This is a genomic window from Sporolactobacillus pectinivorans (genome assembly GCF_002802965.1).
GTDB classification, from domain to species: Bacteria; Bacillota; Bacilli; order Bacillales; family Sporolactobacillaceae; genus Sporolactobacillus; species Sporolactobacillus pectinivorans.
On record NZ_NXGA01000001.1, the window covers coordinates 115,343 to 173,013 of the forward strand.

At 44.4% G+C, this 57,671-nt stretch carries 59 protein-coding genes, 1 pseudogene and 1 riboswitch (1 of these 61 cut by a window edge); of the genes and pseudogenes, 23 read left to right on the forward strand and 37 right to left on the reverse strand.

The genetic code is table 11. From position 1 onward, the window contains the following. The first annotated feature begins 165 nt into the window (after positions 1-165). On the forward strand, positions 166-1,089 hold the full coding sequence (locus COP04_RS00590; RefSeq protein ID WP_100486194.1) for an AEC family transporter: 924 nt from the start codon (positions 166-168) through the stop codon (positions 1,087-1,089). A 103-nt stretch (positions 1,090-1,192) separates the two neighbouring features. On the opposite strand, the gene COP04_RS00595 is transcribed toward COP04_RS00590, so the two are convergent. The 4 genes from COP04_RS00595 to COP04_RS00610 all read right to left on the reverse strand — a co-directional run bounded on the left by COP04_RS00595 (position 1,193) and on the right by COP04_RS00610 (position 4,029). Then, entirely contained in the window at positions 1,193-1,561 is a 369-nt protein-coding gene (locus COP04_RS00595; RefSeq protein WP_239984715.1) for a hypothetical protein, read from the reverse strand. Further along, positions 1,558-2,076 carry an Rrf2 family transcriptional regulator gene (locus COP04_RS00600; RefSeq protein ID WP_100486198.1) on the reverse strand — a complete coding sequence of 173 codons (519 nt, stop codon included), beginning with the start codon at positions 2,074-2,076 and terminating at the stop codon, positions 1,558-1,560. Before COP04_RS00600 ends, COP04_RS00595 begins: the two co-directional genes overlap by 4 nt. Before the next feature lie 104 nt (positions 2,077-2,180). Beyond that, a complete protein-coding gene (locus COP04_RS00605) occupies positions 2,181-3,443 on the reverse strand; it encodes an AGE family epimerase/isomerase (protein ID WP_100489470.1) in 1,263 nt (420 codons plus the stop codon). Positions 3,444-3,543: 100 nt separating this feature from the next. After that, positions 3,544-4,029, reverse strand: coding sequence for a YbaK/EbsC family protein (locus COP04_RS00610; protein WP_100486200.1), 486 nt, complete (start codon positions 4,027-4,029; stop codon positions 3,544-3,546). 188 nt (positions 4,030-4,217) lie between these two features. On the opposite strand from COP04_RS00610, the gene COP04_RS00615 reads away from it, so the two are divergent. After that, positions 4,218-4,589: a hypothetical protein gene (locus COP04_RS00615; protein WP_100486202.1), complete on the forward strand. Its 372-nt coding sequence runs from the start codon at positions 4,218-4,220 to the stop codon at positions 4,587-4,589. 247 nt (positions 4,590-4,836) lie between these two features. On the opposite strand, the gene COP04_RS00620 is transcribed toward COP04_RS00615, so the two are convergent. The 5 genes from COP04_RS00620 to COP04_RS00640 form a co-directional block, all read right to left on the reverse strand. Next, the gene (locus tag COP04_RS00620) at positions 4,837-5,559 is read right to left on the reverse strand and encodes an amino acid ABC transporter ATP-binding protein (RefSeq protein ID WP_100489471.1); all 723 of its coding nucleotides are present in this window, start codon (positions 5,557-5,559) and stop codon (positions 4,837-4,839) included. After that, on the reverse strand, positions 5,559-6,215 hold the full coding sequence (locus COP04_RS00625; RefSeq protein WP_100486204.1) for an amino acid ABC transporter permease: 657 nt from the start codon (positions 6,213-6,215) through the stop codon (positions 5,559-5,561). Before COP04_RS00625 ends, COP04_RS00620 begins: the two co-directional genes overlap by 1 nt. A gap of 79 nt (positions 6,216-6,294) precedes the next feature. After that, positions 6,295-7,116, reverse strand: coding sequence for a basic amino acid ABC transporter substrate-binding protein (locus COP04_RS00630; RefSeq protein WP_100486206.1), 822 nt, complete (start codon positions 7,114-7,116; stop codon positions 6,295-6,297). 528 nt (positions 7,117-7,644) lie between these two features. Beyond that, positions 7,645-8,283, reverse strand: a complete 639-nt coding sequence (locus COP04_RS00635; protein ID WP_100486208.1) for a nitroreductase family protein — start codon at positions 8,281-8,283, stop codon at positions 7,645-7,647. 71 nt (positions 8,284-8,354) lie between these two features. Next, a complete protein-coding gene (locus tag COP04_RS00640; protein WP_100486210.1) occupies positions 8,355-8,696 on the reverse strand; it encodes a winged helix-turn-helix transcriptional regulator in 342 nt (113 codons plus the stop codon). 342 nt (positions 8,697-9,038) lie between these two features. On the opposite strand from COP04_RS00640, the gene COP04_RS00645 reads away from it, so the two are divergent. Further along, a complete protein-coding gene (locus tag COP04_RS00645) occupies positions 9,039-9,851 on the forward strand; it encodes an alpha/beta fold hydrolase (protein WP_100486212.1) in 813 nt (270 codons plus the stop codon). 140 nt (positions 9,852-9,991) lie between these two features. Here COP04_RS00645 and COP04_RS00650 read toward each other — a convergent pair whose 3' ends face one another. Beyond that, positions 9,992-10,417 carry a DUF1801 domain-containing protein gene (locus tag COP04_RS00650; protein ID WP_100486214.1) on the reverse strand — a complete coding sequence of 142 codons (426 nt, stop codon included), beginning with the start codon at positions 10,415-10,417 and terminating at the stop codon, positions 9,992-9,994. Between the two features lie 250 nt (positions 10,418-10,667). Here COP04_RS00650 and COP04_RS00655 point away from each other — a divergent pair, with 250 nt between their 5' ends. Continuing rightward, on the forward strand, positions 10,668-13,595 hold the full coding sequence (locus COP04_RS00655) for an insulinase family protein (RefSeq protein ID WP_100486216.1): 2,928 nt from the start codon (positions 10,668-10,670) through the stop codon (positions 13,593-13,595). 136 nt (positions 13,596-13,731) lie between these two features. Here the strand turns inward: COP04_RS00655 and COP04_RS00660 are convergent, their stop codons facing one another. From COP04_RS00660 to COP04_RS00680, 5 genes are all read right to left on the reverse strand, one after another. Further along, positions 13,732-18,456 (reverse strand): bifunctional glycosyltransferase/CDP-glycerol:glycerophosphate glycerophosphotransferase, encoded by a 4,725-nt coding sequence (locus tag COP04_RS00660; RefSeq protein ID WP_100486217.1) that lies wholly within the window; start codon positions 18,454-18,456, stop codon positions 13,732-13,734. Between the two features lie 262 nt (positions 18,457-18,718). After that, entirely contained in the window at positions 18,719-19,969 is a 1,251-nt protein-coding gene (locus tag COP04_RS00665; RefSeq protein ID WP_100486219.1) for a serine hydrolase domain-containing protein, read from the reverse strand. Positions 19,970-20,801: 832 nt separating this feature from the next. Continuing rightward, positions 20,802-21,695 (reverse strand): zinc metalloprotease HtpX, encoded by an 894-nt coding sequence (htpX, locus tag COP04_RS00670; RefSeq protein WP_100486221.1) that lies wholly within the window; start codon positions 21,693-21,695, stop codon positions 20,802-20,804. Positions 21,696-21,707: 12 nt separating this feature from the next. Next, the gene (locus tag COP04_RS00675) at positions 21,708-22,253 is read right to left on the reverse strand and encodes a LemA family protein (protein WP_100486223.1); all 546 of its coding nucleotides are present in this window, start codon (positions 22,251-22,253) and stop codon (positions 21,708-21,710) included. A 163-nt stretch (positions 22,254-22,416) separates the two neighbouring features. Next, positions 22,417-23,850, reverse strand: a complete 1,434-nt coding sequence (locus COP04_RS00680; RefSeq protein WP_100486225.1) for a DUF2252 domain-containing protein — start codon at positions 23,848-23,850, stop codon at positions 22,417-22,419. A 49-nt stretch (positions 23,851-23,899) separates the two neighbouring features. Between COP04_RS00680 and COP04_RS00685 the strand changes: the two genes are divergently transcribed. After that, on the forward strand, positions 23,900-24,787 hold the full coding sequence (locus COP04_RS00685) for a DUF1643 domain-containing protein (protein ID WP_100486227.1): 888 nt from the start codon (positions 23,900-23,902) through the stop codon (positions 24,785-24,787). Between the two features lie 221 nt (positions 24,788-25,008). Here the strand turns inward: COP04_RS00685 and COP04_RS00690 are convergent, their stop codons facing one another. The 4 genes from COP04_RS00690 to COP04_RS00705 form a co-directional block, all read right to left on the reverse strand. Next, complete coding sequence (locus tag COP04_RS00690) at positions 25,009-25,419, reverse strand: PIN domain-containing protein (protein WP_157800106.1); 411 nt, start codon at positions 25,417-25,419, stop codon at positions 25,009-25,011. Between the two features lie 46 nt (positions 25,420-25,465). Further along, on the reverse strand, positions 25,466-25,663 hold the full coding sequence (locus tag COP04_RS00695; protein ID WP_100486231.1) for a ribbon-helix-helix domain-containing protein: 198 nt from the start codon (positions 25,661-25,663) through the stop codon (positions 25,466-25,468). 62 nt (positions 25,664-25,725) lie between these two features. Next, entirely contained in the window at positions 25,726-26,502 is a 777-nt protein-coding gene (locus COP04_RS00700) for a tyrosine-protein phosphatase (protein WP_100486233.1), read from the reverse strand. 294 nt (positions 26,503-26,796) lie between these two features. Further along, positions 26,797-27,066, reverse strand: coding sequence for a hypothetical protein (locus COP04_RS00705; protein WP_162297062.1), 270 nt, complete (start codon positions 27,064-27,066; stop codon positions 26,797-26,799). 80 nt (positions 27,067-27,146) lie between these two features. Between COP04_RS00705 and COP04_RS00710 the strand changes: the two genes are divergently transcribed. Further along, the gene (locus COP04_RS00710; protein ID WP_100486237.1) at positions 27,147-27,839 is read left to right on the forward strand and encodes a tyrosine-protein phosphatase; all 693 of its coding nucleotides are present in this window, start codon (positions 27,147-27,149) and stop codon (positions 27,837-27,839) included. A 116-nt stretch (positions 27,840-27,955) separates the two neighbouring features. Here COP04_RS00710 and COP04_RS00715 read toward each other — a convergent pair whose 3' ends face one another. After that, complete coding sequence (locus tag COP04_RS00715; RefSeq protein ID WP_204988002.1) at positions 27,956-28,213, reverse strand: RNA-guided endonuclease TnpB family protein; 258 nt, start codon at positions 28,211-28,213, stop codon at positions 27,956-27,958. A gap of 451 nt (positions 28,214-28,664) precedes the next feature. On the opposite strand from COP04_RS00715, the gene COP04_RS00720 reads away from it, so the two are divergent. Next, positions 28,665-29,420 (forward strand): class I SAM-dependent methyltransferase, encoded by a 756-nt coding sequence (locus COP04_RS00720; RefSeq protein WP_100486239.1) that lies wholly within the window; start codon positions 28,665-28,667, stop codon positions 29,418-29,420. 65 nt (positions 29,421-29,485) lie between these two features. Here COP04_RS00720 and COP04_RS00725 read toward each other — a convergent pair. The 3 genes and pseudogenes from COP04_RS00725 to COP04_RS00735 all read right to left on the reverse strand — a co-directional run bounded on the left by COP04_RS00725 (position 29,486) and on the right by COP04_RS00735 (position 31,972). Then, a pseudogene (locus COP04_RS00725) lies at positions 29,486-29,702 on the reverse strand (helix-turn-helix transcriptional regulator). A 297-nt stretch (positions 29,703-29,999) separates the two neighbouring features. Beyond that, positions 30,000-31,295 carry an MFS transporter gene (locus COP04_RS00730; RefSeq protein WP_100486241.1) on the reverse strand — a complete coding sequence of 432 codons (1,296 nt, stop codon included), beginning with the start codon at positions 31,293-31,295 and terminating at the stop codon, positions 30,000-30,002. Between the two features lie 65 nt (positions 31,296-31,360). Beyond that, positions 31,361-31,972 (reverse strand): ArsR/SmtB family transcription factor, encoded by a 612-nt coding sequence (locus tag COP04_RS00735; protein ID WP_100486242.1) that lies wholly within the window; start codon positions 31,970-31,972, stop codon positions 31,361-31,363. A gap of 913 nt (positions 31,973-32,885) precedes the next feature. Between COP04_RS00735 and COP04_RS00745 the strand changes: the two genes are divergently transcribed. Then, positions 32,886-33,509, forward strand: coding sequence for a nitroreductase family protein (locus COP04_RS00745; protein WP_157800107.1), 624 nt, complete (start codon positions 32,886-32,888; stop codon positions 33,507-33,509). A gap of 281 nt (positions 33,510-33,790) precedes the next feature. Continuing rightward, entirely contained in the window at positions 33,791-34,477 is a 687-nt protein-coding gene (locus COP04_RS00750; RefSeq protein ID WP_193437377.1) for an NAD(P)H-dependent oxidoreductase, read from the forward strand. A gap of 181 nt (positions 34,478-34,658) precedes the next feature. Here COP04_RS00750 and COP04_RS00755 read toward each other — a convergent pair whose 3' ends face one another. The 4 genes from COP04_RS00755 to COP04_RS00775 form a co-directional block, all read right to left on the reverse strand. Further along, the gene (locus COP04_RS00755) at positions 34,659-35,219 is read right to left on the reverse strand and encodes a GNAT family N-acetyltransferase (RefSeq protein WP_100486250.1); all 561 of its coding nucleotides are present in this window, start codon (positions 35,217-35,219) and stop codon (positions 34,659-34,661) included. 1,138 nt (positions 35,220-36,357) lie between these two features. After that, positions 36,358-37,143, reverse strand: coding sequence for a glucose-1-dehydrogenase (locus tag COP04_RS00765; RefSeq protein WP_100486252.1), 786 nt, complete (start codon positions 37,141-37,143; stop codon positions 36,358-36,360). A 152-nt stretch (positions 37,144-37,295) separates the two neighbouring features. Continuing rightward, the gene (gene trpB, locus COP04_RS00770) at positions 37,296-38,471 is read right to left on the reverse strand and encodes a tryptophan synthase subunit beta (protein ID WP_100486254.1); all 1,176 of its coding nucleotides are present in this window, start codon (positions 38,469-38,471) and stop codon (positions 37,296-37,298) included. A gap of 169 nt (positions 38,472-38,640) precedes the next feature. Beyond that, positions 38,641-39,204: a GNAT family N-acetyltransferase gene (locus tag COP04_RS00775; RefSeq protein WP_100486256.1), complete on the reverse strand. Its 564-nt coding sequence runs from the start codon at positions 39,202-39,204 to the stop codon at positions 38,641-38,643. Positions 39,205-39,404: 200 nt separating this feature from the next. On the opposite strand from COP04_RS00775, the gene COP04_RS00780 reads away from it, so the two are divergent. Further along, entirely contained in the window at positions 39,405-39,725 is a 321-nt protein-coding gene (locus tag COP04_RS00780; protein ID WP_100486258.1) for a heavy metal-binding domain-containing protein, read from the forward strand. A 290-nt stretch (positions 39,726-40,015) separates the two neighbouring features. Here the strand turns inward: COP04_RS00780 and COP04_RS00790 are convergent, their stop codons facing one another. From COP04_RS00790 to COP04_RS00800, 3 genes are all read right to left on the reverse strand, one after another. Further along, on the reverse strand, positions 40,016-40,225 hold the full coding sequence (locus COP04_RS00790; protein WP_193437378.1) for a hypothetical protein: 210 nt from the start codon (positions 40,223-40,225) through the stop codon (positions 40,016-40,018). Between the two features lie 60 nt (positions 40,226-40,285). Then, positions 40,286-40,879 carry a DJ-1/PfpI family protein gene (locus COP04_RS00795; protein ID WP_100486260.1) on the reverse strand — a complete coding sequence of 198 codons (594 nt, stop codon included), beginning with the start codon at positions 40,877-40,879 and terminating at the stop codon, positions 40,286-40,288. Between the two features lie 209 nt (positions 40,880-41,088). Further along, a complete protein-coding gene (locus COP04_RS00800; protein WP_100486262.1) occupies positions 41,089-41,466 on the reverse strand; it encodes a MerR family transcriptional regulator in 378 nt (125 codons plus the stop codon). Between the two features lie 79 nt (positions 41,467-41,545). On the opposite strand from COP04_RS00800, the gene COP04_RS00805 reads away from it, so the two are divergent. Next, the gene (locus COP04_RS00805) at positions 41,546-42,391 is read left to right on the forward strand and encodes an oxidoreductase (RefSeq protein WP_204988003.1); all 846 of its coding nucleotides are present in this window, start codon (positions 41,546-41,548) and stop codon (positions 42,389-42,391) included. A gap of 349 nt (positions 42,392-42,740) precedes the next feature. Here COP04_RS00805 and COP04_RS00810 read toward each other — a convergent pair whose 3' ends face one another. The 5 genes from COP04_RS00810 to COP04_RS00830 all read right to left on the reverse strand — a co-directional run bounded on the left by COP04_RS00810 (position 42,741) and on the right by COP04_RS00830 (position 47,638). After that, on the reverse strand, positions 42,741-43,262 hold the full coding sequence (locus tag COP04_RS00810) for a GNAT family N-acetyltransferase (protein ID WP_162297064.1): 522 nt from the start codon (positions 43,260-43,262) through the stop codon (positions 42,741-42,743). 124 nt (positions 43,263-43,386) lie between these two features. Then, positions 43,387-43,944, reverse strand: a complete 558-nt coding sequence (locus COP04_RS00815) for a sugar O-acetyltransferase (protein ID WP_100486266.1) — start codon at positions 43,942-43,944, stop codon at positions 43,387-43,389. Between the two features lie 278 nt (positions 43,945-44,222). Further along, positions 44,223-44,852: a DUF4811 domain-containing protein gene (locus COP04_RS00820; RefSeq protein WP_100486267.1), complete on the reverse strand. Its 630-nt coding sequence runs from the start codon at positions 44,850-44,852 to the stop codon at positions 44,223-44,225. Between the two features lie 47 nt (positions 44,853-44,899). Beyond that, a complete protein-coding gene (locus tag COP04_RS00825; RefSeq protein ID WP_100486268.1) occupies positions 44,900-46,375 on the reverse strand; it encodes an MDR family MFS transporter in 1,476 nt (491 codons plus the stop codon). Positions 46,376-46,723: 348 nt separating this feature from the next. Then, a complete protein-coding gene (locus COP04_RS00830; protein WP_100486269.1) occupies positions 46,724-47,638 on the reverse strand; it encodes a ketopantoate reductase family protein in 915 nt (304 codons plus the stop codon). Between the two features lie 235 nt (positions 47,639-47,873). Between COP04_RS00830 and COP04_RS00835 the strand changes: the two genes are divergently transcribed. From COP04_RS00835 to crcB, 7 genes are all read left to right on the forward strand, one after another. Further along, positions 47,874-48,263: a GntR family transcriptional regulator gene (locus COP04_RS00835; protein ID WP_100486270.1), complete on the forward strand. Its 390-nt coding sequence runs from the start codon at positions 47,874-47,876 to the stop codon at positions 48,261-48,263. Further along, complete coding sequence (locus COP04_RS00840; RefSeq protein ID WP_239984717.1) at positions 48,260-49,321, forward strand: DUF5808 domain-containing protein; 1,062 nt, start codon at positions 48,260-48,262, stop codon at positions 49,319-49,321. The genes COP04_RS00835 and COP04_RS00840 overlap by 4 nt, the downstream gene beginning before the upstream one ends. Before the next feature lie 45 nt (positions 49,322-49,366). Next, on the forward strand, positions 49,367-49,567 hold the full coding sequence (locus tag COP04_RS00845; RefSeq protein ID WP_100486271.1) for a PLDc N-terminal domain-containing protein: 201 nt from the start codon (positions 49,367-49,369) through the stop codon (positions 49,565-49,567). Further along, on the forward strand, positions 49,567-50,484 hold the full coding sequence (locus COP04_RS00850; protein WP_100486272.1) for an ABC transporter ATP-binding protein: 918 nt from the start codon (positions 49,567-49,569) through the stop codon (positions 50,482-50,484). The genes COP04_RS00845 and COP04_RS00850 overlap by 1 nt, the downstream gene beginning before the upstream one ends. Further along, positions 50,481-51,245 carry an ABC transporter permease gene (locus COP04_RS00855; RefSeq protein WP_100486273.1) on the forward strand — a complete coding sequence of 255 codons (765 nt, stop codon included), beginning with the start codon at positions 50,481-50,483 and terminating at the stop codon, positions 51,243-51,245. The genes COP04_RS00850 and COP04_RS00855 overlap by 4 nt, the downstream gene beginning before the upstream one ends. A gap of 91 nt (positions 51,246-51,336) precedes the next feature. Continuing rightward, positions 51,337-51,403, forward strand: a riboswitch (Fluoride riboswitch). 60 nt (positions 51,404-51,463) lie between these two features. After that, positions 51,464-51,859: a fluoride efflux transporter FluC gene (locus tag COP04_RS00860; RefSeq protein WP_100486274.1), complete on the forward strand. Its 396-nt coding sequence runs from the start codon at positions 51,464-51,466 to the stop codon at positions 51,857-51,859. After that, the gene (gene crcB / locus COP04_RS00865) at positions 51,849-52,208 is read left to right on the forward strand and encodes a fluoride efflux transporter CrcB (protein ID WP_100486275.1); all 360 of its coding nucleotides are present in this window, start codon (positions 51,849-51,851) and stop codon (positions 52,206-52,208) included. The genes COP04_RS00860 and crcB overlap by 11 nt, the downstream gene beginning before the upstream one ends. Positions 52,209-52,860: 652 nt before the next feature. Here crcB and COP04_RS00875 read toward each other — a convergent pair. Then, complete coding sequence (locus COP04_RS00875) at positions 52,861-53,751, reverse strand: LysR family transcriptional regulator (protein ID WP_100486276.1); 891 nt, start codon at positions 53,749-53,751, stop codon at positions 52,861-52,863. 200 nt (positions 53,752-53,951) lie between these two features. On the opposite strand from COP04_RS00875, the gene COP04_RS00880 reads away from it, so the two are divergent. From COP04_RS00880 to COP04_RS00895, 4 genes are all read left to right on the forward strand, one after another. Continuing rightward, positions 53,952-54,851, forward strand: coding sequence for a DMT family transporter (locus COP04_RS00880; protein ID WP_100486277.1), 900 nt, complete (start codon positions 53,952-53,954; stop codon positions 54,849-54,851). A 142-nt stretch (positions 54,852-54,993) separates the two neighbouring features. Next, entirely contained in the window at positions 54,994-55,182 is a 189-nt protein-coding gene (locus COP04_RS00885; RefSeq protein WP_100486278.1) for a hypothetical protein, read from the forward strand. Positions 55,183-55,251: 69 nt separating this feature from the next. After that, positions 55,252-55,866 carry a TetR/AcrR family transcriptional regulator gene (locus COP04_RS00890; protein ID WP_100486279.1) on the forward strand — a complete coding sequence of 205 codons (615 nt, stop codon included), beginning with the start codon at positions 55,252-55,254 and terminating at the stop codon, positions 55,864-55,866. Further along, positions 55,850-56,311 (forward strand): hypothetical protein, encoded by a 462-nt coding sequence (locus COP04_RS00895; RefSeq protein WP_100486280.1) that lies wholly within the window; start codon positions 55,850-55,852, stop codon positions 56,309-56,311. Before COP04_RS00890 ends, COP04_RS00895 begins: the two co-directional genes overlap by 17 nt. A gap of 66 nt (positions 56,312-56,377) precedes the next feature. On the opposite strand, the gene COP04_RS00900 is transcribed toward COP04_RS00895, so the two are convergent. After that, positions 56,378-56,770 carry a winged helix-turn-helix transcriptional regulator gene (locus tag COP04_RS00900; RefSeq protein ID WP_100486281.1) on the reverse strand — a complete coding sequence of 131 codons (393 nt, stop codon included), beginning with the start codon at positions 56,768-56,770 and terminating at the stop codon, positions 56,378-56,380. Between the two features lie 133 nt (positions 56,771-56,903). Here COP04_RS00900 and COP04_RS00905 point away from each other — a divergent pair, with 133 nt between their 5' ends. Beyond that, on the forward strand, positions 56,904-57,671 hold the 5' portion of the coding sequence (locus COP04_RS00905) for a zinc-binding alcohol dehydrogenase family protein (protein WP_420852773.1). The gene runs 246 nt beyond the window's last position; only the first 768 of its 1,014 coding nucleotides appear in the window; its start codon is at positions 56,904-56,906; its stop codon lies beyond the right edge, outside the window.

A 57,671-nucleotide genomic window follows, 5' to 3' on the forward strand; every position in this document is an offset into this window, starting at 1 on the left:
CACCCATAATATAGTCAGCTCCTTTAATGAACTGACGCATCGACACTTCTATCCGGTTTCATTTACACAGGCTGAAATGTATGCTATTTTTTGAATCATTCAATCGGTCCAAACGATGCGCTAATCCTGCAACATTTAAATTTTTAAAAAGAGGTATCCATTCCCTTGGAATTTGCCGTCATACTTCACCAGGTTATCGTCATCTTCATGCTTATGGTAGTCGGTTTCTTTGCTCACAAATGGCAATTCATTCACAAAACAGGCGCAAAGGACATGACTAAAATTCTGCTCTACATTGTTTCTCCATGCGTCATCCTTAAGGCTTTTCAGCGGCCCTTTTCAGCGGATCGGCTGAATGGTCTCGTTATTTCCCTCATTTGTATCCTTGTCGTTTATGGTTTTTCAATATTAGCGGCGCGTTTTATATTCAACAACTCCTTCATTAAAGACAGTGCACGCAGAAACGCACTGAAATTCAGCACGACATATTCTAATGCCGGTTTTATGGGCATCCCTCTCGTCAGCAGTATTCTGGGATCTTCCGGTGTCTTTTTTGCCACACCTTATCTTGCCGGATTCAATCTTTTATGCTGGACGCACGGCATCAGCCTCTATCGAACGCATCAGTCAAAAAAAAGAATCATTGAAAACATGTTTAACCCCAATATTTTGGCCATTTTTATCGGTTTTGGACTTTTCCTGTTTTCGATCAGGCTGCCGGCTTTGCTTGCAACAGGCGTTACATATCTCAGCAACTTAAACACCCCGCTCAGTATGATCGTAATCGGGGACAGTATGGCTTCCGTGTCACCTCTGGGTTTGTTTGCCGATAAATTAATCTGGCCGGGAATTGTGATGCGCAATCTGATCGTCCCGACTGGAACACTGGTTTTGCTTCATTTTACCGGTATCGGTCAAACCGTACTGCTTACGACAGTGCTTCTGTCATCCTGCCCGGTGGCAGGGATAGTCATACTATTTGCCCTGCTCAATGATTCGGACACAGCTTTTCCGACACGGCTCATGACTGTGTCCACACTGCTTTCTATTATCACCATTCCACTGGTTGCAGCCCTAGCTGTTTTATGAGCAGCAGAACGAGTTTTATTTTTTTAGAGTGTAAAAAAACGTCTGCATCATAATAAGCGCGGACGTTTTTCTATCGGTTCATGGAGTAGTTTTTAAGTTGCGATTACCGCTGGGCCGACCAAAACCATGCGTCGGATCTCGTCATTTGATCACCGCTTGCTTTTTTGCTTTCGGAAAGTTTTGATGACAGATCCATAAACCAGTCGCGGTCGGATGTGATCAATGCCAGATCAGTCATACTCCGCAGCTGGTCATTGTTCATTGGCAGAATAGGGAAAGGCTTGATCAGATAATTCAGGGTCTCTACTGTCCGGCCGACCGTCGACTCACGGTCACAGGCGACAACATTAACCTTTACGGTACCTTCATCGCTGTCAAAATCGACAATATAGCCATACATCAGCTCTCCGTTGACTGTTCTTCCCTTAACCCAGTCACCCTTATTCCACTTGGATTCCTGCTTCATGATCATTCACCACCGATCCTGTTATTTAAAGGGTTTCTCGGGCTGCCCATATCGACCGGCACCGGAATTTTCCCCAACAATAAATGGCTTGTCTTATTCTTCGTCACTTTTCCCAATTGCTTAAGGAGAGAATCAATCGTCCACTGACCGAGATAGATTTCAAGCAACCTTTCCGCCTGGGAAAACGTCTGATCCAGCACGCGCTGAATACCAGCAACCTCTTCATCTTTTCCACGCTCACCGAAGCTGGAACACCAGCTCAATTTCAGCGCAGAACAAGACGTGATTCTGTAAATTCTGGCCAGTGTGCAATCAGCCGGATTACAACTTAACCGATAGCCACCGCCCAACCCTTCCTTAGTCGCTACAAGACTGTTATTGCGCAAAAGGCTCATAATCTTCCGCACCCGGGCAGGATGCGTGTGCACTTTTTCCGACAGCGATTCGCTGTTCCAAATTTGGTCCGGGACGCTTGCCAACAGGATCAGACAATGGACGGCGATAGTAAATTCACTGTTCATATGATCGATTCCTCTTCATAAAGATTAGTGTAATTATAGTAGATACAGTTTATAAAATCAATCTATAAACTATCAAAAATTGCACTGGAAATTTTTTCCTCAAATTATTTGATAAATTCGAAACGATCCCCTTTGGCCCAACCAAAAACGCGAAATGCTTCCAGGCAGTTGGTGATGGGATGGTAATCTGTTTTTGTTATACCGCTCTTTATCCGGCTGGTTCTCCGGTTTTTTCGATCCAAATGAGCATACCATCCACCATATATGTGATCAATAAAATAGGACCAGCAATAATAGAACATTTTCTGATAGAGTTCTAGGAAATACGGATCACCGGTCTTAGCTGCAAGAAGAGCAGAAGCGCCGATTGTTTCCGCCATAACCCAGTAATACTTGCCGTCATCAATGACACTGCCATCCGGAACAATGGAGAAGAACAGCCCGCCATATAAATCGTCTTTCCCTGCCTGCCATGCCTGCAGGAACAAATGCTGCGCCCCGTTCACAATCCAGAGGTCAGAATAATAATCAGAGAGTTTGATCAGTAGCTTACTCCACTCGATCGAATGCCCGGGGATAAATCCATATAACCTGAACTCATTGCCGGCATATGCCTCGTGGTATGTCCAGTCCGGCTGCCAATTCCATCTGTATTGTTCCCAAATCATCCCGTATGTTTCTCCGGTAAGGCAAACGGTTACGGTATAAGCCAGACGATAGGCGGTTTGGAGAAATTTACGGTCACCGGTTGCCTCAAAAGCTGCGATCATGGCTTCGCACAGATGCATGTTGGCATTCTGGCCTCTGTATGGGTCGACTGAGCTCCAATCTTCACTCAGTCGATCGACGTAAAGGCCGGTTACGCTGTCCCGGAAATATTGATTCAGCAGATTAAAAATATCATCGATCAATGGACGTACGTATGTAAAACCGGCTTTGTACGCAGTCGATAACGCAAGCAGGACAAACGCGTGTCCATAGGCATACTTTCCGGTATCCGGGACATACCTGCCCTTAAGCAGCCAGTAGTAACCGCCATGCGTCTCATCACGGAAACCGTCGTTCAGGAACCGAAGCCCATGTTCCACCGCACTTCTCCACACTGACGGACCGCCAACTAGGACACCCGTACTGAAAATATAAATAAAGCGTGCTGTGCCAACGAGTGACTTATTCAGCTCGTCGCAAACCGTGCCGTCATCAAGATAGCAATGGAAGTATCCCCCGGCGCGATCAATACAGCGTGGAAAATAAAAATCAACAGTCTGCAGAATATGAAGGCGCAACCATTCCGAGCTGAAAAAATCGAGAAGCGTATCTAAAGAGCCGGTCAGAATAAACACCTCTTCCTGTTCTGAAAGATGCATATGCCGGAACACGCTGTTTATACACTTAAAAATCATCGCTTATTAACACGGCAGTATCATTATTTAGAAAATTGACCTCCGGTGCAGATCATCTACTGGCTCAAGACTCCTCCTGCCATCCCTTGCAGACATCCACCCATTCCTTCGCATTCCCAAATTTGTAAAGCTCATCAATGCTCAATTCAATCGCCGAGTTGCTGCTGCCGCATGCCGGGAACACTGTTCCAAAGCGCTTCAGTGATTCATCCATGAATACGGGCCAGTCCTTATTCAGAGCAAACGGACATACGCCACCCACGGCATGTCCCACCAGATCCAGAGTCTCTTCGGGCGAGAGCATATGCGCTTTAAATCCGAAAGTATGGCGAAACTTCTTGTTATCAATTTTAGCATCGCCAGCAGATACAACCAGCATTGCCCCTTCCTTATCCTCCCCGCGGAAAGCAAGCGTCTTGGCAATACGCTCCGGTTCCACATGCAGATGCTCCGCAGCCAGATCTACCGTAGCACTGGAAAGTTTAAGTTCAATAATATCCTTTTCACGGCTGAATTGTCGGAAATAAGCCCTGACATTTTCCACAGACATTCAAATTCCTCCGTTTCCACAACTTTTTCATTAGATTTCAGTGTAGCAAAAATAGTGAATAAGTCAACGACTGGCCAACCAAATCCTTTTGCAAAAAGAGAAAAACTATTATAAATTATAATTACATCCGAAAACGCAATCCGGAACGCGCCGGAAAACGAACGGAGTGAAACGAAGAAGGGGTAGCCATGGCGGAGTATTTAACTGGAAAAGAAATCTGCAGCAGATACAGCGATATTGAAAACGATGCATTCGGGACGGAAGATCACCGGTTCGCCCTGATGACGGTCAACAAGGAATCTCTTTATGATGCACCCTGTCCATTCAGCAGCAACGGAAAAAATTTGATGACCTTCAAGGAATGGGAAAATCATCCCGAGAATTATGACGATTACCATACCGACAACGTCAAACAAATGATCGACTATATCCATGAGGGCGGAAAGTTTTCACCGCTGATCTGCGATAAAGAATTCGGGCTTTACGACGGTCAGCACCGGCTGACCGCTTACAGCATGATCCCGGAAATCCAGAATGTCCGGATCTATAAAGAAATCTGACAACCGGTCAGGAGAAGCGGGAAGATATTTTCCTCCCCGCTTTTTTTAGTTTCCCAGGCAAATTGAAACAGCCGCAAATTTAGTGCTTTTTTGTCCTGTTTCTCTGTTTATTTGTCTTAATTGGATTTACAAATATGCTCATCATAAAGAAGCTACTCATCTGCTTACAAATGAGTAGCTTCTTATATTATTATCGCTTCACTGCTTTTAAAGAAAGCTACTTTTATCAGTTACCAGTAGCTCTACTTTAAAGCACTTTGCTTAAAAATGCCTTTGTCCGCTCCTCCTGCGGGTTGCTGAACAATTCGTGCGGTTCATTTTCTTCCACGATATAACCGCCATCCATGAAGATAACGCGGTCGCCAACTTCACGGGCAAAGCCCATCTCATGAGTCACTACCACCATCGTCATGCCGTCCTTGGCCAGGCGTTTCATAACATCCAGTACATCGCCGACCATTTCCGGATCGAGGGCCGAAGTGGGTTCATCAAAAAGCATCATTTTCGGTTCCATGGCGAGCGCCCTGGCAATGGCAATCCGCTGTTTCTGCCCGCCGGACAGGGAATCCGGATAGGCATCTGCTTTTTCTTCAAGACCGACTTTTTTCAGCAATTCAATCGCGGTTTTTCTTGCCTGCTCTTTTGAAATCTTCTTAACTTTCATCGGAGCAAGCATTATATTGTCAAGCACGGTCATATGCGGAAAAAGATTAAACTGCTGGAAAACCATACCGACATCCTGGCGAATTTTATTGATATTCGCTTTTTTATCAGAAATGTCTTTATCCTCGATATATACATGCCCTGATGTAATCGTTTCAAGCTGATTAATACAACGAAGCAAGGTCGACTTTCCGGAACCGGACGGACCGATAACCACCACGACCTCCTGCTTTTCAACATCGAGGTTGATACTTTTCAGCACTTCGTTTTCTCCGAAGGACTTCTTCAGATTCTCTACTTTTATCATCATTTTGTTGCCATCCTTCTTTCCAGAAGATGTACGAGGGAACTCATTGTCAGGGTCAGAATGAGGTAGATCAGGGCAATGGTCAGATAAGGTTCCCAAACCAGGGTATATTGCGCATTCATCGCCTGTGCCCAGTATGTAAGCTCAGGCGCGGCAATAGCCGACACCAGCGACGAGTCTTTGATTAAGCTGATAAACTCATTGCCCATCGGCGGAAGCACACGCTTGACAGCCTGGGGCAAGATGATATAACGCATCGCCTGACCGTGCGTCATTCCCAGAGAGCGGGCCGCTTCCATCTGTCCGTCATCAATCGATTGAATACCCGCCCGGAACACTTCTGCAATGTATGCAGCTTCGTTCAGAGACAGGGCGACAATACCTGCTACAATTGCATTTGCCTGACCCAGAATCTTTGGGACAACACCAAAATGAATGATCAGAATCTGAACAAATAATGGCGTCCCGCGAAAAAAAGTAATATAGCAGACAAAGGGCGCGGCAAGCACCTTGCTCTTCATCATTTTTCCAAATGCTATACCGAGACCGATAATTGTTCCAAAAACAATACCTGCGAGTGAGAAACCAATAGTTAGGAGTGCTCCACTCCAGAAAAAAGGCAGATAGCCCCAGATTAAATCAAAACGAAATCCCAAATAAATCCTCCCCTAACCTCAAAAAGTTGCCTAACACGCTGTTAAGCAACTTTTTGGCTATTCACTTTCCCATTTTTATTTATTTGTTTTGCTGTGCCTTTAATGTCGCAAGATCCGGCTTGCTCTTAAACCATTTTTCATAAATCTTGGTATAGGTTCCGTCACTGTAGATCTTGTTGATCGCTTTGTCAAAAACAGGTTTCAGCTTACTGTCCTTTGGATACATAATACCGTAAAATTCAGGGACAAAAGCATTCTTATCTTCAACAACTTTCAGATTCTTGCCTGGATTGAGCCGCGCGTATTGTTCAATAACCGTGTTGTCGGCAACAACTGCGTCTGCGCCATGGTTCAGCATCTCCATAATAGCCAGGCTGATCGTGCTGAATTTCTTGATATTCGGGCTGTTTTTCCCAAGGATTTTCTCCACTGCAGTCTGGCCTGTGGTCCCGGTCTGAACAGCCACTGTCTTCCCTTTCAAATCAGCGCCCGATTTAATCGAGCTGTTCTTTGGAACCAGAATCTTGTTTGTCGAAAGGAAGTAAGGAACAGAAAAGTCATATGTCTTTTCACGGTCGCTCGTGATCGAAATCGCCGAGATACTCATGTCAGCCGTCTTTGCTTTCAGTTCGGCAAATACCGGATTCCAGCCGACATTGACAAGATTATATTTGTAACCGGATGCTTTACCCAAGGCCTTCATAATATCGACATCGAATCCGACCATCTGGCCCTTGTCCAAGTATTCAAACGGCGCATAAGTCGCATCATTCACGACACGCAGCGTTTTCTGAGATGCCGTGCCCTTGCTTGAACTCCCGGTACTGCTGCTGGATGCACAAGCCGTCAGAGCTAGTACCAGTACCAAAATAATAGAAAGCATTGAAAATCTCTTTAACATATTTGTATTGCCCCCCTGTTTCTGTTTCATAATCAATTCTCGAATTAAATTAGTTATAATTATACCCTCATTTTTTTATTATTGGCAAGATGATGTTGAATTTTTAAAAAATTTCCAATTTGCCGGTATATCCTGTCGTTTTCTAAATCTTTATTCCGATAAAGAAAACTTGCCGATTGACAAGCCTTTAGGCAATGCCAGAGACCTAGTTGCACTTACACTTTAATCCTTGAAATTTTTATACTCTCTTAAAGTGTAAAGAAAACTTGGCAAAACCAAGCCTCTGGCGCGGACTGAGCCTTAATTACGACATCCAGGGATGGCCTCATGCTGAACATGCCACAGGACGTACTTCCCGCAGGATACGGTGACTCCGACGTTGTGCACAGGATGTGCACGTCCTTAGTCGAAGATCCGATATCTGTTCGGCCGCTTATACTATAATCCGCTAAAATTTTAGTACAAAAAAGGATCGAAGCAATTTTGCTTCGATCCTTAAATTTGCTTCGATTATGGATTCTAATCTAATCAGCCGATAACTTTGACCCGTTCGTCAATGAGCTGGAATTCCTTTGGACCTGCAGGCGCTGCGATGTTACCAAAAGGCATCTGGCCACGCAGTTTCCAGCTTGCAGGTAGCGCAAATGTATCACGCACTGCATCGTCAATCAGCGGATTGTAGTGCTGAAGCGAACCGCCGATACCAATATTGGCAAGTGCCGACCACACGGCAAACTGAGTAATACCCGTGCTATGTTCCGACCATACAGGGAAGTTGTCGGCATATAATGGAAAGTTCTTCTGCAGGCCTTCCACTACATCCATATCTTCGAAATAGAGGATTGTGCCGACTCCGGCATTGAACGAAGCGAGCTTCTTAGCTGTTGAATCAAACGACTGGCCTTCCGGCAGAACCTTACGAATGGCCTGCTCGGCAATGCCGCCCTCACCCCACAGCTTATCATTTTCTGCGCCGAACAGAATCGCAATGCGAGCAGACTGAGAATTGAAAGCCGACGGGGAATTCTTTACCGCTTCTTCAATTGTTGCCACTATTTCTTCCTTGCTTGATTTAACGTTCTTGTCGAGCGCGTAGATCGAGCGGCGCTTTTTAATTCCATCCAGAAATTCATTAGATTTGATGAATGCTTGCAATGTACTTGACATGTAACAGACTCCTTCACTTATTTATTTTCTGATTCTTACTTAAGTATAGTGTAACGGCATAAAAAAGTAAATTAATTTGTCGTTTCTTCCTGAGTACCGGTGGCAAACCATTTATCTGCCCAATGGTGCACTTCATCGAGGACTGGTTTGATCTCCCTGCCTTTTTCAGTGAGATGATAGGTAACCTGCACGGGGTAGCCGGTATCAACACAGCGCTCAACAATTTCCTGGCTCTCAAGTTCTCTCAGCCGTGCGGCCAGCATCCGGTCACTGAGCTCCGGTATCGCATCGGCAATAATGCTGAAGTGACTCTCACCTTTTAAAAGCACTTCGATAATCAGACCATTCCATTTTTTCCCCAGAACTTGAAAAGCCCGCTCAAATTTCGGACAGACAGACAGATCCCTTTCCATGTTCATCACTCCTAACTATATTGTACTATAACAATCAAAAATAACCTACTCACAGAAACTCACAGAAAATAATTCTTATCAGTTTTCAGAATAGTAACCAAATATTATGAGAAGCAGGGGGAATTCACACGTCCCGGCATAAAAAAATAATAGTTGTTTCTGCATCGCTATATTTTTCCTGAATTTTATTTCATTATATCACGGGCTTCGACTCATCGTTGAGAGATAGATAGCCATCATCCTCGAAATTATTTCCGCCTTTATTCCGTCCATAAAAACGTATAATTTCCTGTATTCCTTCATATAGAAAACAGGATGCTTACGATGAATGGGGGCTGGATAATGTACGTAGAAGTTGAGCATGACGTCCACATTTATGTCCATGATATCAATCCCGGGTCTGGTGGTGCGACAATTGTCTTTGTCCATGGCTGGCCCCTGAATCATAAAATGTTTGACTATCAATTCAACGTGCTGCCTCAGCACGGATTCCGCTGCATCGGCATTGATCTGCGCGGCTATGGACAATCTGATAAACCATGGGGCAGCTATGCTTATAACCGTCTGGCGGATGATCTTTTTGCTGTACTGCAGGCCCTTCAGCTCGAGAATATAATCCTGCTTGGCTTTTCAGTCGGTGGCGCCGTTTCTATTCGCTACATGTCGCGCTATAAAGGCCGTCATATCGCAAAGCTTGTCCTTGTTGACGCCGCTTTTCCTTCATTTGTAAAACAGGCAGACTCTCCCTATGGCATATCTCCAGAACAGGCTAATATCCTGATCAGCCAGATCTATGCCAATCGGCCAAAGTTTCTGCATGATCTCTCTCTGATGTTCTTCAACCGTAATCTCGGTCCGGATATGCTGAACTGGTTTGTCGCACTTTCGCTCGAAGCAGCTCCATACGCCACCATCAAAATCCTGCAGGAGTTAGCGCGAGAGGATGTCACAAACGATTTGAGCAGTATTGCAGTGCCCACCGCTGTTTTCCATGGCGTTCACGATCAAGTCATCCCTTTTGAGAGCGGCCGATTGACTCAGAATCGGATCACCGGAGCAACACTCTATCCGCTTAATAACAGCGGACATGGATCGCCGATTGAGCAGGCGGATGCGTTCAACGCCGCACTGATTCAATTTCTTGCTCAGAGTTAATGAAAAAGGTCTACTTGAACCTTGAGTTCTGATATCCGGCCTATAAGTTCCGATATATCTCTACAAGTTCTGATAATCAGCCGCACTATTCTTGTTTAAATGCATTAGACACAAAAAATTTCACAATGATTTTCCGATCATTATTCACCGGGATACGTTTCCTTTAAAAATTTAATGGATTGAATAATGAGTTTTTTTAAGATTTGTTGATCGATATCGGACAGCTGATTAATATACACGCAGGCTTTCCCGGCACTGTGTTTACCAAATTGCTCCAGTAATTCCGCGTGCTTAGAATCGCCGGTCGCAAAATACAGGCTGATTCTCGCTTTGCGTGGGGAAAATCCGACAAGAGGCGCATCGCCTTCATGGCCGGATGCATATTTGTAGTGATAGGACCCGAAACCGATGATGCCCGGCCCCCACATTTTTGCCGGATAACCTGTTGTTTCTGTGAAAATGTCCAGAAGCTTCAAGACATCCTCATGCTTTTTTTGATTTTCAACAGTATTAATAAAATCAATGACACGATAATCATTTTCCTTTGTTTTCAATTCATAACCCATTCGATCACACCTCCGCAATTTATTCTCTCCCTTAAAACGATCGACATTCAGCCCATTAGCCTATTTAATCTTATCCCCCTTTTAAAGAGCCAGCTTGATGGAATGGCCGGTCTGTTTTTTGCGCATTTTAATACATAATGGATAATCGCTGCCGTGCAGTATTTTAAAAGGCATGATTTGCCAGCAGTGCTGTATAATAAACATTAATGGTTCTATTCGGGTAAACCGTTATGACTGGGAGGTCGCAGGGATGGGAAACTATCAGCTAAACAACATTTATCACGGATTTAAGTTTATACATACTGAAGAAGTTAAGGATGTCAGTTCGACCGCTTTCCTTTTTGAGCATGTAAAAAGCGGTGCAAAGCTGCTTTTTCTAAAAAACGAGGACGACAACAAGGTCTTTTCGATCAGTTTCCGGACACCGCCGGAAGACAATACAGGCGTTTTTCATATTCTTGAACACTCAGTGCTCTGCGGTTCCGACAAATATCCGGTCAAAGAGCCCTTCGTCGAACTGCTGAAGGGTTCGCTCAGCACTTTTCTCAATGCTTTCACATTCAGCGATAAAACGATGTATCCGCTCGCAAGCAAAAATGACAAAGATTTTCGAAATCTGATCGATGTTTATCTGGACGCGGTTTTCCATCCGAACATCTATAAATATAAGGAGATTCTTGAACAGGAAGGCTGGCATTACGAACTGAATGAAGTTAAAGATGACATTAACCTCAAGGGAGTCGTTTACAACGAAATGAAGGGCGCTTTTTCATCACCTGAAGGCCTATTGATGCGCGCCAATCAGAACTCACTGTATCCGGATACAGCGTATGGATTCGAATCCGGTGGCGATCCGCTGTACATTCCCGACCTAACGTATGAACATTTCATCGATTCGCATAAAAAATACTACAGTCCGGCAAACAGTTATATTTATTTGTATGGCAATCTCGATATTGATGAAAAGCTCGCTTACTTGGATGAAAAGTATTTGAATGCCTATGACAGAATTGACGTGGATTCGTCTATTGAACCTCAGGCACCGATCGGCAAAAAGGAAACGGTCAGGGCTTACCCGATTCTGCCCGGCGAAGACGATCAGGACAAAACCTATTTGAGTCTTAACTATGCTGTGTCGAAAGCGACCGATCCCGAAACTTACCTTGCCTTCGACATTCTTGACTATTTGCTGCTTGACAGTCCGGCCGCCCCGTTGAAAAAAGCGATTCTTGATGCAGGCATCGGCCGCGATGTATTCGGATCCTACGACAACAGCATTCTTCAGCCTTATTTTTCCGTCAACGTGAAAAATTCAAATGAGAGCCAGAAAGACGCTTTTAAAAAGGTTGTGTCTGATACCCTGAATCAATTGGTGAAGAAAGGCATCGATAAAAAACAGATCGAAGCCGCGATTAATGTCAAGGAATTCCAGCTGCGTGAAGCCGATTACGGTTCGATGCCGAAAGGGCTGATTTACAGTATTACAGTCATGGACAGCTGGCTGTATGGCGGGGATCCGCTCACCCATCTAAGATTTGAAAAAACGCTGGCAACAATCAAGCAGGCACTGACTGGCAACTATTTTGAAACGCTGATTGAAAAATATCTTCTGAACAGCGACCATGAATCGCTCGTTGTGGTCAAACCGTCCAAGACGCTTGCTGACGAAGAAGCCCGTACAGTTGCTGAAAAGTTGGCCAAATTCAAACAAAGTCTCGACTCCGAATCATTAAACCAGCTGGTCACCAGTACGAAAAAGTTACAAGAACGCCAGGCAAGTGAAGACCGTTCCGAAGATTTGCGCACTATTCCGCTTCTGTCACTTGATGACATCGATAAGAAAACTGAAGAGCTTCCTTTATCCGAAATCGATCTTGATGGCGCCAAAACTTTGTATCATGAGCTGCCGACCAATAAGATTGCTTATTTAAGCCTTTATTTCGATACAGCCGCTCTCGCTGAAGACCAGATTCCATGGATCGCGCTGCTTAAAGAATTGCTGGGAAAAATTGATACGGCGAAGTACAGCTATGAATCACTGGTCAATGAAGTAAATATTCAGACAGGAGATGTCCATTTCGAAACAAATGTGATCTCCGACAAAGATAATGACGATGTCTATACGACCCAGTTTTCCGTTAAAGCCAAAATTCTTCAGGACAAACTGCCGGCAGCTTTTGATCTGATTCATGAGATCCTTTATAACAGCCGTTTTGACAATAAAGAACGGCTCAAGGCGATCATCAAGGAGATCAAATCCAGAATGGAAATTGCGTTCAATCAGAGCGGCCAGTCCGTTGCTGTGCGAAGGGTTGGTGCCTATTTTTCCAAATCCGCAGCCTATAAAGAACGGCTCAGGGGTCTGACTTTTTATCAGTTCATCCGCAGTCTGGATCAGAATTTTGATGAGAGCTATGCCAAAGCGGCCGACACCTTACGCGCACTTACCGGAGCTCTATTTAGCAAAGACCGGCTCGTCATCGGCCTGACCGGCGATCGTGAAATTTTTGATCGTGTGCACGCTCAATTTGGCAAACTTGGCCTGACTTCTTATTCAGATGCGCCCGCGGCAGCTCAGCCGGTTGCCTTGATTCCGTCCCGCAACGAAGGCCTGATGACATCAAGCAAAATCCAGTACGCAGCCAAGGGTGCTAATTTTAAACAACTTGGATTCACTTATACAGGCCAGCTGCTTGTTCTGAAGCAAATTCTGACACTTGACTATCTGTGGAACCGGGTACGCGTGATGGGCGGAGCTTACGGCTGCGGTGTTTCCGCGGAATCGTCCGGCAATTTTATTTTCTGGTCCTACCGCGATCCGAACCTTCGCGAAACGCTGAAAATTTATGATGAAGCGGCCGGTTTCGCCTCTTCTTTCAAAGCAGATGAGTTTTCGATGACAAAGTATATTATCGGAACAATAGCCAATCTCGATTCTCCGCTGACCCCGAGCACGAAGGGTGAACTTTCCGACGAGCGCTACTTCGCCCACGTAGCTGAAAAAGACGTACAGCGGATACGTGAAGAAGTGCTGGCAGCAAAACCGACAGACATTCAGCAATTTGCCACGCTGCTTAAAGCAATTACCGATCAGAATCATATCTGCGTCTTCGGAAATGAATCAAAAATCAAGGAAAACAAGGATCTGTTCGATGAATGTGTGGACGCGTTTGACTAAATAAACAAATTAAGCCAAAAGAGCCGCGGATACTCCGTCGGCTCTTTTTTGTACGCTCTGCTTATCTTTTGATATACTTCCTCCAGCGAACGGTCCGAAAACTGAGGACCTCCGATTCAGCAAAAAGATAATATTTTCATACGTGTCTTCCTTTCAAAAAAGCCTCGACTGCTCTTCGCGATGAATGGCCATCCTCCCAATTACAGAATCTTTTATAGAACTCAGGGTAAGGATTATCGCCGGTAAAATTCAGTGCATCATGTATGGCAGGAAGCAAATGATCCATATCCCTGACAACAGGCCCGGGGGCTTCCTTCTCAAAATCCAGATAGAAACCGCGTATTTCATTTGCATAGTCGTATAGATCATAGGCATAAAATACAATCGGGCGTTTCAAATTGGCATAATCGAAAAAAGCAGAAGAATAATCAGTGACCAGGCAGTCTGCTACCAAGTATAGTTCCCGGCAATCTTCATATTCGGAAACATCCTTGACAAAGTCTTCATAGCCGCTTAAATCCAATCGATCGGCAATCAGATAGTGCAGTCTTAAAAGCAAAACAGCATCGCTGCCAAATTCATTCTTCATCCTGGCCAAATCAAGTTTCATATCATAAGTGTAATGATTCATTCGACTATATTCATTGTCACGCCAAGTGGGCGCATACAGAATCACTTTTTTATTTCTGTCAATACCCATTTTTTTCTTTATTTTCATGATATCCGAAATCGTATTTTTCTGTATAAGCATATCGTTTCTCGGATAACCGGAATTGATCATTGCCCCCTGCACTTCAAAAGCCTTTTGAAAGATTTTTGATGAATATTCATTTGGGGCGATACAATAATCCCATTTTCTCGACTCTTCGGTGAATTCCTTTTTGTACCTTTCAATTGTCATTCCAGGCATGGTCATATGATGAATGTCCACACCCAGAGTTTTCAAGGGTGTGCCATGCCACGTCTGTATGTATACCGTATTTTGGGGTTTAGGCAACCAGAGCGGCCATCGGCTGTTCGTTACCCAGTACTTTGCCCGCGCCCACTGCCACAGTCCTCTGAAGGAGTATTTAATCACAAACGGTATTTTTTCTCTCTTAAATAATGCTTCCTCGCCCTTTTGTACATTCCAAATCAAACGATATTCAGGATGATTAGCCTTCATATATTCATAGATGGCCCTCGGATTATCAGAATACTGACGTCCGAAATAGCTTTCAAATAGAACAATATTTTTCCGCGGCATTTTACCGATACATTTGAATAGCTTAATATACCACTTATTTATCTTCTTCTTCCATAGATTCCTATAGTAGTGTTCCCCGGATTGCAATTTGATATTACGATTTAACAAATACTCCGCTGCCTTTTTTGAGGATTCTCCTCGTCCATAGGTACAGTATTTATCGTAAAACTGTCGATATTTTTGTTGATACATGGTCGAGCCTGACAACTCGCGAATAGCTCTGATCACCTCCTCGGTTTTTGAAACAATCGGGCCGGGGACTGTTTTCTCGTAATTTAAATAGATGCCACGCAACACACGCCGATAGTAATCCAGATCGTAGGCAAAAAAGAGCATTGGCCTTTTCAAGTGCGCGTAATCAAACATCACAGAAGAGTAATCCGTAATCATTACATCTGATACCAAATAAAGATCCTGTATATCCGGATAAGGAGACACGTCAAAAACAAATCCCTTATACGGTTCTACATTCGTGCGACCGGTCACAAAATAATGAAGGCGCAACAGCAGAACATAATCTGATGACAGACGCTGCTGAAGCATAGCCAAATCCAGCCTGATCTCAAATTGATACCGGCTGCGGAAAGTAGGTGCATAGAGGATTACCTTTTTATCCAGAGGCAAGTGCAGCTTTTCTTTAACAGACTTTATATATTCCGAATTATTATTTTTATACAACTGATCATTTTTAGGAAATCCGCAAGGGACAATCTGGCGCTCAAACAAGTATGCTTTTGTTGAAACTTCCGTCATGTAATGGCTGGGAGAGATCAGATAGTCCCATCGGCCGGACCGCTTTAACAAAGCCGTCTGTTCATATTTTGTATTGAAAGTGACCGTCTCGTCCAAGCCCATCTTCTTCATGAATGTGCCATGCAGTGTCTGCATTTCAATCTGGCCACGGCGTTTGACATACAGATTTGGAAAGGTTGTATTTTCAACAAAATATTTTCCTCTAGCAAAATAGTAGAAATAAAGAAAACTATATTTTCGAACTGCTTTCGCGCGACCGGTCACCGGTGTATAGTCATTATTCATAAACCAGATATAGTGAAAGTGATTCCCATAGACATGTTCTATATAATCATAAATGGCTTTAGGATTATCGCCGAATGATTTTCCCCAAAAGCTTTCAAAGACAATGACATTTTTCTTAAGCGGCAGTAGCCGCATCAGCGGATAAAGATACCATTGAATTAATTTTCTGCGCCTGGAGGTGCGGTCCATAAAGTGCCTTGAAATTTCGGTTCGAAAGTTCAGAGAAAGATGCCGGCCGGAAATAGGGCTGAAGCGAATACGTTGATGTCGATAAGGACGACGGGCGTTGAACGTCCTCAGCAGCTCCTTTGACAGAATAACCGGTACTTTATGGCCTGCTTTCCCTGTGTTATTTTTGTCAGTCAATTGAACAAACACGTTCCATTTACCAGCGGAGTACCATCTGAAATGTCCACTTTCATCAAAACAATTCAACCTGATCGTACAATCCTTTCCATTGCAGGAACAAAGAACAGTGGAAAGATCAAATGATAAAGAAGGAGCGTTCCCTACAGGTTCAAATAAAAGCTGCGACTCGCCGTTCTCCCCCTCTTTCGGATTGTATCGTTCAGGCAGAGTCATATTCATGATCATCACATTGTCAGTAAATTCCAGACGATTCAGTACAGGGTGACAATATGCTGAAGCATAAATTAAAATTTTCCCTTCTATATTTTCAATCCATACATCGCGTTTACCAATATGAACAGATAATATTTTTTCAGCAAACATGCCAGCGGCGGTACTCGGAACATAATATCCGGGAAGATGATAGCCGATAACCCAGCCGGTTTCATTGAATGTCGGCCCGTGCGTCAATTGATCTGGGATCGTTATACTGAACCGACTTTTATTGGAATAATGAATTTCAGGCACATATGTCAATTTTTCTCCTCTGCCATGATCATAATAAAACAGGCAGATATCTGAAACTGCACGGTTCATCCGGCCATCAAAGATCAGACTGTTCCGGCCGGCAGTCACATGATCGATCAGAACATCCGGTCGGTAGACATCAATGGCAAGCAGCCATTTCCCGTTATACTTTACAGCGAAAGCAACATCGTGAAGCAGCCGGTAATTAGCTTTATTGCTCCCCTTAAGCGGGGCACCCAGACGCACTGTTTTCTTCATGCCCTGGACGTTCAGATTTAAAAACACCGTCCAGCGTCCTTCACCGATTCTATTTAATGATTGTTCAGCATCAACTTTAATACTAAAAAAAGACCAATTATAGTTATAGACCCGTGACAGCGGAGTAAGCCCTCTGATTTTCTTTGTTCCCCACTTTCTCGTAATCGCCGTTTCTTTGAGCAGGAGGACAGGAAGATCAGTTTGCTGCTGATTATCCATGTTTATAAGACAGGCATCCATTTGAACATCCGCTTTTCTTCCAGAATCAATTCCTTCGATATAAGCGTGGCCGGTGATCTCAAGCCTTCCTGCTTCGTCCCAGCGGATCCTGTGGATTCTTGCGACAGCATTCAGTGACTCATCCACACAGATTGGATGCTTCCTTGTATATTCGGAAGTCGTGAATTTCTGATACCAGTGTCCTTTTTCACGATAAGGTTTAAAATTAAGATTGCGCCCCTCGTTCACCCCCATCACTTTTATCGCATCATCCATTTTATTTTGCAGAACAAGCCGGTAAGCAAGTGCAAATTTTGCCGGAATCCGGTCGAATAATTGCGGATTCATCTTTGCAAGCTCATTGGACATGAGTTCCTGAAATTTGCTTATGTACGTTGAATCAACTGATTTTAAGACACCTAAGAAAACGGAAAAATCGTTCATTAAATATTTCAACTGATTTGCTTCAACCATCTGCTTTGAAACATTGTGTTCGGCCAAAAAGATATCAAGCAGGTGTAGGGCTTTCAACCGGTCTTTGAAATTCTGAATATCAGTTCTTCTCTGTGTGATGGAAAGATCGATACCCTCCCGGATTCTCCAGTAGTAAACAGGATCCTCAAGTATATCTACAGATTTCGCCAGAAAATGTGCAGGAATGGTCAGCGGAATATCTTCATAAAGCATGTTTTCAGGAAAAGAAAGATGATAATTGTCCCAAAAGGATTTTTTGTAAATCTTGTTCCATGCAGTCGTATCATAAAGCAGTTCCGGATGCTTTGTAATATGAGTTTTTCTGCATGTATCAATAATCGCCATCCTGTGAAGAAACGAATCACGGCAAACACTTGAATGAAAGCGCCGGACGCCTCCCGAAACAATATCAGAATGTGTTTGTTCTGCCATGGCATACATTTTTTCATAGGCGTCGCTGTCAACGTAATCATCGCTGTCAACAAAGGCGAGATACTGTCCCCGGGCATAACTCACACCAACATTTCTCGCCGCGCCCAATCCCATGTTCGCCTGATGAATGGTCTCGAAATTTCCGTATGTGTCAGCGTACTCGTCCATAATTTGACCGGTTCTCGCATCCGTTGATCCATCATCAATCATGATGACCTGTATTTCTTTAAAACTCTGACGGACTAGGGAGTTTAAACACTGTCTGATGTATGGCGCTACATTATAGCCGGGAACAATCACACTGACTTTATAATCCATTTTATTTCTCCTAACGACCAGATATTTCAACTATGCATCCTTAAGAAAACCGGGAATCATACTCTTCTTGATACTTCTTAAATTTGAAGCTTAACGCCCCCGGGCCAGTTCATCGTCCGTGCGGACTTGGCACAAACAAGACGGATTGGAGAAGCGATCCCTGACGTATCAGGTAAAGCATCATCCATGCCTTCTCAGAAAAATAGCCGATCATCTTTTGGTTATAAACAGGTCCTATTTCTACAATGTACATGTGTCTTCATCATTTCGAAAGCACGTTAAAAATCATTTGATTGGCCTGTGCGTAGATACCGGATGCACTGGATGAATTGCTGAGTAACACAACAAAATTCTGCCGATCCATGGAAAAAGCGTTGCTTCCGTTCCATCCCCCAAGAACGCCATGACTCGAATAAGTATGTTTTCCCCATCCTTCCCGGTCAGGATACCATCCCAGACTATAGGCGGTGACGCTAAAATGCCTTTTAAAAATGCTTTGATAACTCGGGGCGGATAAAAGCGTTCCATCAGCAAGCGCATGATCAAACAGATAGAGATCCCATGCAGACATGTAAACATCACCGCAACCCAAAAGCTGAGTAAGAGAGGGAATCTGTTCCGAAACTCCAGCGTATCCGATCGATCGATAGGGAGATTGCGACATTTCTCCGAAGCCTGCCTGCGTCATGTTGGCCTTATTAAAAATATTTTGCTGAATATATTGATGCAAAGTTTTCCCGTAAGTTCTTAAGCTGATCCTATCCAGAATCGCAGCGACCAGTGTATAATTATCATCTTCATAGGACCATTGCGTTCCCGGTCTGTAGGAAAGGCGCAGATTTCCATCTGCAATTCTTTGAACCTGCTCATCTCTAGTCACAAAACGAATGGTCTCCGGAATACCGCGTAACCCTGAGACATGGCACAGAAGATCCAGCATAGAGATCGATCTTCCATTTGGAAAGTTCGGATAAAATTGAGAAACTCGGTCATTAAATGAAATCAGTCCGTGCTCTCTCATTTGCATAAACGCAACGGCCGTCACTGACTTCGTTATCGAAGCAACATAATATTCAGTGGAAGGCATGTTAGGCAGACGAAGGGCTACATTTCTGTAACCGTAGCCTCTTGCCAGTACAGTTTGTCCATGGCTGACGACTACAGCCGTTCCTGTAAAATTCACGCGATGCAAATACCGATTAATAGTGGTTCTTGTTATGTCTATTTTTTGAGTTAAAGATGATTCTTTGGGTGCGATTTTCTTTGCTTTCAGAGTTGTAGTTGTATGTGAATGGTCTATTGCCTTACTTACAGTTTGATGGGATAAAGCAGCACCATTTTTATGAATGTTATATAAGGACGCTGTCTGTCGGACAAAATCGTCCGGACGCGATGAAGCGGCACTGTTCCTCTGATTGCCGTGCTGCCAGAAAATCAATACGGCCATTCGGGAACAAAAGACGAGCACCAAGATTCCGATTAGAATTTTAAAAACAAGTCTCTGCTTTTTCATCGTTTAAGTATCCTTTCAAAACAACACTTCTATGTGCCAAAAAGGGTAAAGACGTAACACACATCGCGAATGTTTTTTGTTCTTAAGAGTATTTGTTGTAGTGTGCCCTGTATCCTCAATTAGTAATAAATACCCATTAAATTTTAATAAAAAGTTAATAGAGGCATGCTATTCTAGCTCTGTTAATGATTCATGATTATAATGGGTTATTTTACCCTTTGAAATAATTGTTACAACTATTAATTCGTCTTGCATTAAGAAAAACTGGGCAAAAAATGTCCAGTCCTTTTGATGTCAGAGAAAAAACACTTCCTGTTTCCAAAAGTCGGGTACCGCGCGCAACAAGTACTTACTTAAACACTCACTTGCTTCCCTTATTCTATGCCTTTAATGACAATAATTTCGTTAGAGAGCGTATGTATAAACAGTGAGCCACAGAGTTTAAATGGAAAGATCCCTTTGGCAAATTAATTTTATTCGCATTGTGTTTTTCCCACTGCGGATCTTTTACAAACCGCCGATTATTATGAAAATCGTGGTTTCAGATCGGTTAAGCATCTTGATGCAAAAGAATCACATATCTACTTTGATCGTGCGTAACAAACAAAAGATAAATGATCGAACTTTTTAAACCGTGAATGTCAGCGGTTCTAAAATTATTTACTGTCTACAAAAAAGGGCAACTCTAAAATTCAAAAATTGAATTTGAGCCGTCCTTTTTCTCCATGACTCCCAAACCACTACATAACTCATGGATTTCAATATTTTTTAAAAAGCAGACTGTATTAATAATGTAACTACATTAAAAAATATTATGAGTACCTGCTTAGAGTTACATCGCCTTTAGTCTTTCAATACGGCTTTCAATCGGTGGATGGGTCGCAAACCAGCTAGACTGTTTCTTTTTCTTCCGCCCAAATGGATTAGCGATATACATTGAAGCCGTGGCCTGCTTCGCATTTTTCAGTCCTTCTGAATCGCTGCTGATTTTAGTCAGCGCATTGATCAGGCCCTGTGGGTCACGGGTAATTTCGATCGCCGATGCATCCGCCAGATATTCCCGGTTGCGTGAAACAGCCAGCTGAACAAACTGTGCTGCAATCGGCGCAAGAATAATCAGGACGAGAGCAACGATCATCAGGATAGGATTCGATTTGTCATTGTCACGTTTATTATTTCGGCCGCCACCCCAGAAAAAAATCCGCTGCCCCATATCAGCGATAATGACGATAACACCAACAAGCGCGATACAAAGTGTCATCAAACGAATGTCATAATTTCGGATATGTGAAAATTCATGAGCGGTAACAGCGGCGATCTCCTCACGGTTCAGCCGCTCCAGTAAACCGCTCGTAAATGCTATAGCACTCGAATCCGGCTTCATACCGGTAGCAAACGCATTCGGTGAATCATCATTCACTACATAAATTTTCGGCATTGGCACATTGGCAGCGACAGACAATTCTTCGACAATGTTAAACAGCATCGGATTATCGCTCTTTTGAATCTCGTGGGCGCCGGACATACCGAGCACTTGCGTTTTCGCACTGGCAAATGTAACCGGAATGTAGAAGCAGAGAATCACTGCAGCAATCACAATACCCGCCAAGGAGCCACTGCCGACAAAATAACCGACTGCCCATCCGATCGCCAGGACAAGCAGGCAGAAAAACACAAGCAATACAAATGTTTTCCGCTTATTTTGTGCAATTTGTTGGTATAACATGGCTGCCCTCCATTAAAAAGTGACTTTTGGCACTTCGCGGTCAGCCTCAGGAACCGTTAACAGCTCTTCACGTTTAAAGCCAAACATACCGGCAATCAGATTGGTCGGGAAAGATTCCCGTTTGATATTATAATCTTTAACCGTCTTATTATAAAGCTGACGGGAATATGCGACTTTGTTTTCAGTTGTCGCGAGCTCCTCCTGCAAACTCAGAAAATTCTGGTTAGCTTTCAGATCCGGATAAGATTCAGCCAATGCAAAGATTGACTTCAGTGCTCCTTCAATCTGATTGTCCGCTTCAATTCTCTGCTGCGGCGTCCCACTGATCAGACCGTTCCGAGCCTCAACCACCTGAGACAGTGTCTCCTTTTCATGCCTGGCATAGCCTTTGACCGTTTCAACCAGATTGGGAATCAGGTCATGACGCCGCTTCAGCTGAACATCAATCTGGCTGAACGATTCTTGCACCCAGTTGCGATACTTGACAAGCCCGTTGTACGAGAAAATAAAGAAAAGCACGATAATCGCGATGACAGCAATAACAATAATAGTTGTCACTTGGACGCACACCCTTTCAAATGAAATAACAAGAAACAAATTCACAGCTTAAGTATACCATGAGTGGCATAGCAATCGATGTTAAATACCATGCAGAACTGTATTTTCCAGCTTTTACACTCATACATTGTGTCCGGATTGTCACTTTTAATTTAGATCGCAATCAATCCAATTTTACAAAGGATTCGTAGTCGTTTTGAACCTGGTGGGCATATGCCTTTGACCAATCCAGCATGCTGCGGTCGAAAGCGTCCGATTTGCCCATATAGCCTTTAATCCAGGCGGCATTCGGACTTTGAGCATGTGCGCGGGCAAGCAGCAGGCCGCAGCCGGCAACATATTTATCTAACTGGGTGGCAGACAGCTTTTCCAGCTCGACTGAGCCCTTCATATCACGGTACTGGCGAACATAAAAATCCCTTCCATTCGCCTGGAAATAACCAAGAAACGGATCCGACACCGCCTGAAGAATTTCCTGGCAGGCTACGACACGGTATCCCTCCGACGCCTCGCGTGAGAAAAACTCCAAAGCCTCCCGATCAGGCGGACAGTATTGCTTAATGGCGGATGGCTCGGCTTCCTTGATCTGAAGCACGAGATGACTGCTTGCCGTAGAGGTCAGCACAAGCAAATAGCAGCGCGTGCCGACGCTTCCTATCCCGACAACCCTGCGCGCAACATCGGTAAGAATGTGCTGCGACAGAAAAAGGGCAATGTCCGGTGCCACATTTTTCCGGTATTGATCAAAGTATTCATGTACTTTAGAAACCATACCGGCATCTACATGTGTCAAAACCGGCGGGTTTTCAGTAAACCTGATCCGTCCCCGATCATCGATTTCCGTAAGCTTTTTAATAACCTGTCCAGAGGTACGTTTTTTCGCTTCTCTGGCTGCTTTATCAAATGCTTTGCGGATTGGCTTGGTCAGGATCTTCTGTATTTCTGCTTCGTCAATGCTCAGGTAAAAGCGACCCAGTGCATCAAGGCTCAGCACGCTGCGTAATCCGTTACGGTAACTGTACGCGGCCTGCATCGCGGCCTCGTCAATCTGATCTTCCCGAAAACCCAGTGATTCACCACAGAGAATCACGCTCGTCACCAATCGCCTGACATCCCATTCCCATGGTCCGAGGGCGGATTCGTCAAAATCGTTCAGATCAAAGATCAACCTGCGTTCCGGTGAAGCATAAAAACCGAAATTGCCGATATGTGCATCCCCGCAAATGATCACCTGCTTTCCCGTTACTGCCTGCGATACCAGATCATGCGCCATAAGTCCCGCCGTACCCCGATAAAATGCAAACGGTGACGCTGACATTCGTTCTCTGCGCAGCATCAGCAGCTCAGGCAGGCGTTCCTGATTTCCCTCATCGACAATAGCCACTGGGTCACGATCCACAGGCACGAACATCGCCTGATCCGAAAAAGGGACCTTTTTCCTGGCCTGTTTACCCGCTATTTTGAGCGCATCCATCCGCTCCAACTTTGTTTTTTCATCCAATCCGAACAGACTCATCGACTGCTCCCCCATTTTCAGACCTGTGATTTTTTCAGCAATAGATTTCTCTATTCTGCTATTATTATGTATAGAAAACATTCGCCCGCAACCTATAAAAGTGTTATCTCATTAGAAGGGAACAATAAGTATGGACCAGCCTCAGGTATTTGGTGCTTTTGTCCGACGTTATGGTGCGACCTTCCGGACCTCGGCATACATAAAATGGGGGACGTCCCGCCAATCGCTCGGCTCCGTGTTGATACTGAACCCAGGTTCCGCCGATTTTGAAAAAATGAATCCCAGGTTGGGCGCCAAGTTGAAACAAATGGGTGCAGCCATGGGGAAAATTCAACCGGATCCGACCATGGACCAGCTAATCCGACTGGTCAATCAAATTTATGAAGGCCATCCGGCTGGAAAACTTCAGATTTATAATCTCTTTAATCTGCAGAGTACCTATTCAGCACAGGCGATTAATAACTTTGAACAGCTGGCTTGCACTGGAAAGATCACGCCTAACGAGTCACTGGCTACGCCTGATGAATTGCAAAGCCACCCGTGGATTCTGATTGGCTGGGGGCTTCACAGAAAAAACGACTGGAAAAATCTACAGAAGGCGAAAAAACTATGGATGGAAAAAATCAAAACTGCCGGTATTCCGGTCTTCGGCAAGCAGAATGACAAGGGAGATTATTATCATCCTGCCCCGCTTCTGAAGGCGAAAAGAGATTGGATTTTATCTGAGCTGACAAACCAGTTTAACACTGAGATTAAGCCGTTGATACCCTATGAAAAATTGATTCAGCGCCGCTACACCCTATTGAAATGGAATGGGAAAAGCGGGGCTGAGGCTCACTACATTGTGAAGGATAATAATGACGGAACACAAAGCCTGATTGCCGACGGGCGTGAACCGGTCTGGTTTCATCTGGATCTCGCCGGGGATCCGGCAGTAGCCGATTGGAGGAGCGATCAAGGAAACAATTTTGACAATATCAGACAGCTGGCACCGCGCCCTAGTCAAAGTAAAGAATAAGAAAAAGAGTGCAAAATCCGGATATGAGGATAGTAGCATTAATATTTTTTTCATGAGAGTGTATCTTTTCTGAAAGCATTTCTGAATGAGTCGTTTTGTTCCCTTCAACTCAATCTCTTCAATTCAACTTAGAAATTACTTACATGGCTTATTTCCATGTTTCTCAAAGTAAAATCATTGCTCAAATTGATGTCAGCTTCTATTTTTATCCGTTTAGTTAGTTACCCCAACGGGTTGACATAAGTAACTCCCTCGATAGTCTCACCGACCGGGCCATCTTCTGCAAACAGCAGAGGAATATCGTTTGACCGTGCAGCCGCCCATATCTGTGCGTCCCAATAGGGCATCTGATAGCGCTGTACACCCTGAAGAGCGTACAGTACGTCAGATTTTTTCAGTGGAAGAATGTTCATTAATCTTTCCATACGTTCAATGATCCGAAGCAGCCGTTCCGGATCGCATCCGTGCTTCAGCATCACGGCCGTAAATTCCGATAGACTCTGCATAGAAATAAGAAGCTGTCTTCTGAACCTATTCAGGGTTTCTATAGCTTTCTGCTGTTTCTCCAGGTTTTGATGATCCCACGCATAAATCAAGATATTTGTGTCGATCAGTACCTGCTCATTCTTCATATCGTGCTGACCTCCAACACCGATCAGCATGCAAATCTTCACGCTTTCAATTCAAGCCACTAAGAGGGGATGTCTTCATCTCGTCAATCAGCAAATCCCATTCCTTGTCCTGATCATCAGTTGTTTCCAGATAAGCTTCAAGCCCTTCCCGGATCACTTCAGACTGTGGCACACCCTTAACACGGGCGAGCTCGTTCAATTGCTGGCCCAGCTGCTCGGTCAGATAGATTTGCTTCCGTTTCATGTTACGCTCTCCCCCTCATAAAAAAAGACCCTTCCACAAGGAAAAGCCGTTATTACTCCCAATTATTCAAGGCAAAAGTTCTGTATCTTTTCACGGGCATGCCCCGTGATGCCGAACTCCGCGTTCAAATAGTGTTCAAATGTACCATATGTTTCTGAAATCGACTGCATCGAGGCTTCAAGGAACTCTTCATGAAGCAGAAAACCATCTTCAAAACATTTCAAAGCCGCACCGGAAATGTACTGAGACGCTTCTTCAAACATTTCTTCATGATAAGCGGACAATGTCTGATTTGAGACCATGTAGTCATCAATGATTGCATCATCTGGGACGCCCAGTGTTTTTAAAATCAGCATTGCACCGACCCCCGTCCGGTCACGGCCGCCCGTACAGTGATGTACAAAAGGAAAATTATGTTCCGGCTGCGCGACCAGACTCATCATTCTTTGGTAGGATGCATTCTGAATCGGCATCTGAGCATAGATTTGCGTGAAATTCTCACGTGTGAATGTTTTATAAAAAGTTTCCGGATCCCATTCTGAATGGGCGGTCGTTCTGTCTTCACCATTCACTGCGATACGTTCATGTTTCTCATGTCCAATCCATGGATCTGGCTTCAAAGCAGCTTCTTCTCTATCACGATAATCATAGATATATCTGATTTTCAGCTCTTTCAGATAATCAATATCTCCGGCTGTGAGCCCGGTCAGCTCAGCCGCCCGAAAGATTAAACCCTTTTTGACCCGTCTTCCATCCCGAGTTTTCAAGCCCCCCATATCACGGAAATTGAAAACACCTTCTAAGGGAAGTAATCGCTCCGGCAAAACTTTCCCTTCCATCTGCATCTCCTCCTCAGCCAGCAACCGGCATCCGTACGGCTAAAAAATTCTCACTATTCGTTTATCATATCATATTTTTTTTAAGTTTAATTTGTAAAAGAAGGACTGCTCAGAGACTACATGGAAGATGGGGTTGAATACTGGGATTTATATGAAATGGGTATTCTACAAAACAAGCGGAAAGAAAATGATTTTTAATATTCTTTTTTTATCTCACAGGTAACATCAAGTTGAACAAAAGGAACAGCTTTATTCTTAATCAAGAACATGGCCTTTCATTAATCTGGTTTATAATTAAGGAAACAGAACCTTTTCTGTAATCAGGAGAGGATCAATCTTGAAAAAGAATTGTACCTCGCCGTCAGCGTACCGGCGTTGGCTGCAATCCTGACTGGCGTCTATTTTCTGCATCAACGGCCAGCAACCGCCGGAGATGATAACTTCCGAGGAAAAGGCAGTCCGTTCATTCTTGAAGGAAAGTCCTGGCCGGAACAAACCTGCATGATGATCTGGCAGCAGAATAAAGTTTTTTTGTGAAGCATCCATTTTTAAAGCGCGTTCCATTGTGGCATTCTTTTTCTGAGTCAGGATATAATTATGAATGAAGAACAACCACCCATTTTAATGCAATCAAGGTGAAATAGATGTTTTTAAGACGCGTTCCACTTTCTTCTACGCTGAATACCCGGGACCTTGGCGGTTACCCGACGGCGGATGGCAAAGTAACAAAATTCGGCCGGATAATCCGCAGCGGTGCGCCATTAATCTTGAACAAGGGCGACATTGCCCTTCTAAAATCATTGGGCGTGACCGCCGCCATTGATTTCCGCTCGAACACGGAAATTGCAAAGAAACCAAGTGCCTTCGAACAGTCCGCTGACTTTGACTATTTTCACTGTCCGTTTCTGATCGGCAATAAAGACCCTGGTTCAAAAGATGAGGTTCCATCGCTATACGCCAGGATCATATCGGATTTTTCAGCCATAGGACAGATTATGCGGATCATTGCCGAACAGAAGGGAGCCGTCCTGATTCATTGCGCTGCCGGAAAAGATCGGACCGGCGTGGTTTCCGCCTTGCTCTTGCTCACTGCCGGGGTAGGAATCGACGATATTCTTGCCGATTATCAGGTCTCCTACACATACTTACGTTTAGAGATCAGAGAAAGGATGAAACGGGACACGAGACTGCCGTCCTATTTCGGTCGCTCCGACATGGAATATATGGAAAAAACGTTGGAGCAATTCTCCAGTACATATGGCAATGTGCAGAAATATCTTCAAACGGTTGGACTGACTCAAGACGAAGTGCGTGGATTAAAGAATAAGCTTCTGTGAACTACTCGGCTATGAATAGCCGAGCTTCTGGGAACACAGCTCACTTGCTTCGAGAATGCTGAAGTAGCGGCCACTGCTTTTTACCAAGGCTCGTCCCGAACCCGCAGGCTCACGGCTTAACGACCAAAAGCGAGCTGCTTGATATTGATCGCTGTGTTGACGTCCCGGTCGTGGTGCGTGCCGCATTGCGGGCACGTCCATTCCCGGATAGCTAGAGCTTTCTTTCCATCGTCATACCCGCATGTGGAGCAGAGCTGCGACGTTTTGTACGAATTGACAAGCACGAGCTCTTTGCCGTACCACGCACACTTATAGGTGAGCAACCGCCGGAGCTCGCCCCATGCCTGGTTGGCCCTTCGTAACCATGGGCTCACCTCCCTTCAGAAATAATCGCGGAACACACGTTCGCTTTATTACACAAGAAGGTACGGTGATCTTATCTCTATGGGGTTGCCCCAGACACGGATTCCTCTCGTCATTAAAATTGACGCGTTTTCTCCGCTGGCAACCCTTAAATAAAATCAACAAAAATGAGGCTGGGAAGTTCCACGACTTCCCGGTTCAGACTCCAAATGGATTTGAAAAGTCGTTTATAATATAAATAGGCCTTCAAGAGCGCGAGTAACAATCATTCGAATAAATGCACTTTTTGAGAGTCCTTCTCGTTTGCAAGGAATGTAATTTTATCATCTTCTCCAAGTGATAAACGGATGGTAACGACATTAGTTTTTTATCCGAAGATGGATCAAAAGTGCCTGACTTTCTTCAGATTGCGGTCTTTTCTGTCATGCTCAAACAAATAAATGCGAAGGTGGGGATCTTACATTGTCAAACACAGAAAAATTCAGCGGTAAAGCCGCCATCTATGCTCAATTCAGACCGAATTATCCTGAAGCACTGATCCGCGACTTGATCAATGAACACAATCTGGACAAGTCTTCGGTTATTGCTGATATTGGTTCCGGTACAGGTATCCTGACCAGGCAGCTTGTGGAACATGATTTAAGGGTAAAAGCTGTTGAACCTAATACGGATATGCGCCATGTCGCAGAATCCAGTCTAGGTACGAATCCATTATTCACATCAGTGGCAGGCATGGCTGAGCACACCACACTTCAAGATGGATCAGTCGATTTGATTACCGTCGCTCAGGCTTTTCATTGGTTCGATCCGGAGACATTTAAAGAAGAATGCAGACGCATTTTGAAAAAAGAGGGGCAGGTCGTTCTGGTCTGGAACAGCCGGATACCAGATGCTTCGCTCATTCAGGAAAGTGAAAAAATCTGTGAACAGTTCTGTCCCGATTTTGACGGCTTTTCAGGAGGGCTCGATCATGTTTCGTCCCGTTTCAAAACCTTCTTTCAGGATGGAAAGTATCAATGCAAAACATATGATCATCCACTCTACTACCATCTGGAGGAATTTATTGGGCGACACCTTTCAGCATCATACGCGCCTAAAGAGCCCGACTTAAATTATCTGCTATATATTGAAGCTTTGACCCGGCTTTTTCAAAAGTACAGTATAGATGACCTGATCACTTTTCCGAATATGACCCGCAGCTATAGCGGACAGGTTTGAAAAGTGGCTAACATTTCCGATTCTGCCACATTAGCCTGAAAAATTATAGAAAATGATGAGCTGTTCTAAAAAAAGAACAGCTCTTCACATTTTTTATCCAACGCGATACATAACACCAATGCCAATTTGGCCGACGGATTAAATTGTCCAGTTTCAATAGCGCTTATGGTTTGTCTTGAAACTCCGACAAGCTCCGCTAACCCTTGCTGAGATATATTTTTCTCAGCCCTGGCTACTTTTTAGTCCATTTTTTAAAATAAGTTTTTCATTGCCATTTTTCATATATCTTAAACCTCAAAAGCGAAATAAAGGACCAAGCATTCTATTATGACTAAAATAACCAATATTCCTGCTACCAGGTATCTTTTCACTCTGCTTTTTTTTGTATTTAAATATCGCTTTGCTGGATATGAATACCATCAGTATTGCTGCTATATCTGCATACGGCTTTCCAGGGAATTATCCTCAATTTGTTCTTCTCTTTCATCTGACTTTTCATATGGCTTATTTTCAAGGTATCTTCTTTTTTCAATTTCCTCACCTCTCACTCTAAGGATAGTCAAATTGCTATAATAATCGTCATTCAACTTTTATTCCGTTACATTCATCGTCTCTTGGCATCTCTGGAACAGACTCTTTCTGGAATCCATAATCATCCGGTCTGACCCTCCCCGGAGCAGGGAGCCTGCGCAAAACCGGAATAAGAAGGACGTATACTGAAACGAACAGAAATCCGCTGCCCGCGGTCATGAACACCCATCCGGCCCCCATAGCATGGCTCATTATTCCTCCGGCTAGAGAACCAATAGGCATGATGCATGTGGAAATGCTGACCATTACCGACATCGAACGGGCGAGTAGTCTTTGCGGAAGAAGATTTTGCATCAATGTATAGCCAATCACGTTGTTCAGCCCGAGCGGAATCATGCTTGCCGCAAAAAAGACAACTTTAAGCGGCGCAGATGGAGCAAATGCTGAAAGCTGCCAGAAACAAAAACCGAGAAAATAACTCCCGGCTAGCAGCCGGCCAATGGGGAAACGGTTGAATAACGGAGCAGCCAGAGCGCCGGCCAGGCTTCCAACCGCCGAACCTGCCAGCAGAAAACCGTAGCTTTCCGAACCGCCCAATGAGTCCGCATAAGCCGGAAGTATCGCGGTTAAAGCGCCAAGCGTAAAATTGGCCACGGCGCCCGTCACCATCACTTCCCCCAAAAGAGAGTGTAGAACAACTTGGAAACCCACTTTTAAATCAGAAAAATAGTTTCTAATCTGTTTCGTTGATGAGGGCTGACTCGCCTTTCGCTCGATGGGAAGATGCAACAGTTTAAAGAGACCCGCAGCAACAATAAAAGTGCCGATATCCGCCAGATAAAGGGACATGGCCCCTGTTACAGCAAGGATCGCACCGCCGACTGCGTTAAAGGCGGCATCAGAGCCTTGATAAGCCAATGACATCATTGAATTTGCCGCTATGCGGTCATCCCTCTCCAGAATATTGGGAATGAGTGCATTTTCGGCAGGAAATGAAAACTGATCCAGAAAAGAAACAATGGGCATAACAGCGAGTACCAGTCCGACAGAAAGTAAACCCGAATAATAGGCTATCGGGATCAGGCAAAGCAGTGACGCCTGTCCAAGCTGTGAAACCACGAGCAGTTTCTGTATCGGATATTTATCAACTAAAGGACCGACAAGAAACTGCAGCGCCTGAGGAAGCAGAATCAGAAAACCCGCCAGTCCCGAATAAAAAGCCGATCCACCCAGTTTATAAACAAGCCACATCGCACCGACATAATACATGCTGTCTCCGATATTGGTCATCAGGCGGGCTGAGATGAGGAGACGGAAATTCTTATTGAGAAATAGCGCTTTCATCTGAATCACTCCTTAAATATATTTACTCGGTAAAATAAATCTGACCGTTAATAAAAAAAAGAGCATCATTGCTCCTGATCAACGTGTTGCTTAAAAGCCCCCTGATCAACCTGAAAGCCGAATCCGGACAGAAAATATAGTTTTGCATCCGGCTGCTTCCCGTCCTGACTGCATCGGTTATTGTATTTATTAAACAGCTCCGCCGTTTCTTTAGCGAATGCCTGAAAGTGGCGATCGCTCATTGTAATTTCCCAATAGGTGGCAAGCGCACGCATGTTTCCCGGCACCTGCTCGCTGATTGAAAAAGCCTCATCCGGGGCAGTCAGTGCACGCATTCGCGTTCGGTCAATCATACTGAGCACAATCTGCCGATAGGTTTCGCTGACCTCCTGCTTCTGCGGAAGCAAGGAAACATCCGGCAGAAAGCCCTGAGCCACAGACTGATAAAATTTTTGTACGATCCCGTTGATTTCTTCTGTTCTAACCAGTTCAATCAAATGATTTTTTTCCAGTTCGTGCAAATGATAGTGAATACGTGCGCGTGACAGATTAAATCGTTCGGCCAGCTGCTGACCTGTGTACGGTCTTTCAATCAGCAATATCATAAGTTTTGCCCGAAACGGATCACTTAAAACTTTAAGCTGATTCAGATCCTTAATAATTAAGGTTTGTTTCATTTCACATCGCCTGTTATATTTTTTTATTCGGTTAAATTTATTTTACCGTCAATGATGATTCATTTCAATAATCTGCAGCAATTAAAATAACAGAAAATAGCTCAAGCGTTTGTACCTAACAATTTGAATACCATATTATTAAGTAAGTTGCAAAGAATACAAAAAGCTGTTTTAAGATTATGTAGACACGATTTGATAACCATTTTCCGCTTTCAAATGGTTGTCTCTCTTTTAAGGGGTCTGATTACAGTGCGCCGAATAAATTTTTTGAAACTTAATGTACTTAGCTGCTTATATGGTGCTCTTCTGGCCATCATTACTTTGTTACTGCTTAGACCTTCCCAAACAGCCGGTATGCTACACATTCATTTAGATTCCGTGTCTCAATATTTCTTTATCCTATCCGCCCTCGCCGCTGCCGTCTATTACCTCTTTATGAAAAGCGTCTCAAATGACCGTCCCACCGACTGGAAGTCCACCCTTTGGTTTTCTATCAGGCTGCTTCTTTGGTTCCCATACTGGGTGGTCTTTGTAATCCTTGGCTTTTTTCTAGCCTGAGATGAACTGATTTCGCGTTGTCAGCCTGCCATTTGTCTGACTGACAGAACAGATTGTGAAAGCAGGAATTTATGATGTTTCTCATGGGAACACTGTCATTAATCGCAGGTGTTTCTGAATTTTATAAAAAATAAGGTTGAATAGCCCTCTATCCATCCTGGCTTCGGTTTTTGCCTTTTTCGTTTTAATCGATAATTTATTGCTTTAGATAACGTGCTGAACAAAAATTCAAAACAGGTTGAAAGGATTCTTGTTTTTTTGTGGTGGCTGCCCTTCGATCATTGATTTGCTATATAATAATGTTAGAACATTTATGTAAGCGCTTTTTATATCTCAAAGAAAAGAGATGCTTAAAATGGATGAGGATCTGATCCGTTTGATTACCGGAAGAAAGTCGATCAGAAAGTTTGATCCAGAACAAAAAATCAGTCATGACGAGCTGTCTCGGATTCTGCAGGAATCGTGCCGGGCTCCGTCTGCCATGAACCTGCAACCGTGGCGCTTTTTGGTAATCCAAAGTAAGGAAGGAAAAGACAAACTCCGGCCGCTGTTTTATAATAACCCGCAACTTCTGGATTCCTGTTCCGCAATGATCGCCATACTCGGGGACCTACGTGCATCGGATTACAAAGATCACATCTACAATCGGGCAGTCGCCGAGGGAACTATGTCTGAGGAAGAACGTGATAAAGAGGTTAAACTCATTTCAGAACTTTATGACGGCATGCCGCACGATGCACATTTGACGGATGTCTCATTTAACAGCGCCCTGGCAGCCATGCAGCTAATGCTGGTCGCGCGGGCCCATGGCTATGAAACATGCCCACTCGGCGGTTTTGACAAGAATCAATTTGATGCAACATTCGGTTATGATCCGGCACGCTACCTCCCATTGGTTCTGATTGCAGTCGGAAAACCTGCAGAAGAGGGTTTTAACACCGTGCGTCTTGATACAGATCAAATTGTGAAATGGGTTTAACGTGTTTTTTTTAAAGGATTAATCTCAGATGCACTCCCGCAAAATGAAAGGTTTGTCTATAAAATTTCTTTCAGTCGGCTTCTTATCCCTGTGCCAATTGGGTATGGAGCCATTTTATTTAATATTTCCCTGATCGGAGTCTATAATAAATTTTGTTGGCTGGAGCACGGTCTCTGATGCATGTTTTATTTTTCAACCTGTCACCAGGTTGGATACACCGCAGCTTAAAACCGTGATCTTCAGATACCGCATACAAATCACTCAGGGAAGAGGCTTTTATTATGCAGACTATTGATAAAGAGCAGGTCAAGGAACAGATTATAAAAGCTTTTCAGTTCAGGCACGCCTGTAAAAAGTTTGATTCGGCGAGGAAAATCAGTGACGAAGATTTTAACTTTATACTTGAAACAGGTCGCTTGTCGCCCAGTTCTTTCGGCTTGGAACCTTGGAAGTTTGTTGTTGTACAGAATAAAGATTTGCGCAAAAAGCTGGAAGGTCCGGCATGGGGCGCCGTTGAAAAGCTGAAAACCGCCAGCCATTTTGTTCTGATTCTCTCCAGAAAAGCAGATTCGCTGGCCGCTCATTCCGAGCACGTGCAGCATATGCTGAAAGATATTCAGAAACTACCTGATGATGTAGACAAAATGATGACTGACGCTATCGATAATTTTCAGAAATCAGATTTTGATCTGACCGGCAATGACCGTGTATTTTTCGAATGGGGATGCCGGCAGGATTACATCCCGCTGGCAAACATGATGACCGCCGCGGCGGAAATCGGAATCGATTCCTGTCCGATGGAAGGTTTCGACAAGCAGAAAGTAGAGCAGGTGCTGAAAGACGAGGGTGTCATTAAAGGCGACACATACGGTATTGCCTCCATGGCCGCTTTTGGTTATCGCGCCGAAGAACCGCATCATGCGAAAACAAGGCAGCCCTTGAATGACGTTGTTGAGTGGATCAACTAAAGACAGCATGAAAATCTTAAAGCCAGTTTGACCAATCGCTTCTTTGATTGATCGAACTGGTTTTTTATTCCGAAAGACCTTGGTGAACGCTTCTTTTTTACCGTACGGCCCTACGTTGAACCGGTCCGGCACCGGCAGCGGTTCACTTATTTGAGCAAAATAACTTTGAACAGACAGTCCTTCATTTGTATTCAATCTTTTTGGTTTCCCACTCACCCGCCAACATTCCATATACCACATGATCGACATAGTGGCTATAGAGCCATTCAGCCTGCCGGATGCATCCTTCGTTAACAAAGCCGAGCCGTTCTGGAATATTTCTGCTTCTCCTGTTTGCGGAAGCTGCCCGGATCTCAACCTTGTTCAAGTTCAGTTCGTGAAAGGCATAATCAGTCAGCGCCTTGACCGCTTTAGTCATAATGCCTTTGCCTTGGAATTTCTCGCCAAGCCAATAGCCGATATACGCCGTTTTGTTTGACCAATTGATACTATTGTATCCGGCAGTCCCGGCAATTTCCTCGTGGTACAGAATAACTGTCGTCAGATTCCGGTGTTCAGCATAACCCTCCATGGTCCCCTGGAGGAATGCGCGTATATCTTCTGCGCTTGAGGTGCCGTCCACCCAGGCCATCCATGTTCTTAAATGAGTTCTCGATTGATCAACCAGTTCGAAAATCTGCTCTGCGTCCTTTAAATCGATTAGTCTTAATGAAATGGCTTCATCGACTTTATATAAGAACATCTGCGCGCTCCTCGTTGTGTCATTATATTGCAGTATATGATTTTTCCTCTTGATTTTGTTCATTCCGTTGCCTTTGATTTGTTTGGAAGGAACAATTTTTTGACTGCCCGTTTACGCGTAAAATAGTAGATAGAGAGGGTGAAAAGGGTGGACATTTGACTTACGGGTAAAAGGACGGCCGCCCGAGACGCTGATTCATCTCGGCAATAAATAACCGAATTTTCTTCCGTTGGCGACCTGTATAAAATCAGCCGTCCAGAAACTGTTTCTGCAATAAATAATCCCCACCCTTCAATGTTCAGGCGGGGATTATTGTCCGTGTATTTTGCTGTTCAGCTCGAGCCGCTTTTTAAATAAATTATTGATAATCAAGCAATTCCTCCTGACTCTACTGCAAATAACCTGCCAGACGGTCGAATTGTGAAGTGAATCCCTTATAACGCCCGTCCCTAATACCTGCTGAAGTGCTTCATCCGACATGAAACGGGATCGTACCATCACCCGCTTATTATTTTCTTCATCGGGCAGCTTCATCGTTACAAGTATCTGAGGCATTCCATCAACCGGGCGGCCGTCCTCATCTGCAAACATATCGATGTGAACAATTTTTTATGGTTCCTTAATTTCGTGATAGACTTGCTTAACCCGGGACTCCTGGCCATAAAAACCTCCTTGTCTTCCATCCGTGCAGTGCATGCAGTAATGCCAGATGCCATCCGGCCTAAGCTCAAATTTTCGGCTGTCTGTCAGTCATCCTTCCGGGCCCCGCCATTCTGCCAGATGCTCCTGCCTGGAAAAAGCCCCGAATACCATGTCCCTCGGCGCTTCAAAGACACGCTCCATAAGGAGGTCCTGTCCCTTCAACTTTCGTTCTCATACGACTCGCCATCATCCATCCACATACCCCCATCGGGATAACATTTTTGTTGATTCCCGTCCGAATGGTTCATCCGGTACGAAGCGGGAGCTGAACAGCAATGATTGATCACGTGACGGATTTATCGATGCGTCTGTCATCTGACGTACCATATCGGAAAATTTTAAAACCCGTCACATGATTTATATACCCGGATCAGGAAAAGATAAACACATAAAATGTGTTTCCAAAATTAAACTTTTTTGCTTACTGCATCAAACTTCATCCCTGCCCTTCCTCAAATTCGGGATACAGCGACATACCGCCATCAACGAAAATCGTCGCTCCGGTCACATAGCCGGATTCACCCGACGCCAGCCAAGCGGCAACTGCTGCCACTTCTTCCGGTTTACCGATATAATCAATCGGAATAAGATCCAGGGTACTTTGTTTTTGGTTCGGGTCTGAAAATTTTTCCGCGTTAATCGGTGTATTAATGGCTCCCGGTGCAATACCATTCACCCGAATCCCGTTTTTTGCATATTCAAGTGCAATGGTCTCACTAAACAGACGAACTCCGCCCTTGCTTGCCGCATAATGGGCGAAAGTCGGCCACGGGATCCTTTGATGCACGGACGACATGTTAATGATGTTCCCTTTCTTTCTCTGGTTTAAAAAATATTTGATGGCTGTCCTCGACCCAAGAAAAACACCGGTCAGATTCACATTAATAATCCTGTTCCAGTCTTCAAGACTCAATTTATGTGTAGGCGACTGTTTTTCTATACCGGCATTATTAATCCAAACATCCAGAGTATCGAAGTGTTCGATGGCTGCATTGAGCAGCGCACGCGCCCCTTTTTCCGTCCCAACATCCGCCCGAATGGCTACCGCATTTCCGCCCGCTTTTCTCAAACTTTCGGCCGTCTCTTCGGCACCGCAGCGATCGTGATTATAGTTAATAACTACCGACATTTTTTCTTCTGACAGGCGCCTGGCAATCGCATTTCCGATCCCTTTTGATCCGCCGGTAACAACGGCTACTTTCCCTGATAAATCCGGATACATCGTTTTCCCTCCAAAAAATATTTCTTTAACTATTTTGGGAAAATTATCCGGAATTTAATCATTCTCCTCTTTTTAGAGAAAAAACAAAAAATCCATATTTCCCCGAAGGAAAATACAGATTTATGTTAATGGTTGATAAGTTAAATGGTGATTCATTTATTTTTCAGCATCTCAAAGACCTGCCGAACATCCTTGTCGCCTCTGCCTGAAAGGTTAACGATAATGCTTTCGTCTTTTGGCAGGGTTGGCGCAAGTTTCATCGCATAGGCGACGGCGTGGGAACTTTCCAGTGCTGGAATAATTCCTTCCACTTTGGAAAGCGTCTGGAACGCTTCCAAGGCCTCCTGCCCGGTCACCGTCACGTTCTCTTCGCGTCCGATCGCTTTCAAATAGCTGTGTTCCGGACCAACGCCCGGATAATCAAGACCGGCGGCAATAGAATAAGTTGGTTTCGGAATGCCGTGTTCATCTACCAGCGCATAACATTTGAACCCATGAATAATTGCCGGAACTCCTTCAGCCAGGCTGGCTGCCTCTGCCGGTTCCACACCGATCAGGCGGACACCTTTTTCATCAATATAGTGGGCAAATGCGCCGATCGCGTTGCTTCCGCCACCAACACAGGCGAGCACAGCGGCCGGAAGCTTGCCTTCTTTTTCAAGAATCTGGCGCTTAGACTCCTCACTGATGACCGACTGAAAATATTTGACCATTGACGGATACGGATGCGGACCTACTGCCGATCCAAGCAAATAATACGTATTCTCATGATTTTGAACCAGATCCTGCAATGCAACGTCCACCGCATCTTTTAAACGGCCCTGGCCCTTTTCCACCGGAACAACCTTTGCGCCGAGCAGCTCCATGCGGAAAACATTTAGTGACTGGCGTTCCGTATCGTATTTCCCCATGTAAATCGTGCAGGGAAACCCGAACAGTGCAGCAACTGTCGCTGTCGCGACACCGTGCTGTCCGGCCCCTGTCTCAGCAATAATCCGCTTGGCACCCATCCTTTTTGCTAAAAGAATCTGGCCGATGGTGTTGTTAATCTTGTGGGCCCCTGTATGGTTCAGATCTTCCCTTTTCAGATAGATTCTGGCTCCCCCGCACCTTTCAGTCAGATTCTTTGCGAAAGTCAGCGGATTCTCACGCCCCACATATTCTTTCAGATAATAGTAAAATTCTTTTTGAAATTCAGGATCTTTCTTACATTTCTCAAATTCCCTGTCGATCTTGGACAGCACTTCCTGCAACGCTTCAGGAACGTAGCTGCCTCCGAAATCCCCAAACTTACCCTCTGCTGCCAAGGCACTGCTCTGACTGCTCATCTCAACTCAACTCCACTTGTTCTAAAGTACCACCCGGACTGAAAAACTCTTTCTTCCCAGCCGGGCAGCCTCACACACCAAAAAGCGTGTATTCATAGCTTCGCTTAAAAAAGAAACAAAGTCAATAGAATTTTCGCAAAAAATATGACATTAACAAAAGGGAGCAAATTTAACGATTCATATACTCCGTCGCAAGTGATTCCGCAGCTAAACCGTACACATTTTGAAAAATTTCTTTCCTGAACATTTTAAAATCTGTTTCTGTGATTTTATCCGGATAGGCCATAATCTTCAATGATACAGGTTGAGTGGATGTTCCCTGCATGTCTGGTTGAAAATAGCCAAAATTACTAACTGCAAATCCCAGGCGCTGGTAGAAGTGAACCCTTCGGACGGCGAGTTCCGTTACCGGTGTTTCCACCTCAAGAACGATTGGTTGATCTGTATGAGCCAGATAACTTTTCATCATTTTTGAACCAAGTCCAAGCCCTCTAATCCGTGGATCGGTAGCAAGATGTTCAATAAACCGGAACTTATCAAATTTCCATTCGGCAATAAACCCGCCGATGTTCAGATCGTGTTCTGAAATGACCAGTACTCTATAGTTCGGTTTTTCCAGCAGTTTTTTTGCCTGATTATATGAGCGAATCTCATTAGCCGGGAAAGACTGTTTCATGAGTTCATAGACGTCATCAAACGCTCTCAGACCAACTTGTTTTAAGTCTTTCTCCATAATTAACTCCTCAATTTTTGTGAAAAGGAATGTTTCCCCTTCTCATACATTGTACTTTAATGCTTTTCACATACGTTAACCTTTTTCTATATATTGCCAAATTTATTTTAAACTTCACGATAAAACTGTATAAGAATTCAACAATAAATGATAATATTTTCATATAATAAAAATTTTTAGTAAACAGGAGGCATTTCAAGATGCTCGTGGTGACAACAGAAAATATTACCGGTTATAAGGTCACAGAAGTTAAAGGTGAAGTTTTCGGACTGATTGTCAGAAGCCGGGGCCTGGGCGGAAACATTATGGCTGGTCTCAGAAGCCTGGCCGGCGGAGAAATACACGAATATACAAAAATGCTTGAAGACGCGCGCCAGCAGGCGATTGACCGTCTGATTTCAAATGCCGAATCTAAAGGTGCCAACGCTGTCGTCATGATGCGGTTCGATTCGAGTGAAATCGGACAAAACATGAGTGAAGTTCTGGCATTCGGCACCGCCGTCGTGATTGAAAAAGAATAATTAGCGTCTCAGTAAATCAATAACAAAGTGATAAAAGATGCCAGCTGCAGCAAATTGTGGATGGCATTTTTTGTGTGATACCGAGACGCGTGCTGTTCTGTTTTTACGGCAGAAACGGTGAACGCTCTATAGAATCGACCCTACTGAACTAAGCAAACATTTAATTGTTGTTTCCTTGAATGTCGTGAATATTCAGCGATACTGCCTAATCCCTTTTTCAAATGCCTGGGAGTCATTGTTCTCCAAGCCATGCAGCGCTTCCTGCAGAGCAAATGTTCCTCTGTAGAATTTTATCCGCTCAGAGATTTGCCTCCCATCAGGATATAAATCGATGCAATGATCAAAAAAATCCACGCTTTATATTTTGGAAATCTGAAAACCAGAGCTTTATTGACGATCAGCACATCATTATTCTGGCCGGTTGTGTTGCGCTCAGCACTGTTAATCTTCAGATCAGGATAAATTTGATGGATCCGGTCTATATATCTTTGTACCAGCATGTTTCCTCCATGGAATAAAAAAGATGTCCGGTGCCCTGCCAACGGTTGATCAAACGCTAATTAACACAGATCATACTCCATTCTTCTCGCTGTTTCCTGGACAACTTCTTGATCCAGCAGCTTGCCAACGATGTGAAATGCCATGTTGATACCGGCCGAAATGCCTCCGGAAGTAATGATATCTCCTTCATCAACAAATTTAACACCCTGCTGAACTTTGGTGCCGGGAAACTCTTCTTTCAGGCGTTTCAGGCTTGCCCAGTGGGTTGTACATTTTCTGTTTTCCAGAAGTCCCGCCTTAGCCAGCAGCAAAGCACCCGTGCACACTGACGTCATGAGCCGAACACTTTTCATTTCATTAGCAATCCACTGAATAACCCGCTCGTTATTGATTTCTCTGTTCCTTGCCCCCGCTCCGCCGGGAACGACGAGAATATCGAACTGCGGCGCATTTTCAAAACTGTAGTCCGGCTGCACCCTCAGTCCATTCCGCGCCGCAACCATCTCCCCTGTTTCGGAAACGGTCGTCACTTCGAAAGGCTTTTGTTCTTTTTTTGTTGAAGTGACTGAAAAAACTTCAAACGGACCTGCAAAGTCCAGTACCTCGACATCATCGAAAAGCAGGATGCCCACACGCCATTTCTGACTTCTCATTTAAACATCTCCTCACTGTCTTTAATGGATTCAAGCATACGATCAACATCGCAGAGTAATTTTTTTGCCAGACGAACAGCGTCTTACTTTTAGATTATGATCGATCTTTAATCTCTTTTTTCAACTGTTCAATCGTGGCATCATTCCCCTCTACGTAAATGTGTGTGCCTCATTGCTTTTTCCGCTGTCATCAAAATAACAGTTCTCTTTCAGCATTTCAGAGCTTCGCTTCTGGCAGACTCTTTTTCATAGGCAGCAATTTTTCGGTTTAAATGCTCAATGTTTTCCTCAAGCTTCTTTTTCTGGTCAAGCATAAATAAACGATGAGAATAGAGTATGTTCAATCTTTCATCTACCGTTTCATCACCCCGGTATCTCAGACAGGCATATTCTTTAATTTTTTTAATGGGCATGGCTGTTTCTTTAAGTTTAATAATAAAATTGATCCAGATCTGATCAGCCTCAGTGTAAACTCTGCGGTTATTCGTATCCCTCCCGGGGCAAATGATTCCTTCTTTTTCATAGTAACGCAGAGTGTCTATGCTTAATCCGGTTAATTCTGAAAAAGTACCAATTGAATAAGTCAAAGTGTAACCCTCTTTTCATTTGACATGGAGCATGCTCCAGCATTTATACTACATTATATCAACTCAGGGAGATGATACTGTGAAGAAAGTTTGGTTTATAACCGGAACTTCGACAGGGTTTGGACGGGCGCTTGCCAAGGAACTGATTGGCCAAGGCTACCCTGTTGCCATAACCGCAAGGCATCAGGATCAGATTGCCGAACTGGTGGAAGGCAACGAACAGGCCATTGCTCTGACTCTGGATGTAACAAAAAAAGATCAGGTCAAGCATGCGGTGAACCAGGCACTCGATAAATTCGGGCGCATAGATGTGTTGGTGAACAATGCCGGCTATGGTTATTTTGGCGCTGTTGAGGAAAGTGACGAAGAAGCCGTCCGTAAACTTTTCGAAACGAATTTCTGGGGCCTGAGCGATCTGACCCGAACGGTACTGCCAGCGATGCGTAAACAGCGCAGCGGCCATATTGTCAATGTTTCATCGATCGGCGGCCTGACTGCGTTTCCTACTTTCGGCTACTATCATGCGACAAAATTTGCCGTTGAAGGTCTGTCGCAGGCACTGGCGAAAGAAGTTGAACCACTCGGCATTCATGTCACACTCGTGGAGCCGGGCGCTTTCCGTACGGACTGGTCCGGCCGCTCCTCTGTAGACCGGACGAAAGTCATTGACGACTATCTCGAAACAGCCGGGAAACGCCTGCAAAGTTCCCATGCAAACTCCGGAAAGCAGCCTGGCAGCCCTGAACTTGCTGCCAAAGCAATCATCAAGGCTGTGGAATCCGAACACAGTCCCATCCACCTGCTGCTCGGCAAAGATGCCGTTAAAAATGCCCGGATTCAGCTGGAAAATGTAACAAAAGATCTGGAAACATGGGAAAATGTCTCGACGCATGTGGACTACGGGGATGAAGGTTTCTGGAATTAAGCTTAGTGATTAAACACTTGCCGTAAACCATCTAAACTTTCAATTTCGCAAAGGTTTTCCGCCCATGTTTGCTCAAAAGGAACTTCTCACATCTGTCCGGTCAAAAGTTCCTTTTCGTTCAATCTTTTCCTGGATTATCCTAAGATGCTGTGAAACAGCTCAGTCACAATGACGGGACGACTAACCAAACTTTTATTCAATCAGGATCCTCAAAACAGACAGCATAACAGTCCTTCCTACCTGCAAAAGGATAACGTTCTGGATAAAAAATTGTTATACCACGGTCTCTCATAAAGGGATGCTGACCTGAGGTTCTCAATCAGCATCCTTTTTTGAGGTGGTCAAATAATCACAGAAATTGCTCATAACCATAACGCAAACCTTCCATGTACACATTTCCAGTCCTTTTGAATCCAACTTTGGCTAGAACATGCTGCATGATCAGATTTTCAGGATGCGTATCAACTCTTACACTTTTAACTGATGGATAGTTAGAACGCAAATAAACAAACACCGTTTCAAACAAACGTTGGACGACGCGCTGACCACGGAATTGATTACTAACAGCCACACGATGAATGGCGTAATACGGGCTTTGCTGATTGAGCCATTCTCCATCTTCGATCACCTTATAGTGGGCATCCGGGCCAGCGAGCAAAGCCGCATATGCCGCCACTTCACCATCCAATTTGAAAACAAATAAATTCTGATGGCGGATGTCTTGTTTGAAATCACTCATATCTGGATACCCGTTTTGCCACTGATCAACGCCTTGAGCTTTCAGAAAAGCTTTTGCCTGATCCGTAATTGTCATGATGGCTGGTAAATCATGCTTCGTCGCAAGAATAAAATCACTTTTCTGATCTGTCATAATTTTCTCCATTCTATAAAAGATTAGATACATCATTTTTGCGTTGATTTAAAGATAGCTATTATCGACGACGATTTCTGAATACATGTTTATCCATGTCAAATTCTTAATATGGTCCAATACGTCATTCAATGTGTTTAATGATTTTCGCCGGATTACCTGCAACAACCACGGCATCAGGCACGTCCCTGGTTACAACTGAACCGGAGCCGATAACGACATTATTGCCAATGTTGACTCCCGGGTTGATGACTGTTCTCCCGCCAATCCAGACATGATCACCGATCGTCACCGGTTTACCATACTCCGCCCCCGATATCCGTTCGGCTGAGTTCAGCGGATGCGTTGCCGTATAAATATGGACGCCCGGAGCAATAAAGCAGTTGTCTCCAATTTCCACTTTGCACACATCTAAAATGACACAGTCAAAATTCGCATAGAAATTTTCGCCGACATGTATATTAGTTCCGTAGTCACACCGAAACGTCGGCTCAATATACAGACTTTTTCCTGTCGAACCGAAAAGCTCTTTCAGGAGATCCGCACGCTTATCCATTTCAGTTTCCAGCGTTTGATTAAACAGTCTAGTCAATCGCCGTGCTTTCCTGCGTTCTTCCACCAGTACCGGATCATTCGCATGATAAAGTTCTCCATCAAGCATTTTTTCTTTTTCTGTTTTCATGGCACAGTTTCTCCCTCCAAGATTAATAATTCTATTATAATGAAATCTAATAGAAGATCGTAACTCTTCATAAACAATTGAAACCTGAATCAATGAATACAGCTAAAATATTTTTATTCCAAAAGCCTCTGAAGACCGATTTATTTGCAGGAAGACCGATTTTTTTAGCTTGGCAAATCCCAACATCGTTTCCTCCGAATTTTGGCACTGTTATTAAAAACACCAGAGGCGTATCGCGCCATCCGGTGTCCATTAGCTTTAGAAAATAAAGATTTTAATTATTTTTTGCCGCTCTTTATCGCGCCTCGTGCTTTAGCCGCCTTTATCATCATTTCCTGCTTGATTTTCATTTCTTTCATTAAGTTCTGGACTTGTTTGGGAGTCAGTATCTGATGTTTCTCCGGGAGGTAGAAAACATTCCGCGTTGACACTTTCACGTTATTGTCTCCACTGAAGGCAAAGAGCGTATGATAGAACCCGTTTTTAAAAACACGCTTTTTTTCCTGAATCAGAAGATATGGGGACCGGCCGGTCGCTTTAAACTGGTTACTGTCCGTGATCCCGGTATGTTTCATGTTCGGTTTCCCCTGTTTGTTGACATTGTAGATATACAGCGGATCACGCCCGACATTCTGGCAAAGAAGAAGGAACGGAATTGCGGCAGACTGCTTCGGATTAGATCCTGCTGCCGAATAGATATTGACTTTTTTCGTGTATACAGTATCTTTCATCCCGTAATTACTGTGCTCATTAAGGATCATCAGCGTCTCACTGCCAAGAAAAAGGATCAGCGACAGAGCAACGAGTAGCCCATTGATAAACTTATGCTGTGAAAACCACTTTGTGCCGCTTGTTAAAATAAATGTCACAAACAAAGCAGCGCCTATGATTAAAGTAACAAGAATCATTTTTTCACTTCCTGATTTTAAGAAATTACCTCAGACAGGGGCCGTTGTTAATCTGCAGCCTTGCTGCCTTCCGCATGAATTTTTTTCCCTTTGACAAAGAAAGTAAGCAGCAAGGTTAGCAGACAGAAGCAGACGGCCACAAAAAAAGTCGCGGTCATACCGTTCAAAGTTGCATTCACGGCTTTGGTCCCGTATTGTGCGGGGTCAAGCGACATCAGGCTCTTCTTGGGCATACCATGCTTGGTTACATTAGTCAGGACGCTAATAAGAATGGCAGTCCCGATTGAGCCGGCGACGGTGCGGATTGTGTTGTTAACCGCCGTGCCATGACTCATCAAGCTGTTAGGCAGCGCGTTCATGCCTGCTGTAGTCATCGGCATCATGACCATAGATATACCGAGAAAGCGGATCGCGTATGTAATGACGATGCTCGCAATGCTGGTATGGATGGTTAAGAACATGAATGGAACCGTTCCCGCAGTCAAGATGAATATACCTGTTATGGCCAGTTTCCGTGCGCCAATCCGGTCAAAGATAATCCCGGTAACAGGGCTCATCAGCCCCATCATAATCGCGCCGGGAAGAAGCATGAGTCCGGAATGAAAAGCACTTTCGCCGCGCACATTTTGAATATAAAGCGGAAGCACGAGCTCAGCGCCGATCATTGCCATCATGACAAAGCTGCTGATTGCGACGGACAAACTGAAAATCGGCGATTTAAATACTTTCAGTTCCAGCATCGGTTCTTTCATAGCAAGCTGCCGCCAGATAAACAGAGCAACAAAAATCACCCCAATAATCAACCAGGAAATGACCGTTACGCTCGCCCAGCCATCGTTTCCGACTTCGCTGAATCCGTAAAGCAATCCGCCGAATCCAGCCGTTGACAAGACAATCGAAAGAAAATCAATGCTCGGATAAGTCAGAGGCACAACTTTTCTCATCGCTACAAAAGCGAGAATAATGACAATCACTGTAATCGGAATAATCATGTAAAAGAGGACGCGCCAGTTATAGCTGTCAACAATCCAGCCGGAAAGCGTCGGCCCTATGGCCGGTGCGAAGGCTATGACCAGCCCCGCAAGCCCCATGGCTATCCCTCTTTTTTCCTTAGGGAATATCAGCAGGAAAATCGTCTGCATCAGTGGCATCATAATGCCTGCCCCCGCGGCCTGGACAATGCGCCCGGTGAGCAGGAGGGGAAAATTCGGAGCGATAGCAGCCATAACTGTGCCAATTAGAAAAATCACCATCGAGGCAATATATAACGTCTTCGAGCTGATTTTGTTTATCATCAGGGCAGTGACCGGAATCATAATGCCGTTCATCAGCAAGAAAGCGGTGGTCAGCCACTGCCCGGTTGCCGCAGTAATATTAAAATCCTTCATAATGTCAGGAAGCGCGGTAGCAAGCAGTGTCTGATTCAATATGGTACAAAAAGCGCCAACCAGAAGCACAATAATCAGAAACGTCCGGTTATACGCTTTACCGTCGATATCAACGGGTTGCGTCGTTGCATTCATTTACTAATCTCCTTCAAATAAAAATGATCTTACCTTTAAAAAACTGCCAATTGAAAAACCTTTTCACACTGGCAATGGTTCATACTAAACCCGTTTTATGAACACATTATGAACGAAAAAAAGTATCGGTTCTGCCACTTGTCTGCTTATTGTATCCAACCTGTATGATTTTAAAGAAGACCTAGCTCAGGATAAATCTTAGTAGTGGGTGCGGTGATTTCGATGTTGCGCACAAGACCATGCGCATTTTTTGTCGAAGATCTATTGACTTATTTGCCTTAGGCGAAGACCTTTCCCTGTTCGGCCACTACAATCCGCCAAAGTTTTATTCATTATTAGTCTAAGAAATCAGTACGCAGCCTCAATTTCCTTAATTCTGTGATAAAGAAAGTCATTAACCGGGGTTTCGATTCCATGCTTCTTGCCCAGTGCAATAATCGTTCCCGCAAACAGTTCCACTTCCGTCTTCCGGTGCGCTTTTGTATCCTGGCGCATTGATGGCATGCCATCCGGATTGAGCTTTGCGTTAATCTCCAGCCAATGATCGATTTCATCCTCAGTCAGCCGGACACCTTCTTTCTCCGCTACTTGCACAACTTCATGCATCGCAGCAATCATCGTGTCCCTTGGTTTTCCTGTCTTCTGCACCCCGCCGTAATTGGTTTCAAATACCGCAACAGACTGATTGACACCGGTATTGAGCATCAGTTTGCTCCACATATGATGCAGAATATCATCGGGAATGTCATAAGGAATCTCTGCAGCATCAAAAAGATGGGCTAGTGCTTTCACTTTTTCACTTTCCCTGTTGCCCGCCTCCCCGATGCTTAGCCAGCCCATATTTTCATAAGTCAGCCGATTATCTTGTTTGACGGCATCCATTCCCTGAGCGATGCAATAAAGTACTTTATCCGTTCCAAAAGCTTCTCCGATTTTCTTTTCACTGGAGATGCCATTAAGCAGAGAAATGATTATGGTGTGCTTACCCACCTGGTTTTTTGCACTTTCAATAGCACTCTCCAGGCCACCGTACTTTACTGAAAAAATGAGCAGATCTGCAGGTTCGCCAATCTGGTCTTTATCTGCATACTGAAAATCGCATTTTTCCCCATTGGCATAGACGCCCTCTGCCCGGTAGCGTTCAATACGCTTTTTATCGGCAACGATCTTCACGGACTCTTTACCGATCCGATCTGTCAGGTGTTTGCCATACATGATGCCCAGCGCACCCAGGCCAATAATTGAAACAGTTTGTATTTCCATGATGTCCTCCTAAAGTTGGTCTGTTCGCTTCAGCCAGCCCCGTCGAACCGAGCCGAATCAGCTCTATCTATCATACATCCCCGTAGAACATTACGCAGCAATCATGTTTCGTTCATTTTTTTATGATTCTTTTTCTTTTTTTTAAAATACGGCTTATTTTTAAGTTAGAATAGAAAAACAAAACATTTTGTGTTATATATAATATATAACAGTTAGAACAGAAGGATTTGATCAAATGCTTCTATCGATCGATTTTGGATCAGATCAGCCGATTTACATGCAAATTCGTGATGGAATTGTCGCCGGCATCGCTTCAGGACAGCTTCAGGACGGGGATCCGCTTCCATCTGTGCGGACACTTGGTTCAGATATCGGCGTCAATCTGCACACAGTCAACAAATCTTACAGATTGCTTCAGAGCGAAGGATTCATTGAAATCCAGCGCAGTCGGGGAACCTTCGTCAAGGCAGGAGATGCAGCAAAAAATGCGGCAAATTTTCTCCAGGAATCCGGGAACCTGATGCACGCCTTTGTATCGGAAGCTATCACAAGAAATGTCGATCGTGCGGTGATCCATCGGATGATCGACCATATTTATGATGAACTGGAGGGGAAGAAATCATGAGCACAAGCGCCATCGCTCCTCTAATCACCTACGTCATGATGGCTGGCCTTTTCATTGCACAGCCTTGGTTTTCAAGAAGAAATATTGTGTTTGGCGTTGTATTTGCCGATGACAATATCTGGCGTTCCGACCATGCCAAAAAGATCCGTCGCCGTTATATTATAGAAACCTCGGTCGTTGCTTTTATTCTCATGGCCAGCCTGATTTTATTAAATGTGAACGATAAAGCCGTTCAAACGCTGGCTTTTAATACGTCGATCATTATCCTGATCATCGCTGAATGTTTGATTTTCATCGCTGCCAATCGCCGAACACAAGCGTTCAAACGAACCATGCGGCCGGATCCGAGCCTGACACCAAACAGCATCATTATTGAAACGAAAAAAAGCGACCGGGAAACGCTATTGCCGATTCGCTGGTTACTACTGCTTGTTTTGCTTTTTGTAGCGACAGTTGCTGTTGCCTATTTCGGTTATCCGTATATGCCAGCCAGCATTCCCACACATTTTGGCTTGAGCGGTCCTGATCAGTGGGGACGGAAATCATGGCAGGTCGTGCTGTCACCTGCTCTACTTCAAGCCGTACTGATTTTCGTAATTTTTTTCATTCGCCGGGCACCGGCCTCGGTCAGGGGAAATCCTAACGCGGCCCCGGATTATGAGCGTTTTAGAAAATTAATGGGGGTTCTGATGATCACCTTTGGCCTGATTACGGAATTGATTTTCTTAATGACCGATATCAGTCTCATTATCCCCGTCCCCTCTGTCTGGTTTCTGGCCGCGTCCATCGCCGGAATCATAATGGAAATTATTACGGTTCTTACAATGATTTTTCTCTACATGCACTTAGCACGAGCCAAACACGTAGCGGGACCGATTCTTGATGATGATGCCCGATGGATCTGGGGTATGCTCTATTTCAACCCTTCCGATCCGTCTATCTTTGTAGAAAAGAGGGTTGGAATCGGCTATACGATCAACATGGCAAGGCCAAGTGCTTGGATTGTGATGATCGGAATCATCGTCATCATCATTGTCCTTTCAACGCATCAAAGGTAGATATCATTTATTCGCAGTACCAAAATTCGAAGTGAGGTGCACGTCATGACTCAGATTTCAAATTTGTTGCCTCTTCTGATCCCGATCATCGTCCTGGAGCTTATCCTAATTATTGCTGCATTAATTCACATCTTCCGTCATAAAACGTACCGGTTTGGCAACCGGCTGCTCTGGGTAATCATCGTCCTCTGTTTCCAACTGATCGGGCCTATCGTCTATTTTATTTTCGGCAGGGGTGACGACTGATGGATATTTTGCGGACAGAGCATCTCAGAAAAGATTTTGGCCGGCAGCATGTACTGACTGATTTAAACTTTTCTGTTGCCGAGCATTCTATCTTTGGTCTGATCGGGAAAAACGGATCAGGAAAAACAACTACCATGAAAGCGATTCTCGGTTTGATCAAACCGACCGGTGGATCCATTTACGTCTGCGGAGAAAAAGTCGCTTACGGAGATACCCCAACGAATAAACATATCGGCTATCTTCCGGACGTGCCCGAATTTTACAGCTACATGACAGCCAGAGAGTATTTGAAACTGTGTGGGGAGATTACAGGTATGCGTCGGTCAGAAATTCAAAAAAAGACAAACGAACTGCTTCCGCTTTGTGGTCTTGACGGGGTCAATCGGAAAATTCATTCTTTTTCCAGAGGGATGAAGCAGCGGCTGGGGATCGCACAGGCATTGCTGAATGAACCGGACCTTTTGATCTGCGATGAAGTGACTTCCGCGCTTGACCCCGTCGGCAGGAAAGAAATTCTCGATCTTCTCTCCGCCGCCGGGAAGCGGGCAACCGTGATTTTCTCCACGCACATTCTGTCGGATGTGGAAAGGATCTGCGATCAGATTGGCGTGCTGAACAACGGACAGCTCGTGCTGCAGGGACCATTGGCTGAAATTAAGCAGAATTACCGTCAGGAAGCACTGCAGATTGAAACGATGACTCAGGATCAGGCTTCACTGCTTGTCTCTCGCCTAGAATCTATCCCACATATTGGAAATGCAGAGAGGTCCGGGCAGACAGTCACAGTAAAACTGAGCCAGTATGAAGAAAACAGTTTGAAAATTATCCAGCTTCTTGCCAGCGAGGGTATTCCGATTATGAAGTATGAACGGCTTGAGCCGACGCTGGAAAATGTTTTTCTGGATGTGATCAAATGAGCGGATTCACTGCATTCTTCAAAAAAGAAATGATCGAATATGTTCGCGGTTACAAAGCACTGATTCTCTTCTGCATCTTTGTTATTTTCGGCATGATGAGCCCTCTTTTGGCCAAGATGATGCCGGATATTCTCGCCCATACTGCGGTTAACGGAATAACGTTGACCATTCCAAAACCAACGTTTACTGATTCCTTCAGTCAGTTTTTTAAAAATTTTTCGCAGATGGGCATGGTTGTGCTGCTGCTCGTATTTGGCGGCTTGCTTTCACAGGATCTGTCCAGAGGCACTCTGATTATCCTGCTGTCCAAGGGCCTATCCCGCCATGCCGTCATTCTGGCCAAATATGCCGCGGCCCTGGTCTTGTGGACGGTAAGTTACGTTCTTGCTGCATTGATCCAGTGGGGCTATACAGTGTATCTGTTTAATCGACTGTCCGCTCCGCATTTGTTTTTCTCACTCTTTTGTCTTTGGTTGTTTGGCGCTTTTCTTCTCGCGGTTCTTTTGATGTCCAGTTCGATCGTCGGCGGGGCATACGGCGGGCTGATCCTCACTGCTGCCGGACTGGGAGTGCTTATTCTCTGCCAGCTCATCCCAAATATGGACCGGTTCAGTCCGCTCACGCTTGCATTAGGTAATGCCGGCTTCATGACTGGGGCCGCAAACTTTGACCATGCCGAAACATCGGTCTGGATTGCGATTGCCCTGATCCTTCTATCGCTTGTCGTCACCTTGACCGTTTTTAAGAAGAAAAGTTTATGAGCCTGTTTCCGGACTAACCATCCGCTTACCGTTGGAGATTAACAATGCATGATTGCACGGGCTTTCAAAATGTGATATTTTAGGAATATCGATTTTTACAGGCGATGACGTTCGCCATTAAATGCTGCTTTGATTCAGTTGATAACGTCTGCTCTGGGACCTTTTGTAAAGGTTTTTTAGGGCAGGCGTTTTAATTTTAATTAAGGGGGAAACTTATTTTGTATTATGTCCTGCTGATCCTGTTCGGCGTCCTGGGTGCCCTGGCAAGATATGCTTTGGAATCGCTGATCCATACGTCGTCTTTTCCACTTGCCACACTCATCATTAACATTGTTGGCTGTTTCCTGCTTGCCTTCGTGATTCAGTTTCTCATCTGGCTTCCCTGGTTGTCATCCAGAATGGTCTCAGCGATCGGGACCGGCTTTGTCGGTTCTTTTACGACTTTTTCAACATTTGCCCTAGAATCTTCCCAGCTGATCCAAAAAAATCTTCCCATTGCAATCGGTTATATTCTAGCCAGTCTGATTGGTGGATTATTGGCCTGCCTTTTAGGCTACTGGACAAGCAAAACCCTTTTAATCCACAAAAGAAGGTGGCTGCGAAATGCTGATTAACTGTTTGATGGTATCCATCGGTGCCGTATTTGGTGTGCTTGGCCGAATATTTGTGACCCGCTGGATAAGTAGAAAATGGGCACACGATTTTCCAATGGGAACGTTTTTGATCAATATCGGAGGTTGTTTTGCTCTTGGAATTGTGTCTGCTCTTCATTTTGGCACATGGCTCTCGCTCCTTCTAATGACCGGTTTTTTAGGGACTTTTACAACGTTCTCAACATTTAACGTGGAAAATATTGAATTGATGCGGCGTGGAAAATATACGACATTGATCAGCTATGCTGGTGGTTCTTACCTCTTTGGTATTCTGGCAGTATTCGCGGGACTCATTTTAGGCAGCATGTGATCAGCGAATTGGATAAAAAGTTAATTATGACCGGAAGTGACCTATGTAGCAAGCCAGTGGCAAATGCGTTATAACCAAAGACTTGGTCCACGCTTTGTACACGTTTTGTTTCCTTTGCGTCAAAAGGGATCATCCCAATGGTCTTACGCCTGGATTCCGGTTGTGGCACCTATTATTGCCAGCGTATTAGCTGTCTTGCTCTATAAAACTGTTTTCTTTGACATTTAATGATCTATTTGGAGTCCTTCTATTGAAAATCTTTGCGAATAAGAACAAGCGGAGCTGGTTATCCCCTTCCTGAGCATCTGGCTGAATCTTTTTTCATACGGAAGAACGGCCTTGTGATAAGAACATGAAAAATATGGAGATGGCTCAATAAATAAATTGAAGCCCTTCAAATCCCAATTTTTGAGTTGGTTTGAAGGGCTTCTAATTTGATTATCCATAGCGACAGCCGGCATGATGATTGTCTTTGAAACGATTTTTGGCCTCGTTTATGTTTTACTCTATGAATCCGCTCGTCCGACTGCGTTAGAATGGCTGAAGGTGTTATTTTTGGGCATCCGAAAAACACAGACCGCTCACAGCTTTCAGAAACCAGCAAGAAAGCGTCAAGGAGCAACGGCTGATAAAGTTATTTTGCGATGCCTTCTTAATATTCTTTTTCCTGCCAGCCTTTCGCCTGTTCCAGAACAAGGTTCATGAATGCCCGGACAGAAGGGGACAGCCATTTATTCTTATGATAAACCATCTGCGTGACGACCTGATCTTCATCGGTGGTTATGCAAACGAGTTTATTCTCCCCCCATTCCGCTCTGACCGCAACAAGCGGCAAAAATGAGAACCCCAACCCGCACATGATACACTGTTTGATCGCTTCAATGCTCCAAAATTCGAGCGTGTTTCCGGGCACGTATCCGCTGCTATGAAGCAGTTTGTCGAACAGCGCCCGGTAAGCACACCCCTGTTCCGTATAAAGAATTGTTCCCCCTGCAGAAAGCAGATCGTTTTTTGATGTGGTATGAGCATTTTCAGGAAAAACGAGCACCATTCTCTCCGTTATTAATGGCTCCGCCCGGAGATCATCTTCAGTAAGCATTCTGTCCATCAGAAAAGCGAGATCCGTTTCACCCTGCTTAAGTTCTTTAAATAAATCACTGCTTATTAAAGGCTTCAGGATAATCCGGACTTTAGGATATTGCTTTTTAAATGCCTTAATAATCGGAGGGAGACGATAGGTCGTCAATGATTCGGACGCACCAATAACAATCTCACCTGCCATTTTTTCTTCATCCGACGGCAGTTGGAGCGCTTTGTCCATCAGTGCAACGATTTCGTTTGCATAGGGCAGTAGATGTTTCCCGGTTTCGGTCAGGATCATCCTTTTCCCTAAACGATTAAACAGAGGCTGTCCCAATTCCTGCTCAATCGCCCGAACATGTCCAGTCACGGTGGGCTGAGCATAGCCCAGATGCTCCGCTGCCTTCATGAACCCACCGACATCCACAATCGTTTTAAAGGTTTTCAGATGGCGTATGTCCAAAGGAATCTCTCCCTTTTGCAATTGATATTTCTATTAAACATCAATTTTTACGATGAATCAATTCACAAACATCTATTTTACTGATGATAAATAACTGCCTATAATGAGGACATGGAACAACAAACTCTTTAAGCATTAAACTATTGCCAGTCCGTCCATCTGTCAGATCGGATGAATAGCTGAAGGGAGATCAGCGGATCGTGAACAAGTCTGCTTTTATTAAATTTAGCATCGCCATGACGATCTTTGGTTCGATCGGTTTCTTCCAGCGGTTGACCGGACTGCCATCTATGGAACTTGTCTTTGTCCGCTGTATCAGTGCCACTGTGTTTCTCACCGCCTACTGGCTGATCAGCGGGCGATTCAAACAGGAAAAATGGCAAAAAAATGAAATGGCCGCCATCATGATTGGCGGCGTACTACTTGTTCTAAACTGGATTCTTTTCTTTGCCGCATTTGAAAAAACGGCAATCACTGTGGCAATTTCGATCTATAATCTGGCCCCGATCATCATTCTGATCATTGGCTGGGTCTTTTTCAAAGAACGAATCAAATGGCTTGGTATACTGGTTGTTTTTCTCTCCTTTATGGGTACAGTGCTAACCTCGGGCATCGGCCTGAACGATCTGACCAGCGGTAAATCCGTCGTCGGCCCGCTTTACGCACTATCCGGCGCGTTCCTTTATGCATTTGTGATCCTCTCCGGAAAATACATTAAGCACGCCAGCCCCTATCTAGTGACGATGATCCAGACCTTTATCGGCGTCATGATGCTGCTTCCGTTCGTTCATTACGCCATATATACACATTTGACCGCTGCCAACTGGTTCTACAGCATATTCACCGGCGTCATGCACACGGGCGTTGTTTATCTGTTGTTTTACGGAAGCATTCGCTCACTCCCTACACCTGTCATTTCCGCGCTGTCCTATCTGGATCCGCTTGTCGCCATCCTGCTGGATGTCTTTGTCACCGGATTTGTTCCTTCTTATCTGCAGATTCTGGGCATCGTCATGATCTTTATCGCGCTGTCCTATACACTGATTAAACACGAACCCGCAGATTCAAGAAGCAAGAGTCAGAGTGTCTCAGACAAATAGTTGCCTGTGATCCATAACAATAAATTAATTTCAAACACGTTGGCTGCATTATAAATTTGTATGACAAATAAAGACTTTGTTTCAAAGTATCGGCAATGAGTGGATGGTATTGAAGGGTTAAAGGGGGCTGCGCAATAAATGAGTGAAAAAAGTAATTTTGCTGGTCTGGAGTAAAAAGGTGGATCAGATCCGTCTTCAGTCTTGGCCCTCACAGTGGTATATCAACGAACTTGGAATACTTATCAACAAAAAGCAGGATCGAATCAACGAAGATTCCTCATTTATCAACGAAAATGAGGAAAGTATCAGCAAAACCAGACTTCCCGCGTAAATCAGGTATTGATAACTAACTAACGTTAGTTTATAATTACCTCTGAAAGCAAATAGAAGGAGGCAAAGAATGAGTACAAAGCAAGACATTTTTGATTGCGCGCTCGCTCTTTTTTCCGAAAAAGGGTATAACGGTATATCAATACGTGATATTGCGCAAAAAGTCGGCATTAAAGGAAGTTCCATCTATAATCACTATCATGGGAAAAAGGCAATCATGGATGACATCTGCCAGACCTTCGTAAAAACGTTAGCATTTTCACGTCCCCCAATTGCTGAAATTGAAAAAAAAATTGATACGATGACTGCCGGAGAAGTGATTAAATCCTTAATTATCGCTTACGGTACACGGATTAACGAGAAATGGACACAGATGGCCCGGTTAATTTTTTCAGAACACTTCTACAACGATGCGGCGAGAAAAATTTTTCTTGAGGAAATTCTTGAAAATAACGTTTCTTATTATGTATCTGTTCTGACGGAGATGGAGCGCAAAGGAAAAATTAAAGGGATTGATAAGCTTCTGGTCGCTACCCTTTTCAACAATGAGCAGGTGATGCTGTCTATGCAGTACGCGCATTGCCGCACAGGTGAAGAGAGGAAAAAGCTTGCTGAGCTGATGATGCAAAGCGCAGATTATTTTTTTGAAAAAATGGAGGCTAAAAAAGATGAAGGCAGCAAATAAAAAAACAATATCCTGTTATGTGCTGATCATTTTGCACTTCTTACTCGGTATCGGAGCGTTCATTGGCGGCGGATTCTTAATCCTGGCTCCGAACGGATCGCTTCTCAGCATGCCGCTTTCACTCCTGAAATACAGCTCGTTTCACTCATTTCTAATCCCGGGAATCATCTTATTTCTTGCGCTAGGCGTTTACCCTCTGCTCGTAGCCATATTTCTGATCAGTGAAAAGCCATTCCCCGTTGCTGAAGCTTTCAATTTATATAAAAATACCCATTGGGCATGGATCCACTCGTTTTATGTTGGCTTTATCCTGATTATCTGGCTAACGGTGGAAATCTATATATTGCAGGGAATTGGCATTGTTCACGTCATTTATATGTTTCTTGCGGTGGCTATTCAGGCCGTTACATTGCTTCCTTCAGTAAAAGGACATTATACTTATTAATAAATCAAAATCAACATATTGAACACGAGCGGGCACTTTCCTTCAGTGCCTGCTCATGTTCGTTTCTCATTCCATATTCAACTGCCGTTCCTGTTCTCGTTTTTGCTGCTTAACTTGCGCAGAATACTTCTTCCCCCATGTTCTCATACTGATAATGATCGGCGACAACGTTTCACCGAATTCTGTCAGCGAATATTCCACTTTCGGCGGAACAACAGGGTAAACTTCCCGATGGACGATTCCGTCATTCTCCAGTTCCCGAAGCTGCAACGTCAGCATACGCTGCGTGATTCCGGGAATTAATCGCCTGAATTCGTTGAACCGCCGTGTTTTATAAAGCAGATGGAAGAGAATCACACCCTTCCATTTACCCCCGATGATGTCCAGTGTGACTTCGACCGGACAGGCGTACTCAAGACTATCTGTACACCTTCCGTACCCTTCTTTTCGATTTCTCATGGTATGCCTCCTTTCTCGGTATACATAGTGATACTATACCACATCATTGTGCGTACTTATGTTTTTTTAATCTATACTTTATATTAGAACTGTAAGAAAAACACAGTCAAAAGGAGAGATCGGTATGACAGAAATGAAAGCTGTAGGCTTGTACAAATACCTCCCCATCAATGATCCCGAAAGTCTGATCGACGTGACCATACCCAAACCGAAAGCAGCGGGACATGATCTTTTAGTTAAAATAAAAGCAATCTCTGTCAATCCTGTCGATGTGAAAGTCAGAGCCCCTAAAGATAAAGCAGAACAAACACCCAAAATACTGGGCTGGGATGTCGCAGGTGTTGTCAAAGAAGTAGGTGAGGCAGTCACACTTTTTCAGCCAGGTGATGAAGTCTACTATGCCGGATCGATTGACCGTCAGGGATGCTACAGTGAATATCAACTTGTAGAAGAGAACATCGTCGCAAAAAAACCGGCTTCGCTCAGCTTTGCGGAAGCAGCCGCGCTGCCATTAACAACGATTACCGCTTGGGAAGCCCTGTTTGATCGCCTTAGTGTTTCAAAAACAAAGGATGATAACAAAGGAAAGTCCATTCTGATCATCAACGCGGCCGGTGGTGTGGGGTCGATTGCCACGCAGTTAGCCAGCTATTTGGGCCTAACGGTCATCGGTACCGCGTCCAGAACTGAAACCGCAGAGTGGGCCAAACAGCGTGGTGCGCACATTATCATTAATCACCATGAAGACTTTCTTCCACAGCTTGAAAAAGAAGGCACCCCTGCTGTCGACTACATTTTATGCCTGCACTCTACGGACAGGCATTGGAACAATATGGCGCAGGTGATTGCTCCTCAAGGACACATTGCTTCAATCGTTGAAACAGAAAAGGTTCACGATCTG

What these genes read in the sequence shown, in the direction of transcription:
- COP04_RS00595 (WP_239984715.1), bottom strand. Translation starts at nt 1,561, where the DNA reads ATGATCATGAAGCAGGAATCCAAGTGGAATAAGGGTGACTGGGTTAAG.
- COP04_RS00600 (WP_100486198.1), bottom strand. Translation starts at nt 2,076, where the DNA reads ATGAACAGTGAATTTACTATCGCCGTCCATTGTCTGATCCTGTTGGCA.
- COP04_RS00605 (WP_100489470.1), bottom strand. Translation starts at nt 3,443, where the DNA reads ATGCATCTTTCAGAACAGGAAGAGGTGTTTATTCTGACCGGCTCTTTA.
- COP04_RS00610 (WP_100486200.1), bottom strand. Translation starts at nt 4,029, where the DNA reads ATGTCTGTGGAAAATGTCAGGGCTTATTTCCGACAATTCAGCCGTGAA.
- COP04_RS00615 (WP_100486202.1), top strand. Translation starts at nt 4,218, where the DNA reads ATGGCGGAGTATTTAACTGGAAAAGAAATCTGCAGCAGATACAGCGAT.
- COP04_RS00620 (WP_100489471.1), bottom strand. Translation starts at nt 5,559, where the DNA reads ATGATAAAAGTAGAGAATCTGAAGAAGTCCTTCGGAGAAAACGAAGTG.
- COP04_RS00630 (WP_100486206.1), bottom strand. Translation starts at nt 7,116, where the DNA reads ATGTTAAAGAGATTTTCAATGCTTTCTATTATTTTGGTACTGGTACTA.
- COP04_RS00635 (WP_100486208.1), bottom strand. Translation starts at nt 8,283, where the DNA reads ATGTCAAGTACATTGCAAGCATTCATCAAATCTAATGAATTTCTGGAT.
- COP04_RS00640 (WP_100486210.1), bottom strand. Translation starts at nt 8,696, where the DNA reads ATGGAAAGGGATCTGTCTGTCTGTCCGAAATTTGAGCGGGCTTTTCAA.
- COP04_RS00645 (WP_100486212.1), top strand. Translation starts at nt 9,039, where the DNA reads ATGTACGTAGAAGTTGAGCATGACGTCCACATTTATGTCCATGATATC.
- COP04_RS00650 (WP_100486214.1), bottom strand. Translation starts at nt 10,417, where the DNA reads ATGGGTTATGAATTGAAAACAAAGGAAAATGATTATCGTGTCATTGAT.
- COP04_RS00655 (WP_100486216.1), top strand. Translation starts at nt 10,668, where the DNA reads ATGGGAAACTATCAGCTAAACAACATTTATCACGGATTTAAGTTTATA.
- COP04_RS00660 (WP_100486217.1), bottom strand. Translation starts at nt 18,456, where the DNA reads ATGGATTATAAAGTCAGTGTGATTGTTCCCGGCTATAATGTAGCGCCA.
- COP04_RS00665 (WP_100486219.1), bottom strand. Translation starts at nt 19,969, where the DNA reads ATGAAAAAGCAGAGACTTGTTTTTAAAATTCTAATCGGAATCTTGGTG.
- htpX (WP_100486221.1), bottom strand. Translation starts at nt 21,695, where the DNA reads ATGTTATACCAACAAATTGCACAAAATAAGCGGAAAACATTTGTATTG.
- COP04_RS00680 (WP_100486225.1), bottom strand. Translation starts at nt 23,850, where the DNA reads ATGTTTTCTATACATAATAATAGCAGAATAGAGAAATCTATTGCTGAA.
- COP04_RS00685 (WP_100486227.1), top strand. Translation starts at nt 23,900, where the DNA reads ATGGACCAGCCTCAGGTATTTGGTGCTTTTGTCCGACGTTATGGTGCG.
- COP04_RS00690 (WP_157800106.1), bottom strand. Translation starts at nt 25,419, where the DNA reads ATGAAGAATGAGCAGGTACTGATCGACACAAATATCTTGATTTATGCG.
- COP04_RS00695 (WP_100486231.1), bottom strand. Translation starts at nt 25,663, where the DNA reads ATGAAACGGAAGCAAATCTATCTGACCGAGCAGCTGGGCCAGCAATTG.
- COP04_RS00700 (WP_100486233.1), bottom strand. Translation starts at nt 26,502, where the DNA reads ATGGAAGGGAAAGTTTTGCCGGAGCGATTACTTCCCTTAGAAGGTGTT.
- COP04_RS00705 (WP_162297062.1), bottom strand. Translation starts at nt 27,066, where the DNA reads ATGGAACGCGCTTTAAAAATGGATGCTTCACAAAAAAACTTTATTCTG.
- COP04_RS00710 (WP_100486237.1), top strand. Translation starts at nt 27,147, where the DNA reads ATGTTTTTAAGACGCGTTCCACTTTCTTCTACGCTGAATACCCGGGAC.
- COP04_RS00730 (WP_100486241.1), bottom strand. Translation starts at nt 31,295, where the DNA reads ATGAAAGCGCTATTTCTCAATAAGAATTTCCGTCTCCTCATCTCAGCC.
- COP04_RS00735 (WP_100486242.1), bottom strand. Translation starts at nt 31,972, where the DNA reads ATGAAACAAACCTTAATTATTAAGGATCTGAATCAGCTTAAAGTTTTA.
- COP04_RS00745 (WP_157800107.1), top strand. Translation starts at nt 32,886, where the DNA reads ATGGATGAGGATCTGATCCGTTTGATTACCGGAAGAAAGTCGATCAGA.
- COP04_RS00750 (WP_193437377.1), top strand. Translation starts at nt 33,791, where the DNA reads ATGCAGACTATTGATAAAGAGCAGGTCAAGGAACAGATTATAAAAGCT.
- COP04_RS00755 (WP_100486250.1), bottom strand. Translation starts at nt 35,219, where the DNA reads ATGTTCTTATATAAAGTCGATGAAGCCATTTCATTAAGACTAATCGAT.
- COP04_RS00765 (WP_100486252.1), bottom strand. Translation starts at nt 37,143, where the DNA reads ATGTATCCGGATTTATCAGGGAAAGTAGCCGTTGTTACCGGCGGATCA.
- trpB (WP_100486254.1), bottom strand. Translation starts at nt 38,471, where the DNA reads ATGAGCAGTCAGAGCAGTGCCTTGGCAGCAGAGGGTAAGTTTGGGGAT.
- COP04_RS00775 (WP_100486256.1), bottom strand. Translation starts at nt 39,204, where the DNA reads ATGGAGAAAGACTTAAAACAAGTTGGTCTGAGAGCGTTTGATGACGTC.
- COP04_RS00780 (WP_100486258.1), top strand. Translation starts at nt 39,405, where the DNA reads ATGCTCGTGGTGACAACAGAAAATATTACCGGTTATAAGGTCACAGAA.
- COP04_RS00790 (WP_193437378.1), bottom strand. Translation starts at nt 40,225, where the DNA reads ATGCTGGTACAAAGATATATAGACCGGATCCATCAAATTTATCCTGAT.
- COP04_RS00795 (WP_100486260.1), bottom strand. Translation starts at nt 40,879, where the DNA reads ATGAGAAGTCAGAAATGGCGTGTGGGCATCCTGCTTTTCGATGATGTC.
- COP04_RS00810 (WP_162297064.1), bottom strand. Translation starts at nt 43,262, where the DNA reads ATGACAGATCAGAAAAGTGATTTTATTCTTGCGACGAAGCATGATTTA.
- COP04_RS00815 (WP_100486266.1), bottom strand. Translation starts at nt 43,944, where the DNA reads ATGAAAACAGAAAAAGAAAAAATGCTTGATGGAGAACTTTATCATGCG.
- COP04_RS00820 (WP_100486267.1), bottom strand. Translation starts at nt 44,852, where the DNA reads ATGATTCTTGTTACTTTAATCATAGGCGCTGCTTTGTTTGTGACATTT.
- COP04_RS00825 (WP_100486268.1), bottom strand. Translation starts at nt 46,375, where the DNA reads ATGAATGCAACGACGCAACCCGTTGATATCGACGGTAAAGCGTATAAC.
- COP04_RS00830 (WP_100486269.1), bottom strand. Translation starts at nt 47,638, where the DNA reads ATGGAAATACAAACTGTTTCAATTATTGGCCTGGGTGCGCTGGGCATC.
- COP04_RS00835 (WP_100486270.1), top strand. Translation starts at nt 47,874, where the DNA reads ATGCTTCTATCGATCGATTTTGGATCAGATCAGCCGATTTACATGCAA.
- COP04_RS00840 (WP_239984717.1), top strand. Translation starts at nt 48,260, where the DNA reads ATGAGCACAAGCGCCATCGCTCCTCTAATCACCTACGTCATGATGGCT.
- COP04_RS00845 (WP_100486271.1), top strand. Translation starts at nt 49,367, where the DNA reads ATGACTCAGATTTCAAATTTGTTGCCTCTTCTGATCCCGATCATCGTC.
- COP04_RS00850 (WP_100486272.1), top strand. Translation starts at nt 49,567, where the DNA reads ATGGATATTTTGCGGACAGAGCATCTCAGAAAAGATTTTGGCCGGCAG.
- COP04_RS00855 (WP_100486273.1), top strand. Translation starts at nt 50,481, where the DNA reads ATGAGCGGATTCACTGCATTCTTCAAAAAAGAAATGATCGAATATGTT.
- crcB (WP_100486275.1), top strand. Translation starts at nt 51,849, where the DNA reads ATGCTGATTAACTGTTTGATGGTATCCATCGGTGCCGTATTTGGTGTG.
- COP04_RS00890 (WP_100486279.1), top strand. Translation starts at nt 55,252, where the DNA reads ATGAGTACAAAGCAAGACATTTTTGATTGCGCGCTCGCTCTTTTTTCC.
- COP04_RS00895 (WP_100486280.1), top strand. Translation starts at nt 55,850, where the DNA reads ATGAAGGCAGCAAATAAAAAAACAATATCCTGTTATGTGCTGATCATT.
- COP04_RS00900 (WP_100486281.1), bottom strand. Translation starts at nt 56,770, where the DNA reads ATGAGAAATCGAAAAGAAGGGTACGGAAGGTGTACAGATAGTCTTGAG.